The sequence below is a fragment of the Caballeronia sp. SEWSISQ10-4 2 genome (assembly GCF_030464885.1).
In the GTDB taxonomy this organism is placed as follows: domain Bacteria; phylum Pseudomonadota; class Gammaproteobacteria; order Burkholderiales; family Burkholderiaceae; genus Caballeronia.
Window position 1 is genome coordinate 57,672 of the sequence record NZ_JALPRJ010000016.1, and the last position, 57,671, is coordinate 115,342.

At 61.4% G+C, this 57,671-nt stretch carries 48 protein-coding genes and 3 pseudogenes (2 of these 51 cut by a window edge); 31 read left to right on the plus strand and 20 right to left on the minus strand.

What is annotated here, in order from left to right; genetic code table 11:
• From M0D69_RS13210 to M0D69_RS13245, 8 genes are all read left to right on the plus strand, one after another.
• A protein-coding gene (locus M0D69_RS13210) for a fimbrial protein (protein ID WP_301782442.1) crosses the window boundary here: on the plus strand, nt 1-1,216 show its 3' portion. 188 nt of this gene lie to the left of the window's left edge; 1,216 of the gene's 1,404 nt are visible here — the last part of the coding sequence; its start codon lies beyond the left edge, outside the window; its stop codon occupies nt 1,214-1,216.
• A 3-nt stretch (nt 1,217-1,219) separates the two neighbouring features.
• Nucleotides 1,220-2,599 carry a CpaF family protein gene (locus tag M0D69_RS13215; RefSeq protein ID WP_301782443.1) on the plus strand — a complete coding sequence of 460 codons (1,380 nt, stop codon included), beginning with the start codon at nt 1,220-1,222 and terminating at the stop codon, nt 2,597-2,599.
• Complete coding sequence (locus tag M0D69_RS13220) at nt 2,592-3,596, plus strand: type II secretion system F family protein (protein ID WP_301782444.1); 1,005 nt, start codon at nt 2,592-2,594, stop codon at nt 3,594-3,596. The genes M0D69_RS13215 and M0D69_RS13220 overlap by 8 nt, the downstream gene beginning before the upstream one ends.
• 3 nt (nt 3,597-3,599) lie before the next feature.
• Nucleotides 3,600-4,610: a type II secretion system F family protein gene (locus M0D69_RS13225; protein ID WP_301782445.1), complete on the plus strand. Its 1,011-nt coding sequence runs from the start codon at nt 3,600-3,602 to the stop codon at nt 4,608-4,610.
• Between the two features lie 20 nt (nt 4,611-4,630).
• Nucleotides 4,631-5,551, plus strand: a complete 921-nt coding sequence (locus M0D69_RS13230) for a tetratricopeptide repeat protein (RefSeq protein WP_301782446.1) — start codon at nt 4,631-4,633, stop codon at nt 5,549-5,551.
• Nucleotides 5,552-5,562: 11 nt separating this feature from the next.
• Nucleotides 5,563-5,991: a DUF3613 domain-containing protein gene (locus M0D69_RS13235; protein ID WP_301782447.1), complete on the plus strand. Its 429-nt coding sequence runs from the start codon at nt 5,563-5,565 to the stop codon at nt 5,989-5,991.
• Between the two features lies 1 nt (nt 5,992).
• Nucleotides 5,993-7,747 (plus strand): TadG family pilus assembly protein, encoded by a 1,755-nt coding sequence (locus M0D69_RS13240; protein WP_301782448.1) that lies wholly within the window; start codon nt 5,993-5,995, stop codon nt 7,745-7,747.
• A gap of 112 nt (nt 7,748-7,859) precedes the next feature.
• On the plus strand, nt 7,860-9,251 hold the full coding sequence (locus M0D69_RS13245) for a sigma 54-interacting transcriptional regulator (RefSeq protein ID WP_301782449.1): 1,392 nt from the start codon (nt 7,860-7,862) through the stop codon (nt 9,249-9,251).
• A gap of 58 nt (nt 9,252-9,309) precedes the next feature.
• Here the strand turns inward: M0D69_RS13245 and surE are convergent, their stop codons facing one another.
• The 10 genes from surE to M0D69_RS13295 form a co-directional block, all read right to left on the minus strand.
• Entirely contained in the window at nt 9,310-10,089 is a 780-nt protein-coding gene (gene surE, locus M0D69_RS13250; protein WP_301782496.1) for a 5'/3'-nucleotidase SurE, read from the minus strand.
• Nucleotides 10,090-10,236: 147 nt separating this feature from the next.
• Entirely contained in the window at nt 10,237-10,476 is a 240-nt protein-coding gene (locus tag M0D69_RS13255; protein WP_047898016.1) for a hypothetical protein, read from the minus strand.
• Nucleotides 10,477-10,653: 177 nt separating this feature from the next.
• A complete protein-coding gene (locus M0D69_RS13260) occupies nt 10,654-11,655 on the minus strand; it encodes a DUF1571 domain-containing protein (RefSeq protein WP_301782450.1) in 1,002 nt (333 codons plus the stop codon).
• A 171-nt stretch (nt 11,656-11,826) separates the two neighbouring features.
• Complete coding sequence (locus M0D69_RS13265; RefSeq protein WP_301782451.1) at nt 11,827-13,143, minus strand: acetyl-CoA C-acetyltransferase; 1,317 nt, start codon at nt 13,141-13,143, stop codon at nt 11,827-11,829.
• Between the two features lie 130 nt (nt 13,144-13,273).
• Nucleotides 13,274-14,179 (minus strand): MaoC family dehydratase, encoded by a 906-nt coding sequence (locus tag M0D69_RS13270; protein WP_301782452.1) that lies wholly within the window; start codon nt 14,177-14,179, stop codon nt 13,274-13,276.
• 4 nt (nt 14,180-14,183) lie between these two features.
• Entirely contained in the window at nt 14,184-15,614 is a 1,431-nt protein-coding gene (locus M0D69_RS13275; protein ID WP_301782453.1) for a 3-oxoacyl-ACP reductase, read from the minus strand.
• Between the two features lie 50 nt (nt 15,615-15,664).
• Nucleotides 15,665-18,169, minus strand: a complete 2,505-nt coding sequence (locus M0D69_RS13280; RefSeq protein ID WP_301782454.1) for an acyl-CoA dehydrogenase — start codon at nt 18,167-18,169, stop codon at nt 15,665-15,667.
• Nucleotides 18,170-18,282: 113 nt separating this feature from the next.
• A complete protein-coding gene (locus M0D69_RS13285) occupies nt 18,283-19,077 on the minus strand; it encodes a TetR/AcrR family transcriptional regulator (RefSeq protein ID WP_301782455.1) in 795 nt (264 codons plus the stop codon).
• 225 nt (nt 19,078-19,302) lie between these two features.
• The gene (locus M0D69_RS13290; RefSeq protein WP_301782456.1) at nt 19,303-20,529 is read right to left on the minus strand and encodes an MFS transporter; all 1,227 of its coding nucleotides are present in this window, start codon (nt 20,527-20,529) and stop codon (nt 19,303-19,305) included.
• 383 nt (nt 20,530-20,912) lie between these two features.
• Nucleotides 20,913-21,443, minus strand: a complete 531-nt coding sequence (locus tag M0D69_RS13295) for an Lrp/AsnC family transcriptional regulator (protein ID WP_277036550.1) — start codon at nt 21,441-21,443, stop codon at nt 20,913-20,915.
• Nucleotides 21,444-21,593: 150 nt separating this feature from the next.
• Between M0D69_RS13295 and mdeB the strand changes: the two genes are divergently transcribed.
• Entirely contained in the window at nt 21,594-24,314 is a 2,721-nt protein-coding gene (gene mdeB, locus M0D69_RS13300; protein WP_301782457.1) for an alpha-ketoglutarate dehydrogenase, read from the plus strand.
• Between the two features lie 13 nt (nt 24,315-24,327).
• On the opposite strand, the gene M0D69_RS13305 is transcribed toward mdeB, so the two are convergent.
• Nucleotides 24,328-24,795: a helix-turn-helix domain-containing protein gene (locus tag M0D69_RS13305; protein ID WP_301782458.1), complete on the minus strand. Its 468-nt coding sequence runs from the start codon at nt 24,793-24,795 to the stop codon at nt 24,328-24,330.
• Between the two features lie 228 nt (nt 24,796-25,023).
• Between M0D69_RS13305 and M0D69_RS13310 the strand changes: the two genes are divergently transcribed.
• Nucleotides 25,024-26,214 carry an MFS transporter gene (locus M0D69_RS13310; protein WP_301782497.1) on the plus strand — a complete coding sequence of 397 codons (1,191 nt, stop codon included), beginning with the start codon at nt 25,024-25,026 and terminating at the stop codon, nt 26,212-26,214.
• Nucleotides 26,215-26,230: 16 nt separating this feature from the next.
• The gene (locus tag M0D69_RS13315; RefSeq protein ID WP_301782459.1) at nt 26,231-27,577 is read left to right on the plus strand and encodes a pyridoxal-dependent decarboxylase; all 1,347 of its coding nucleotides are present in this window, start codon (nt 26,231-26,233) and stop codon (nt 27,575-27,577) included.
• Nucleotides 27,578-27,795: 218 nt separating this feature from the next.
• Here the strand turns inward: M0D69_RS13315 and M0D69_RS13320 are convergent, their stop codons facing one another.
• The gene (locus tag M0D69_RS13320) at nt 27,796-28,545 is read right to left on the minus strand and encodes a sulfite exporter TauE/SafE family protein (protein WP_301782460.1); all 750 of its coding nucleotides are present in this window, start codon (nt 28,543-28,545) and stop codon (nt 27,796-27,798) included.
• A gap of 121 nt (nt 28,546-28,666) precedes the next feature.
• Here M0D69_RS13320 and M0D69_RS13325 point away from each other — a divergent pair, with 121 nt between their 5' ends.
• The gene (locus M0D69_RS13325; protein WP_301782461.1) at nt 28,667-29,590 is read left to right on the plus strand and encodes a LysR family transcriptional regulator; all 924 of its coding nucleotides are present in this window, start codon (nt 28,667-28,669) and stop codon (nt 29,588-29,590) included.
• Nucleotides 29,591-29,593: 3 nt separating this feature from the next.
• On the opposite strand, the gene M0D69_RS13330 is transcribed toward M0D69_RS13325, so the two are convergent.
• The 7 genes from M0D69_RS13330 to M0D69_RS13360 all read right to left on the minus strand — a co-directional run bounded on the left by M0D69_RS13330 (nt 29,594) and on the right by M0D69_RS13360 (nt 35,777).
• Nucleotides 29,594-30,691, minus strand: coding sequence for a DNA alkylation repair protein (locus tag M0D69_RS13330; RefSeq protein WP_301782462.1), 1,098 nt, complete (start codon nt 30,689-30,691; stop codon nt 29,594-29,596).
• 417 nt (nt 30,692-31,108) lie between these two features.
• Nucleotides 31,109-31,741 (minus strand): glutathione transferase, encoded by a 633-nt coding sequence (gene yfcF, locus M0D69_RS13335; protein WP_301782463.1) that lies wholly within the window; start codon nt 31,739-31,741, stop codon nt 31,109-31,111.
• A gap of 58 nt (nt 31,742-31,799) precedes the next feature.
• Nucleotides 31,800-32,186: a nuclear transport factor 2 family protein gene (locus tag M0D69_RS13340; RefSeq protein WP_301782464.1), complete on the minus strand. Its 387-nt coding sequence runs from the start codon at nt 32,184-32,186 to the stop codon at nt 31,800-31,802.
• Nucleotides 32,187-32,415: 229 nt separating this feature from the next.
• On the minus strand, nt 32,416-33,096 hold the full coding sequence (locus M0D69_RS13345) for a cation diffusion facilitator family transporter (RefSeq protein ID WP_367619709.1): 681 nt from the start codon (nt 33,094-33,096) through the stop codon (nt 32,416-32,418).
• A gap of 220 nt (nt 33,097-33,316) precedes the next feature.
• The gene (locus M0D69_RS13350; protein WP_301782466.1) at nt 33,317-34,087 is read right to left on the minus strand and encodes an SDR family oxidoreductase; all 771 of its coding nucleotides are present in this window, start codon (nt 34,085-34,087) and stop codon (nt 33,317-33,319) included.
• 81 nt (nt 34,088-34,168) lie between these two features.
• Nucleotides 34,169-35,023, minus strand: coding sequence for an alpha/beta fold hydrolase (locus M0D69_RS13355; protein ID WP_301782467.1), 855 nt, complete (start codon nt 35,021-35,023; stop codon nt 34,169-34,171).
• 58 nt (nt 35,024-35,081) lie between these two features.
• On the minus strand, nt 35,082-35,777 hold the full coding sequence (locus tag M0D69_RS13360) for an alpha/beta fold hydrolase (protein WP_301782468.1): 696 nt from the start codon (nt 35,775-35,777) through the stop codon (nt 35,082-35,084).
• Nucleotides 35,778-35,946: 169 nt separating this feature from the next.
• Here M0D69_RS13360 and M0D69_RS13365 point away from each other — a divergent pair, with 169 nt between their 5' ends.
• From M0D69_RS13365 to M0D69_RS13390, 6 genes and pseudogenes are all read left to right on the plus strand, one after another.
• Complete coding sequence (locus M0D69_RS13365) at nt 35,947-36,579, plus strand: ABATE domain-containing protein (protein WP_301782469.1); 633 nt, start codon at nt 35,947-35,949, stop codon at nt 36,577-36,579.
• Nucleotides 36,580-37,045: 466 nt separating this feature from the next.
• Nucleotides 37,046-38,974: a bifunctional diguanylate cyclase/phosphodiesterase gene (locus tag M0D69_RS13370; RefSeq protein ID WP_301782470.1), complete on the plus strand. Its 1,929-nt coding sequence runs from the start codon at nt 37,046-37,048 to the stop codon at nt 38,972-38,974.
• A gap of 1,101 nt (nt 38,975-40,075) precedes the next feature.
• A complete protein-coding gene (locus M0D69_RS13375) occupies nt 40,076-40,981 on the plus strand; it encodes a GGDEF domain-containing protein (RefSeq protein ID WP_301782471.1) in 906 nt (301 codons plus the stop codon).
• 79 nt (nt 40,982-41,060) lie between these two features.
• Nucleotides 41,061-41,798 (plus strand): annotated as a pseudogene (locus tag M0D69_RS13380) (ornithine cyclodeaminase); the annotation flags it as partial.
• Between the two features lie 52 nt (nt 41,799-41,850).
• Nucleotides 41,851-42,459, plus strand: a pseudogene (locus M0D69_RS13385) (arginine deiminase-related protein); the annotation flags it as partial.
• 8 nt (nt 42,460-42,467) lie between these two features.
• A pseudogene (locus M0D69_RS13390) lies at nt 42,468-43,072 on the plus strand (branched-chain amino acid ABC transporter substrate-binding protein); the annotation flags it as partial.
• A gap of 316 nt (nt 43,073-43,388) precedes the next feature.
• Here the strand turns inward: M0D69_RS13390 and M0D69_RS13395 are convergent.
• Entirely contained in the window at nt 43,389-43,859 is a 471-nt protein-coding gene (locus tag M0D69_RS13395; protein WP_301782472.1) for an SRPBCC family protein, read from the minus strand.
• A 519-nt stretch (nt 43,860-44,378) separates the two neighbouring features.
• Here M0D69_RS13395 and tssB point away from each other — a divergent pair.
• From tssB to M0D69_RS13460, 13 genes are all read left to right on the plus strand, one after another.
• Nucleotides 44,379-44,915 carry a type VI secretion system contractile sheath small subunit gene (gene tssB, locus M0D69_RS13400; protein WP_301782473.1) on the plus strand — a complete coding sequence of 179 codons (537 nt, stop codon included), beginning with the start codon at nt 44,379-44,381 and terminating at the stop codon, nt 44,913-44,915.
• An 81-nt stretch (nt 44,916-44,996) separates the two neighbouring features.
• On the plus strand, nt 44,997-46,493 hold the full coding sequence (gene tssC, locus M0D69_RS13405) for a type VI secretion system contractile sheath large subunit (RefSeq protein ID WP_301782474.1): 1,497 nt from the start codon (nt 44,997-44,999) through the stop codon (nt 46,491-46,493).
• A 67-nt stretch (nt 46,494-46,560) separates the two neighbouring features.
• Nucleotides 46,561-47,052 (plus strand): type VI secretion system tube protein Hcp, encoded by a 492-nt coding sequence (locus M0D69_RS13410; RefSeq protein WP_301782475.1) that lies wholly within the window; start codon nt 46,561-46,563, stop codon nt 47,050-47,052.
• 60 nt (nt 47,053-47,112) lie between these two features.
• Entirely contained in the window at nt 47,113-47,574 is a 462-nt protein-coding gene (gene tssE / locus M0D69_RS13415) for a type VI secretion system baseplate subunit TssE (protein ID WP_301782476.1), read from the plus strand.
• Nucleotide 47,575: 1 nt separating this feature from the next.
• Nucleotides 47,576-49,339 carry a type VI secretion system baseplate subunit TssF gene (gene tssF / locus M0D69_RS13420; RefSeq protein WP_301782477.1) on the plus strand — a complete coding sequence of 588 codons (1,764 nt, stop codon included), beginning with the start codon at nt 47,576-47,578 and terminating at the stop codon, nt 49,337-49,339.
• On the plus strand, nt 49,294-50,385 hold the full coding sequence (gene tssG, locus M0D69_RS13425) for a type VI secretion system baseplate subunit TssG (protein WP_301782478.1): 1,092 nt from the start codon (nt 49,294-49,296) through the stop codon (nt 50,383-50,385). The genes tssF and tssG overlap by 46 nt, the downstream gene beginning before the upstream one ends.
• Before the next feature lie 21 nt (nt 50,386-50,406).
• Nucleotides 50,407-53,127: a type VI secretion system ATPase TssH gene (tssH, locus tag M0D69_RS13430; protein WP_301782479.1), complete on the plus strand. Its 2,721-nt coding sequence runs from the start codon at nt 50,407-50,409 to the stop codon at nt 53,125-53,127.
• 10 nt (nt 53,128-53,137) lie between these two features.
• On the plus strand, nt 53,138-55,039 hold the full coding sequence (gene tssI, locus M0D69_RS13435; RefSeq protein WP_301782498.1) for a type VI secretion system tip protein TssI/VgrG: 1,902 nt from the start codon (nt 53,138-53,140) through the stop codon (nt 55,037-55,039).
• Nucleotides 55,040-55,047: 8 nt separating this feature from the next.
• On the plus strand, nt 55,048-55,785 hold the full coding sequence (locus M0D69_RS13440; protein ID WP_301782480.1) for a toxin-antitoxin system YwqK family antitoxin: 738 nt from the start codon (nt 55,048-55,050) through the stop codon (nt 55,783-55,785).
• A 1-nt stretch (nt 55,786) separates the two neighbouring features.
• Nucleotides 55,787-56,173, plus strand: coding sequence for a DUF4280 domain-containing protein (locus tag M0D69_RS13445; protein ID WP_301782481.1), 387 nt, complete (start codon nt 55,787-55,789; stop codon nt 56,171-56,173).
• A gap of 12 nt (nt 56,174-56,185) precedes the next feature.
• The gene (locus M0D69_RS13450) at nt 56,186-56,428 is read left to right on the plus strand and encodes a hypothetical protein (RefSeq protein WP_301782482.1); all 243 of its coding nucleotides are present in this window, start codon (nt 56,186-56,188) and stop codon (nt 56,426-56,428) included.
• An 85-nt stretch (nt 56,429-56,513) separates the two neighbouring features.
• Nucleotides 56,514-57,398 (plus strand): ABC transporter substrate-binding protein, encoded by an 885-nt coding sequence (locus M0D69_RS13455; RefSeq protein ID WP_301782483.1) that lies wholly within the window; start codon nt 56,514-56,516, stop codon nt 57,396-57,398.
• 32 nt (nt 57,399-57,430) lie between these two features.
• Nucleotides 57,431-57,671, plus strand: partial view of a dicarboxylate/amino acid:cation symporter gene (locus M0D69_RS13460; RefSeq protein ID WP_301782484.1) — the 5' portion only. Its footprint extends 1,034 nt past the window's final position; 241 of the gene's 1,275 nt are visible here — the first part of the coding sequence; the start codon lies at nt 57,431-57,433; the stop codon falls past the right edge of the window.

Sequence of the window (57,671 nt, forward strand, 5' to 3'; positions counted from 1 at the left end):
GCTGGTGTTCATCGACTTCGCCCGTGCGCCGCTCGAAGCGCCGGAGGCGAGCATCGCGAGCGCGACCGCCATGGCGAGCGCCGTGCACGACGCATTCCCGGGCGTCGCCATCGTTGCGCTTGGATCGTTGCAGCAGTCGGCCAGCGCGATCGCGGCATTGCGCGCTGGCGTACGTGATTTCATCGACGTGGAGGGCGAGGCCGCCGAGGCATTACGGATTGCGAAACAACTGATTGAGCACGCGAGCCGGTCGGCGCACACCGAACAGATGTCCAGCCGGCACGGCCACATCACGGTGCTGCTCGGCGCGCGCGTTGGCGTGGGTGTCAGCACGCTGGCGGCCAATCTGTCAGTGAAGTTGCAAAAGCGCGGCACGGCGGCGTCGAAGACGGCCGCGCTGCTCGACCTTGGCATACCCGCCGCCGACAGTTCTGTGCTGCTCGACATGCAAAGCGAGTTCAATTTCGTCGATGCCGTGCGCAACCTGCGCCGCTTCGACCAGACCTTCGTGCATACCGCGTTCGGACGCCACGCAAGCGGCCTTGCCGTGACTACGCTGCCGGCGGATCTCACCGCGATGCGCGAGGTGTCGTATGCGTCGGCGGTGAATCTTTTGAACCGGCTGCGGACCTTCTTCGATCACCAGATCGTCGATCTAGGCGGTTTCACGAACCTCGAGTTCGTCGCGCAAGTGCTGCGGGCGGCTGACCACGTGTGGCTGGTCTGCGATCCAAACGTGGCGTCGGCGGTGTCGGCCATGGAGCTGCTGGAAGGTTTGCGTTTCCACGATGTGGACGCACACGCGCCGAAGGATCGCGACGCCGCCGATGCGCCGCAGAAGCTGCATCTGGTCGTGAACAAGTTCGACCCGACGCTGCAATTCGGCGCGGAGCAAATTGCCGAGCGGCTCGGCTTGCCATTGCTCGCGGTGTTGCCGGCGCGCGCACAGGCGCTCGGACGCGCGGTGAACCAGGGGCGGCTGCTGGCGGATATCGCCGAACGCGATGCTTATGTGCGTGCGCTCGATCCGCTGGTCGCACGGCTCGGCGGCCAGAAAGCAGCCGTGGCCGACAGCATCACAGCCACATCCGGGCCGTTGCCGGACGGCGTGAAACCCATTGCACTGAAGCAGAAGACGGCGGTTTCCGCCGACGCGGCGAGCGGCTTCAAACAACTCTCCAAGCGGCTCTTTTCCACTTTTTTCAAGCGGTCATAGACGATGGCAAAAGACATCGAGTTCGCCGACGACGCCACTTCGTTCGCGCATACCCAGCAGTTCCAGGACATCAAGAACGCGGCGCACGAACATCTGCTTACGCGAATCGAGGAACTGGGGGCCGAGTTCGGGCGCTGGTCGCGCCAGGCGATTCAGCAGTTCGTCGATCTGGAGATCGACGGCTTCGTGCGGCTGCGGCGCATTCCGCTGAACGAGAGCGAAGTGCGGCTGGTGGCGGAGGCGTTGACCAAGGAACTGGCCGGCTTCGGACCGATCGAGGATCTGCTTGCCGATCCGGCCGTGGAAGACATCCTGATCAACGGCTTCGACGACGTCTACGTCTCGCGCCACGGCATGCTTGTGAAGATCCCGGTGCGCTTCGCGGACAACGCGCATTTGCTGCGGATCGTGCGGCGCATTCTCGCGCCGATTGGCCGGCGCCTGGACGAATCGAATCCGATGGTCGATGCCCGCCTGCCTGACGGCGGCCGGGTGAACGTGGTGATCGAGCCGCTGTCGCTCGACGGGCCAGTGGTGTCGATACGCAAGTTTCGCCGCGACCCGTTGCGGCCCGACGACCTGCTTGCGAACGGGACCTTCGACCAGGAAATCTGCGCGTTGCTCGACGCTGCGGTTGCCGCGCGCTGCAACGTGCTGGTGTCGGGCGGAACGAGCTCGGGCAAGACTTCACTCCTTAACGCGCTCGCGTTTTTCATCCCCAAGCATGAACGCGTCGTGACGATCGAGGACACTGCCGAACTCTCGCTCAACCACCCGCACGTGGTGCGGCTCGAAAGCCGTCCGGGCGGCTTCGACGGCGCCGGCGTGGTGTCGATCCGCGACCTCTTGCGCAACACGCTGCGGATGCGGCCGGACAGGATCATCGTGGGCGAAGTGCGCGGCGGTGAAGTGCTGGAAATGCTGCAGGCCATGAACACCGGCCACGACGGTTCGATGGGCACCGTCCACGCCAGTTCAGCGCGCGAATGTCTTTACCGGCTGGAGATGCTGGCGGGTTTTGCCGGCTTCCAGGGCACGGAGTCGAGCTTGCGGCGGCAGATCGCGAACGCTATCGATTTCATCGTGCAGATCGGGCGCTTGTCCAATGGCCGGCGGCGGATCTTGTCGGTGACGGAAGTGACGGGACTTTCCGACAACATCGTCGCGACGCAGGAGTTGTACCGCTATGAACCGGTCATGGGGGACGGTGGCGAGGAGCTGGACAACTGGGTCTCGCTCGGCATTCATCCGAGCTCGCCGAAGCTTGCCAAATACCGGCAGGCGCTAGGCAACGACAGAGGCGGCGACGGTTTCAACGACGGCTTCGGGCGGGGCGCCGCCGCCGGTGGCTTCGGCCGCTCGGGAGGAGGCTTTAATGTCTAGCGGCATCGGGCTCGTTCTGGTGGTGGCGCTGCTGTGCGCGGCCGGCGGGCTGTTGCTGTGGCAGCGCGCGCAGGACACCCGCGAACGCGCGCTGACGGACCGTTTTGTCGACCGGCGCGTGGCGTCGGCGCACGGCTCTGTATCGGCCGCGGCACCGGTCCAGAGCGGCCAGCGCCAGCGTTGTGCCGGTCTCGCGGCGATGCCGGCGAATGCCGCGCCACACGGCGTGCGCGAAAACTTGCGTCATCTGCGGGCGCGTCTTGTCTACAGCTTCGGCAATCTGATGAGCCGCGCGGGCATCGCCAGTCCGCGCACGTTGTTGTCGGCCGCTTGCGCAGTGATCCTGCCCGGCGCGTGCTGGGTCGGTCTGCGTACACATTGGCTCGTCGGGCTCGGTTTCATCGCCTTCGGCGTGCTCTGTGTATTTGCATTTCTCTCATGGCGCGCACAGAAGCGCTATCAGCGTATCTCGCGCCAGTTGCCCGTATTCCTCGACGGCATCGTGCGGCTCATCACGATCGGCAATAGCGTGCCAGCCGCGTTCCAGGCCGCGCTCACGACTACGGACATGCCTTTGCGCGACTGCCTCGACCGGGTTTCGCGGATGTTGCGCTCGGGTGTTGAAATCGATGTGGCGTTGAAGCACGTGGCCTCGGTGTATCACGTGCGTGAACTGGAGCTGGTCGGCTCGGTGCTGCGTATCTCCGTGAAATACGGCGGCCGCTCTGACGTGATGCTCGACCGCATGGCCGCGCTGATGCGCGATCTCGAACAGGCCGAGCGCGAACTGATTGCGTTGTCCACCGAGACGCGTTTGTCCTCGTGGGTGCTCGGCCTCTTGCCGGCGCTGCTGGGCGGCGTGGTGATCATCGCCAACCCGTCGTACTTCGAGGCGATGTGGTCCGACCCGTTCGGCCAGCGCCTCGTGTATGCGGCGTTGGGACTGCAAATGCTTGGCGCTTTCCTGCTGTATCGCCTTGCGCGCCTGAGGGACTGACTTTTGACCGCCCAGACTGTGTTCGCTCTTGCCTTGCTGGTTGCCGCGCTGGGCTGCGCTTTGTTCGGCGTGCTCGCATTCACGGGTCTTGCGCGCCTGCAGCGCGGCGCGCGCACGCTCGACCACGCACTCGATCAACGCGCGGCCAGCACGGCGGCGCACACGACCGCTGCAGCGAAGGAGCCGCGGCAGACAGCGGACGCGAAGGACGTGGGCGTTACCGGACGAGGGCGCGCCAGGGGCGGCCGACTGCTGCGCCTCGCCGATACGCTCAGCCGTGCGGCAGCGGGCTGGCTGGACACGCCGTTCGGGGCGATCGTCGTGGCGCCCGAAGACCGGCGCTTGCTGGATCGATGCGGTTTCCTCGACGCCAACGCGCGCGCGCGTTTCTTCGCGGCGCGGATTGGCTGCGCATTGTTGCTGCCGCTGCTGGTGCTTGGGTTGTACAGCGGCGAACCTCGCCTTGCCATGTGGATGGTCGGTGCGCTCGGCTTCGGCTTCATGCTGCCGAAGTGGCTCGTGCGGCGCAGGGCGAAAGCGCGTCAGCGCTCGGTCGCAAGCGAGCTGCCGATGTTCGTCGATTTGTTGCGTTTGCTGCAGGGTGTCGGCCTGTCGCTCGATCAGAGCCTGCAAGTGATGATCAATGACTTCGCAACCGTGCTGCCCGTGCTCTCGAAGGAACTGGCGCTTGCCCACAGGCAGTTCAGCACCGGACGCACGCGTGAGCAGTCGCTGAGCCGGCTCGCGACGAGTTACGAAAGCGACGACCTGAATGCCGTGATGCGACTCGTGGTCCAGGTCGACAAACACGGCGGCGCGGTGCAGGAACCGTTACGCCAGTTCGGCGACCGCTTGCGCGAATCGCGCCGTGCGACCTTGCGTGAACGGATCGGCGCACTGACCGTGAAGATGACCGGCGTGATGGTCGTGACCTTGCTGCCCGCGCTGTTGATCATGACGGCCGGTCCGGGGTTTATCGCAGTGTTCCATTCGCTGTCCGCGTTGCACCGATAGACGTTGAAGAGAGTAAAGCCATGAAACCGATCGCAATTGAGAGTCACCTGCCCGCTGTTGTCCTGGTGCTTGCCTGTACCGCCTTGGCGGCGCTGGGCGGCTGTGCGTCGAAGATGGAAAGCGGTTATGGCGTTGGCGTACAGGCGGAGCGCGAAGCCGCGCTCCAGCAGTCGCAGCAGAAGCAGGACGCACCCGATACGCCCGGCATGTATCTCGCGCTGATCGACCGGATGCAGGCGCAGGGTTTGTTTTACGCGTCGCTTGCGCATATAGACGCGTATGAGAAGCAGTACGGCGTAACGCCCGACACGACGCTGCTGCGCGCCGATGCCTTGCGTCAGACCGGCCAGGCGCAGAGCAGCGCCGATGCTTACACGAAGTTGCTGAATACGCCGCTAGTGGCGCGGGGGTATCGCGGGCTTGGTTTGCTGGCGGGCGCTGCGGCTGAGTTCGGTAAAGCATCCGAAGCTTTCGATACCGCTTCGCGCCTGGAGCCAACCGACGCCCTCACGCTTTCCGATCTCGGTTACGCGCGTTTGCGTCTCGGCGATGTGACGGGCGCGCGCGTACCGCTGATGAAAGCGGCCGAGCTGGCGCAGGACAACCCGAAGATCCTGAGCAACGTCGCGCTGTTCCTGCTCGCCGACGGCCAGCCTGCCGCAGCGCAGGGGCTGATCGCGCAGCAGAAGTTTTCGCCGGAGGTGCAGCAGGCAATCCGCACGGATGCCCAGCGTATCGCTGCGGCCGCGGCACAGGCCTCGCACGCGCGGGTCGCTGAGGTCACGTCGGCGACGTCCGAGCGTGCGCGTGTTCCCACAGCGCGCGCGCCACAGACGGTCCAGACCGTCGACTCGCTGCTGAACGCGCAATTGCCGCTGACCCAGACGTTCGATCAGTCCGGCGCGATGTCGGCCAAACAAGCGCAAGTGATCGCGCGTTGAGGGGAAGATCCATGAACGAATATCGGACGATGCGGGGGCGGGGCGGCGTGACCGGTTTGGCCGCGGGATTGATCGTTGCGTTGGGGTCGATGGCAATTGCCGCCTGCACGGCGGCACAGACGCAGACACCGTTGACGGCGCAGGCTGAACCATCAGCGCTACAGGCACAGGAGCAACCGAAGGCACAGCCGCAGACGGGGGTTCCGCTAGAGACGGTCACCGTCGCCCGTCATGTCACGTTGATCGGTGACGCCACGCTATCGCTGCTTGCGTTGCAACGAAGCGGTCAGATGGCCGCGCCGGCACAGCCGATGCTCGGTGCGGAAGCCAGCGCCGCGTACGCGCGTTATCTGAGATCCTTTAATCACCCGATTCCAGAGCATCTGGATTCGTCGGTGGGTACGGTCGGCGGCGCTGCAGGCGGCGGAGGCCAGAACTGATATGAACCGGCTGCCGACATCGCCGGGCAGGGTGGCACCGCGTGGCCGCAAGGGCCAGCGCGGTGTGGCGAGCGTGTTGGCGGTGTTCTGGCTTCTGGTAGCGGTCGCGGCGCTTGCCGTTATCGATGTGGGTAACGTGTTTTATCAGCGTCGCGTATTGCAGAGTGTGGCGGACCTCGCGGCGAACGCGGGCGCACAGGTCGTCGACGATACCTGCTCGCGCGCCCCCGCCACGGCGATCGGCAGCGCGGGCGCAAATGGCTTCAGCACGTCGGCGGCTGGCAACACCATCACGACGTCATGCGGGCGCTTTGATCCGACGCTTTACGCCGCGCCTAGTTACTTCGCGGCGTCGGCTACGCCGAGTAACGCGGTGCAGGTGACGGTATCGCGGCAAGTTCCTTATTTCTTCCTGGGGGCAGGGCGCGTGGTCAGCGCAACGGGAGTTGCGCAAGCGGTCAACGTGGGCGCGTTCACCATCGGCACGACGACGGCAAGCATCGACCCGACGGTCATTACCGGTCTGCTGAACGCCATGCTCGGGACCAATATCAGCTCGTTGCAGATCTCGGCAGCGGGTTATGCAGGCTTGGCGCAAGCGCGGATCCAGGTGGGCGATCTCGTCGCGGCAGCGGGAGTGGGCACCGTGGACCAATTGCTCGCGCTGAACCTCACGGCCGCGCAGCTCGTCAAACTCATGCTCGTTGCGTTGCAGACCACGCAAGTGGCGAACGCGAATCTGTCGGTGGCGCTCGGTGCGCTGCAGGCCGTCGTGAACGCGAATATCCCCGGTTCGCAGACCATTGCAATCGGTGCGGTGAACGGCGCAACGGGTCTGCTGCAAGTCGGACTCGCCGATACTCAGTCTGCATTGAAAGCGACCATCAGCCCGTTCGATGCGCTGTTTGTAGTTGCCGAAATCGCGCGGGCGGGCATGTCCGCGGTGAATGTCTCGACGGGCTTGAACCTTCTTGGCCTGGCGACCGCTACATTGCAATTGCAAGTGATCCAGCCGCCCGTGCTGGCTGTGGGCGAAGCGGGGAAGACCCCGGCGGGCGCATGGCGGACGCTCGCAAACACGGCCCAGGTCCGGTTGTTTCTGAAGGTGACGCTCGGCGCGCTGCAGGGGCTGCCGCTCGGACTTGGCGCACCGATCGTGACGCTGCCGGTCAACATCTACGTAGCGCCCGGGACGGCGTGGTTGAGGTCCACGCAATGCCGGGCAACCAAGGCAGCAAGCAACTCGGTGATCGGCGTTCAGACAGGCCTCGCCAACGTGTGCGTAGGTGACGCGCCGACAAACCTCTCCGCGTCCGCGCCGTACAGTTGCTCACCGGCAACGCTTGTCAACGTACTCGGTCTCATCACCATTCAGACGGTTGCATCGTTTCCCGCCGTGGTGGCTGCATCGAATGCGGTGACGATGACATTCGACGGCATTGCGGGCAACGCCGACGACTACCAAACGACGAATTCAAACCAGGTCGGCGGCGTCTTGTATAACGCGACGATGGGTTTGGCTACGCAGTTGTCTGCTCCGAACGGACTGACGGTGTCGGTGCTCGGGATACCACTTCCGCTCGGGTCGGCCATTGGGCAGACCCTTGCAAACTTCGTCGTGCCTCTGTTGACGCCGATATTTAATGCATTGGACACGGTCCTTGGGCCGGTGCTGCAACTCCTCGGCGCACAGGTTGGTGTAAGCACGATTCACGATATATCGCTGACCTGCGGTCAGTCGCAGCTTCAGTATTGAATCGATGACTGAACCCGCGACTCGCAGGCGCCGTTAACACGGTAACGAAGGCAAGCATTGAAACCACGCAACGGCTACCAAACCAAAAGACGCAAGCCATGAGACTCGAGCAATGAGACCAACGACGAAAATCGACGACCTCGATATTTACGTGTGGGAAGGCAAGGCGGATATCGTCGAGCAGGTGGTGCGCTGCATGTCGAGTTTTGAAGTCGACGTGATCCGTGCCGACGGCATGTCGATTGCCGCCGGGCAGGACTCCCAGCGCCAGGCGATCGCCATTGTGAGCGTGAGCGTGATCGACACGGGCGCGTTCGCATTGCGTGATTGGGAAGCGCATCGCGGCATGCCGGTCATCTGGGTGGGCGCCGCGCCGCGTGAGCGCGACACGACTGTTTTCCCCACCGACTACTCGCATATCCTGCCACTCGATTTCACCGGTGCGGAGTTGCGCCGGATGGTGGCCAAGCTCGCGCAGCAACTACGTGCACATGGCGAACAGGTCCAGGAATCCAGCGCGCTGATTGCGAATGCGGAGTGCATGCAGGCGTTGCTGCGTGAAGTGACGACCTTCGCCGATTGCGACACCAGCGTGCTCGTGCACGGCGAAACCGGCGTGGGTAAGGAGCGCATTGCGCAGATGCTGCACGAGCATCACAAGCGGTATTCCGAAGGTCCGTTCGTGCCGGTCAATTGCGGCGCGATTCCCGATGGCCTGTTCGAATCGCTGTTCTTCGGTCACGCGAAAGGCTCGTTCACCGGTGCGGTGATTGCGCACAAGGGTTACTTCGAACAGGCCGATGGCGGCACGCTGTTCCTCGACGAAATCGGCGATATGCCGCTTTATCAGCAGGTCAAATTGTTGCGCGTGCTGGAAGACAGCGCGGTCACGCGGATCGGTTCGGCTACGCCGGTCAAGGTGGATTTCAGGCTGGTCGCCGCGACCAACAAGAGCCTGCCGCAACTCGTGAAGAACGGCGACTTTCGCGCGGATCTCTACTATCGGCTGGCCGTGATCGAGTTGAAGATTCCGTCGCTGGAGGAACGGGGCGCGCTCGACAAGATTGCGTTGTTCAAGTCCTTTATCGCGCAAGTGGTCGGACAGGAGAAGCTTGCGAGCTTGCCCGAATTGCCGTACTGGCTAGCCGATGCCGTTGCGGATAGTTATTTCCCCGGCAACGTGCGCGAGTTGCGTAATCTGGCGGAGCGCATAGGCGTGACGGTGCGGCAAGTGGGATCGTGGGATACCGCGCGGCTGCAGCGCTTGCTTGCGCTTGCCCGCACGTCGCAGCCGGTGCCGCCGGAACTGAGCGCGGAAGTGCTTGTCGATCGCAGCAAGTGGGACATGAACGAACGCAACCGCGTGCTGGCGGCGCTCGAGGCAAACGGCTGGCGGCGTCAGGATACGGCGAGCCATTTGGGTATCAGCCGCAAGGTGCTGTGGGAAAAAATGCGCAAGTTCCAGATCTTCGATGAAGAACCTGAAACGCGCGTAGCGGATTAGAAAGTGGCGGATGGACCGCGGCAAGGCCGACGTTTTTTTGCCGCGTGAGTTCGCTCGCTTACGCCAGCGCCGCCGTCAGCGCAGCGAACGTGCGTTCATCGGTGCGTTCGAAATGCAGCGGCGTCACCGACACGCGGCCCGATGCCACCACTGCTGTTTCACTGTCGGGCGCGTTCTCTCGCGGGCCACGCTGGAAACGCAGCCAGTGATATTGCAGGCCACGCGGGTCGGTTTGCGGCAGGACATCGATACCTTCCACCAGCCCCACGCCTTGACGCGTCGGTGTCAGCGGGCCGGCTAAAGCGGCGTCTATATCCGGGAAATTCACGTTGAGGCAGGTCGGCGCGTCGTGCGCGATGGCCACGAGCGAGCGGATCACATCGGGCGCGAGTTCGCGCGCGGTGTCCCAGCGCACGTTGTCGCGGTCACTGAAGGTCTGGCTCAATGCAATGGATGGCAAGCCGAGCAACAAGCCCGTCATGGCTGCACCGACGGTGCCGGAGAACATGGTTTCCACGCCGAGGTTGCCACCGCGGTTGATCCCTGAGAGCACGAGCGTGGGTGGTGCGTCCTTCATCAGATGGCGCACGGCCATCACGACGCAATCGCCGGGTGTGCCGAGCACGCCGAAGCGGTACTTGCTGTGCTGGCTTACGCGCAATGGCGAATGCAAACTGATGGAATGCGAGGTGCCGCTCTGGTCGTGCTCGGGGGCGACGACCCACACTTCGTCCGCGAGTTCCGCGGCCACGGCTTCGAGTACGGCGAGGCCGGGTGCGTCGATGCCGTCGTCGTTGGTTAGCAGAACGCGGGCAAGTCTGGGCCGGGAAGCGGGCATTGCAGAGGGCATTGCAAATCTCCTTTCGATTTGGGGGAAACATCAGCCAATCGATTATTCCAGAGATTGTCGTGCGGGGTAACGCGGTGAATCGGCAATGTCGCGAAGCGCGTTCGCGATCTGCGTGGCGATATCTACTTCGGGGGTTTACTTGATGCCCAACCCGCGCAGCACCGCATTACCGTCTTCGGTCAAGCGGAACTTGGCCTCGCCTGGCGTGGGCGACACCATCTCGACGTAGCCGTATTCGCTCAGCGAGGCAACGTCGGGGGTAGCGGCCATCACATCGATCGGCGCGTGCAGCAGCAACAGCAGCGTCGCGATTTCGTGGTGGCTCAGTAGTCGTTTGATGGCCCGCACAGGAGCCGATGCGTTGCGGAGGTTCATGACGAACTCCTTTCGTTAAAACTTAGTCTTGATGTCGTGCAGCGGTTCGACCGCACCACGCGACAGCGCATGAAGTGTCGATGAAGTTGGGGCAGGGTACCGATCAAGTCTTAGGCGAAACTTAAAACGCGCCCAAAGCCACGCGTGAACCGGCCCTGAAAATAATCCGGCATTCGCCTAAAAACCGTAAGCCGAATTCTTCGGGTTGAACGCTGCGTCGTCGAATGTTTTCGGCACGATGTTCTGGAACACGATGCTTTCAAAAATCTTGCCGGCGTTGTCGAAGGATTCCGCCGTCCGGAAATACGGCCGTCTCAAATCCAGGCCCAGTATTTCTTTCTTGGCGTAGAAATCGGGCTGTCCAGAAGGGGTTTCGTAAGTGAAAGTGACCACGCGCGCACCATCGATGGTTTTCACCTCGATGGCGTTGGCGCGCGTGACCCCGGCTTCGGCGAATTTCTTGCCTTCGGCCAGGAACTGCTGCGTGATGAATTCGGTGCCGAGATCGCGTACCGAATGCCGCGATTGCGAGCGCGCAAGCGAGCCGTCGAGTGATGTCCACATCGCCATGACATTCAGAAATCCGCCCAGATGTCCGTACATTTCGTCGGGACGCGCAGTTTCGTCGTAGAGAATTTCCTGGCCCGCGTGCGCGCCGTCGGGCAACCATTTTGCGTAGACCCGCAGCGGGTCGCGCGTCACGCGCACCAGCATGTGGTCGGCCCGATCCGGCCATCTGTCGTGGATGCGCTCACGCTTGAGCATGGTGAACTCGTACGACGGATAACCGTTGGGGCCTTCCTTCAGATAGCGCGGCAGCGCAAGCGGATCGAGCGATTTGAACAGCGACACGAGCGCCGCGTCGCTCATGTCGGCGAGCATGCCGCTCAGCGCGGCGTGGCTTAGCCAGCGAACCTGGGCGTCGAGCGGGAGCGTGCCGACTTGTGCCGCGGGCGTCTTCGGCGGCGCGCTTGTTGCTCTGGCGGAGGGCGCCGGACCTGCCGCGGATGTGGCGGCGAACGTAGGCAACGCCGCCACACCCGTGCTGGTTGCTTCCTGTGCACGCAAGGTGGCGGGCACGGCGATGGCTACCAGCGCAACAACGCTCACCAGGTTCCAGACGCACGCAACTACGCGGATCCGCTTGTGGTTTTGGCGGCGCTGTCGTGCTCGATGCATGAAGTTCTCCGTGGTCCGTTCGTTCTGCTTTGGCTACTTTCGCGTCGCGCAGTTCACGGCGAAAATCTTTCCTTGTCTTAGAACGGATCACGGAGACCGGAAATTCCGGGGTGGGGCACTTTATCTTCAGACGGCGATCGTCGACAAAACTCAGCGGCGTGCCGGCCGCCTTCAGCGCTCGAGGATTGCCACGACGCCCTGTCCGCCCGCCGCGCAGATGGAGATCAGGCCGCGGCGCGTGCGGGTATCGCCGGGCGCCGGGGCGGGCTCTTGCGCGAGCATCTTGGCAAGCGTTCCCACGATCCGGCCGCCGGTCGCGGCGAACGGGTGCCCCGTTGCCAGCGACCCGCCGTTGATGTTCATGCGAACCCGCTCGATCGACCCGAACGGGCCGTCCAGCCCGAGTTGCGTGCGGCAGTATTCCTCGTCTTCCCAGGCCGCGAGCGTGCACAGCACTTGCGCTGCGAACGCTTCGTGGATCTCGTAGAAATCGAAGTCCGGCAGGGCCAGCCCCGCGCGTTCGAGCAAACGCGGCACGGCGTAAGCGGGCGCCATCAGGAGGCCTTCTTTCTTGTCGAAGAAATCGACGGCCGCAGTCGCCGAGAGCGTGAGATACGCGAGCACGGGCAGGTTGCGCGCGGCCGCCCATTCCTCCGATGCCAGCAGCACCGCCGACGCCCCATCGGTCAGCGGCGTGGAATTGCCGGCCGTGAGCGTGCCGGCGTCTCGGTCGAAGACGGGTTTCAGCGCGGCGAGCCGCTCGGACGTGAGCTCCGGGCGCAGGATGTTGTCGCGTGAAAGACCCTTGTACGGCGTCATCAGGTCGTTGAAGAAACCGCGCTCATACGCGGCCGTCAGCTTGCGATGACTATCGAGCGCAAGCTCGTCCTGCGCCTCGCGCGATATCTTCCAGCGCTTGGCCATCAGCTCGCAGTGTTCGCCCATCGAAAGACCAGTGCGGGGTTCGCTGTTACGCGGCAGCGAGGGTTTGACCAGCATGTCCGGCCGCAGCTTGACGAGCGCGCTCAAACGCTGTGCCGTAGACTTGCCGCGGTTCGCTTCGAGCAGGATCTTGCGCATCCGTTCGTTGACGCCAACAGGCGCGTCGGACGTCGTGTCCACGCCGCCTGCAATGCCCGCATCGATCTGTCCGAGCGCGATCTTGTTCGCGACCAGGATCGCGGTTTCAAGGCCTGTCCCGCAGGCCTGGCTGACATCGTAGGCGGGCGTTTCCCGGGCGAGGGTCGTGGACAGCAGCGCCTCGCGCGTGAGATTGAAGTCGCGTGAATGCTTGATGACCGCGCCCGCCGCGACTTCGCCGAGACGCAGGCCATGCAGGTCATATCGATCGATCAGGCCTTGCAGCGTGAACGTCAGCATGTCCTGGTTCGATGCCGTCGAATACGCCGTGTTGGAGCGCGCAAACGGAATCCGGTTACTGCCGAGGATCGCCACGCGACGCACGGCGGGAAGGGCGCTCACAGTCATGATGAGGTCTCGTCGAGGGATACGGCGGGCGCTTTGAGGCCGGGTTTAATCAGCGTGGCCGGGTTCAAACCATCACGTTTGTCCAAGGCCTGAGTCATGTGAATTCCCACTCGATTGTCCAAGGCCTGAGTCATGTGAATTCCCACTCGAATCGGCCGTGCAGATGCTGCCTTTCACCGGCGAGATCACGCACTTCGAAGTCGCGTGCCGTCGCCGATGAAGCCGCGGTCCACAGCGTGGTTTCGGCGGGCAGGAAAATGGGCGACTTGAAGTCGCCGTGCACATGAGCGGCGCCGAGTTGCTTCGACGGTTGCAATGCCGCGAGCGTGCGTCCGAGCGTCCACATGCCGTGCGCGATCGCGCGTGGAAAACCGAACGCTTTCGCCGACAGTGCATACAAGTGGATAGGGTTGAAGTCGCCGGATACTTTTGCATAATCGCGGCCGAGTTGCGCGGGAAGCTGCCAGCGAGCTTCACGAAGCAGCACGGGCGTCGGGGTATCGGGGGCGGCAAGGGAAACACCGCCGCGGCTTGCGACACCGCGCTTCAGATACACGCTGTCAGCGTCCCAGACCGCTTCACCGCCGCGATAGATACGCGTATGCAGCGTGAACGCCTGGCCTTTATCGTGAGCCACGAGCGGACCGCTTTCCACCTCGATTCGCAGCGCCTGCCCCGCGTGCAGCGTGCGCCGCAAGTGCACGCTGTTCGACACATGCACGAGGCCGATGGCGGGCCACGGAAACGCGGGATCGGTGAGCAGCATCAGATGCAGGGGAAACGCCATCACGTGGGGAAACGTGACCGGCACTCCGTGCTCCGGGATAAAACCGCACACGCGCGCATAGCGGCCGATCTGCTCGGGATCGAGCGCGACACTCGGACGCACGAGGCGCAGCGGCGGCAATTCGGCGGCAACGCCCGCGCGCTTGAAAATGCCTTGCAGCGCGCGGCCGTAGAGTTTTACCGGCGGCGGCAAGGTCTCCAGGATCACCGTGCGCATGCGTGGCGAGCCTGAGGGAAGCAGCATGCTCATGTGGTCATGCTCCAATCAGGCTTTGTCCGCAGACGCGCACCACGTTGCCGGTGATACCGGCGGACGCGGGGCTGGCGAGCCACGCGATAGTCTCGGCCACGTCCACGGGCTGCCCGCCCTGGCTCATCGAATTCATGCGCCGTCCGGCTTCGCGAAGCCCCAGCGGAATCCGCGCGGTCATCTGTGTTTCGATGAACCCCGGTGCGACCGCGTTGATCGTGATGCCGCGAGCGCGCAGTGGTTTCGCCATGCTCTGCACGCGGCCGATCACGCCGGCCTTCGACGTCGCGTAGTTGGTCTGGCCGAGGTTGCCCGCAATGCCGCTGATCGACGATACCCCCACGATCCGGCCGCCCTCATGCAGCACGTCCTGATCGAGCAGCAAGTCGTCGATACGTTCCTGCGCCGAGAGGTTCACGTCGATCACACTGTCCCACGCGGCTTCGGTCATCTTCGCGATGGTCTTGTCGCGCGTGATGCCGGCGTTGTGCACGACGATATCGATACCGCCCATTGCCAGCAGCGCGGCCGCGATGGTCGCGGGCGCTTCAGGCGCGGCGATATCCGCAAGGAGCGCCGTATGGGCGCCTTGCGACGGCCACGCGTCTTCAAGCGCAAGCATGGTCTGGTCGAGCGCGTCCTGCGCTTGAGGGACATCGAGCCCGATCACATGCGCACCGCGTTCGGCCAGCACTTGCGCAATCGCCGCGCCGATACCCTGCGCCGCGCCTGTCACGAGCGCGCGTTTGCCCGCGAGCGGGTGGTTCCAGTCGGCGGGCGGCGAGGCGGGCGTGGCATCGATACGCACCACTTGCCCCGATACATAAGCCGAGCGCGGCGAGAGCAGGAAGCGCAACGTCCCTTCAATATCGCCGCCTGGTTCCACCTGGACCAGGTTCGAAGAAATGCCGCCGCGGGCTTCCTTGCCGAGCGAACGCGTCAGACCTTCCAGCGCCCGTTGCGCGGTCCAGGCACGCGGCGAAGTGCAGGATTCAGGCGGTAGTCCAAGCACGACGATACGGCCGCTCTTCGCCACCGACCGGATTGCGTCGTGGAAGAAACCGTGGAGCGCATGCAATTGCGTGCTGTCGTTAATACCCGTTGCATCGAAGATCAGAGCTTGCATGCGGTCGTTTGGCGCCGCGCCCGGCGCGCGTGGTTCGAAGCGGCCGCTCATCGCGCCATGTCTCGCTGCGACCGACAACCAGCCGAGCGCGCTTTCATGCGCAACGCCCGTCATGCCGAGGGAAGTCAGCAGCGTGATCAGCGGTTCGAACAGCGTGGGCGACGGTCCGGCGCCGATCGCCGTTATGCCGCCGAATTCCGCGCGGCCCGCCGCATGCCGCCGCAAAACTTCGGGTTGCGGCAAGCCGATGGAACGCGCGACGCTCGCGCCGAAGGGTGAATTAACGAAGTCGAGATAGCGATCTTTCATGCCTGCCTGTCATGCCTGCCTGAGAAGCGGTTTAGCGCTTGTGTGAAGGATCATGCATGGATTTCTTCCGGCTCGTTCGCCAGCGCTTGCTGGCGTTTCTTCAGCGCATCGAGCATACCGAAATCCGGGCCGAAGTCGTCGACCTTGACGACTTCCGCGCCGTAACGCGCGTAGTCAGAGAGTACCTGACGTTCGCTTGCATCGACAAAACCACGAATCTCGCAGGACGCCGCCCACGCGTCGAGTTCGGGCAGGTTTTGCGGCATCGGCGGGATCTGTCCGGCTTTGACGGCGTCCCGCAGCTTGTGCTCGATCTCCGTATAACGTGGATTGAGCGCGAACATCAACTCGCCGTAACCGATCGGATCGATATGGGCGGGCGGCGCGTACGAGTCCGCAATCAGGCGTTCGCGCGCCTCACCGGGCGTCGTCATCAACTCGGCGATAGCGCTCCCCAGCCGGTCCCCCGGCACGCGATGCGGCATGCCGAACGGAAAAGCGAGCGCACGCACGAGGCCCGCGGCGAGCGGTTTCGGATAGTTGAAGAGCACGCCTTCGAAGGCCGTTTGCGCCTGATACAGCGCATCTTCGACACCCCAGCGCACGAGCGGCAGATCGGCGTGCGGGCGGCCATCGTCTTCGAAACGCTTTAGCGTGGCCGAGATCAGGTAAAGCTGCGAGAGGATATCGCCGAGTCGTGCCGAGAGACGTTCGCGCCGCTTCAACTCGCCGCCGAGCACGAACATCGATACGTCCGCGAGCAGCGCAAACGCCGTGGCAAGGCGAGTGGCCGCGCGGTAATAAGGCACGAGACGCGTGTCGGCGCGCGCAGGTTTCGGAATCAGCACGCTGCCGCCCAAGGCAAAAACGAAGCAACGCACCACGTTCGATGCCGTGAATCTTGCGTGACCGAAGAACGCGCTGTCGAAATCGTGCAGCCCTTGGGTCCTGTCCACATTGCGTGTTGCGGTCATCTCTTTCAGCACATACGGGTGACAGCGGATCGCGCCCTGACCAAAGATGATCAGGCTGCGCGTGAGGATATTCGCACCTTCCACCGTGATCGAGATCGGCACCTGTTGATAGGCGCGCGCCAGGAAATTCGATGGCCCCATGCAGATGCCCTTGCCCGCGACCACGTCCATGCCGTCGTTGATCACCTTGCGCGCGCGTTCGGTGATGTGATATTTCGCGATCGCAGAAATCACCGACGGTTTCTCGCCAAGATCGACGCCTTGCGCGGACAAGCGCCGCGCCGCGTCCATCACATACAAGTTGCCGCCCATGCGGCCGAGCGCTTCCTGCACACCTTCGAACTTGCCGATCGCGGTGCGGAACTGCCGGCGCACCGCCGAATATGCGCCGGTGCCACGCACGGCCAGCTTCGCCATGCCCACGTTCGACGATGGCAGCGAGATCGCGCGTCCGGCAGCAAGACATTCCATCAGCATGCGCCAGCCATTGCCAACTTGTGCGCGTCCGCCAATCACCCAGTCGAGTGGAATAAACACATCGTGGCCCGAGTTCGGGCCGTTCTGGAAGACCGCATTCAAGGGCCAGTGACGGCGGCCGATATTCACGCCCGGATGCGTGGTCGGGATGAGCGCGCAGGTGATGCCGGCTTCATCGGCGGGGCCGAGCAGATGGTCGGGGTCGAGCGCGCGGAACGCGAGGCCGAGCACGGTCGCAATCGGTCCGAGCGTGATGTAGCGCTTCTCCCATGTGACGCGAAAGCCAAGCATTTCGCGCCCTTCATGCACACCCTTGCAGACGATGCCCACGTCGGGAATCGCAGCCGCGTCCGATCCGGCGTAGGGGCTGGTGAGCGCGAAGCAGGGTATTTCGTCGCCACGCGCGAGACGCGGCAGATAGTGATTTTTCTGCGCTTCGGTGCCGTAGTGCATCAGCAATTCGGCGGGGCCGAGCGAGTTGGGCACCATCACGGAAACCGCTGCGGCAGAGCAGCGGGTCGCGAGTTTCATGATGACTTGCGAATGCGCGTAGGCGGAGAATTGTTTGCCGCCGTACTGCTTCGGAATGATTATGCCGAGGAAACCCTTCGACTTGATGAAGTCCCACGTTTGCGGCGACAAGTCCTGCCAGACCGCTGTGGTTTCCCAGTCGTTGGCGAGATCGCAGAGCTGGGTGCATTCGGTGTCGATGAAAGCACGCTCCTCAGCTGTCAACGCGGGTGCACCGAGCTCGAGCAGCGTGTCCCACTTCGGGCGTCCGGAGAATAGCGCCGCATCCCACCAGACCGTGCCGGCTTCGATTGCATCGCGCTCGGTCGGCGACATCTCGGGCAGGATTTTGCGGAAGACATCGAAGATGCGTTTGGTGAGCAGCGCGCGGCGCAACGGCTTGATGGCAAGAACGAGCGCGGGCAGCACGAAGACGATCGCAAGGAGGGCAGCGGGGACCGGGCCAGTCACGCCTGCGTACCAGCCGGCAGCCACCCAGATGACTGCCCACGCGAGCCACGCGAGAGCGGGCGCTTGTACGTAAAGCAAACCGCCGCTCACGACGAACAATGCAATCACGAAGCTGGCTGTCATGACGACCTCTCCTGACGTTGTTCGATATTTTGCGGCGAGAACGGGTTGGAGGCGGTGCGCATCGGCAGCTTAATTTGTCAGCACATTACATACCCGGCGTGGTCGTTTTCAACTTAGGCGGTCGCGTGTTGCGATGCGGCATCGCGTGTCAGAGGCTCTTCGTTTGAAGCGTTCACCGTTACGGTCGCCGCGCCGTTCGACGCCGCCGGTTCGTGTTCGGCGAACATGGACGCGAACGGACACGAGCCGTTCGCGGGAGGCAGGGGCGCTTTGAGCGCAGCCACCATGACAAGCGCGAGCCGGCCGATTAATTGTGGGTCTTCAAGACGCTGGCCCTGCGTGAAATCGTCGATCAGGTGGTTGGTATCGGCACCGGCGAGGATGCCTGAGAGCGAGCCCATGCAGAAGTGCAGCCGCCAGCCGAGTTCTTCGCGGGGCAGATGCGGGAGGACGCTTTGAAACGCGCGAAAGAAGCGCTCGGCCACGTCGGCATAAATGCCGCGCAGGAAGTTGCGGATGAAAGGTGACGGATCGGCATAAGCGCGGCCGAGGAGGCGCAGCAACGCGGGGCCGCTTTTTTCGGGGCAGCGGGATTGCTGGAGCGCAGGGATGAACATGGCGCCGAGGATGTGCTCGCACGTGAGTTGCGGACCAAGCGACAACTGGAAGCGTTCAAGAAGCGCCAGGCGGTCCTGATTGAGGCCGTCGAGACGACGAGTGAGCATGGCGTGGATCAGCGCGTCCTTGCCGCCGAAGTGATAGTTCGCGGCGGCCAGGTTGGCGCCGGCGCGGGCGGTGATGAGCCGCATCGACATGGCTTCGTAGCCGGCGTCGATGAACAGCGCTTCGGCGGCGTCCAGGAGACGCGTCTTGGTATCGCCGGATGTGGCGGTGGAACGGGTAGGCACTGGCGTCTCCGGGACCGTCGTGGCGGTCCGAATTGTCGATTGCAGTCTTTGATTAAAACGGGCGTTCTAATCACGATAAAAACCTTTGGCGAGATCGACAAGCCATTTTGTGGAGCGTGCTCTCTAAAAAGAGAACGATCGTACTGGGGAAGTGAAAAATAATACCCGGTTGGCAGACATTCAATTAAAAAGGGGCGCCAGCACGCCCCCATTGGATAAAAACGATTAAACCGGACCTTGAGCCCCGACATGCTGGGCTGACTCGGTCATATCAATGCCACGCCGCTCGCGGCTAAAGAAAATAAGCGCCGCGATAACCACAGCGACCGTGCCGCCGACCAACGCCATGGCGAGCCCGTAGTTATCGCCATTCTTGACAGCGATAGACGCCTGCATGGTGGCATTGACCGAAGCCAGCAGATTTCCCAATTGATAAATGAGCCCGGGAAACGTGGCGCGAATCTCATCGGGGGAAATCTCATTCAGGTGAACCGGAATAACGCCCCAAGCCCCTTGAACAGATATTTGCATCAGGAAGGCTCCAGCGGCCAACGCTACCGGGCCACTAGAAAAAGCCCAGAGCGGCAAAACCGGCAACGCAATCAACGCCGCAATAAAAATGGCCCACCGGCGCCCGATTCTCTCCGACATCGTCCCAAAGAACAGCCCGCCGCAGATCGCCCCGATATTCAGGACAATGGTAATGAGCGAAACCGTATGCGGGTCGAAGTGATGCTGTTCGCGCAGGAAGGTCGGATAAAGATCCTGGGTGCCGTGCGAGAAGAAGTTAAACGCGGTCATCAGGACGATTGAATAGATGGAGAGTTGCCAGTTTTGCTTGAGTGTCTTGAGCAATCCGGGCCGTGGCCGCTTCTCCATGGCTTTCCATGCCGGCGATTCCGGCACGTGGGCACGCACATATAAGACCAGCAGCGCAGGCGCCACGCCGATAAAAAACATCCCGCGCCAGCCCACGTATTGATACGCGACGCCGAACACAATGGAAGCCAGCAGATAACCGCTCGGATAACCCGCTTGCAAAAGACCCGAAACAAAGCCGCGCGCTTTGGTCGGCACGGTTTCCATCGTGAGGGCGGAACCCACACCCCATTCACCGCCCATCGCGATACCGAACAGCGAGCGCAACACGAGCAGCGTAAAGAGATTCGGCGAAAAGCCGGACAGCATTTCAAGCAGAGAATAAATGGCGATATTGATCATCAGCGTCGGGCGCCGGCCGTACTTGTCGGCGAGACGGCCAAAGATCAGCGCTCCGATAGGACGCATCGCGAGCGTCAGGGTGATCGCAAGAGCGACCTCCGGAATCTTCGTATTGAATTCCGCGGCGATATCTTTCAATACGAAAACCATTAGAAAGAAATCGAAGGCATCGAGTGTCCAGCCTAAATAGGCCGCAATCGTCACGTTTCTTTGTTCTCGCGTCCAGCTCATTACCGTAATCCCCCCATTCGCGTAATTGATTAACTATGACGACGTGGCCGTGGCCTTCGCTGTGCCGCGCCGCATAAGGCGCCCGGCTTGTGTCGGCAAGGGGAGTGTACGCCGCTGTTTAATGGGATGCTCGGAACGATCGGCCAAACTGGTATTAACCCCGGTATGTCTCGACTTTTTGCATGCGATACGTCAATCGGATTGCTTTCGTTTTAATCTATTTATTAAAGAAAATGAAAGTTAATTGAATTATTTTTGTATTAAAAAGACATAAAGATGAACGCTCTTTCGGGTGACGCGCACCCCAGTGAACGCGCATTTGATGCGCTGCGGCGCAGATGCCATTCGATACGGGTTTCACGCCAATGGCGTTGCGCTCAACCCTAGCTCCACTCTGTATCGGCATTCTCGTCGGGTTCGTGCAAGGTCAGTCCCGACGACGGCAGCGGCAACGCGGTTTTATATCGCACCTGCTTGAGCGCGAAACTTGAACGGATGTTCGAGATGCCAGGAATCTTCGTCAGCCGTTCAATGATGAAGCGCTGCAGCGCCTGAATGTCCGGCATCATGACTCGCAGCAGGTAATCGGCGTCGCCCGTCATCAGGTAGCACTCCATCACCTCGGGGCGCTCGCCGATCGCCTCTTCGAAACGCCGCAACGCGTCTTCATCCTGTTTCGTCAGACTGACCTGAATGAACACATTGATCCGTAGCCCAAGCGGTTCCGGGTTCAGCAGCGTGACCTGCTGTTTAAAAAGCCCTAGCTTTTCGAGGGCTCGTACTCGGTTAAAACAAGGTGTCTGCGACAGATTCACCGCCCGCGCCAGTTCCGAATTCGTGATGCGCGCATTCTGCTGCAGTTGGTTCAGGATGCCGATGTCGATACGGTCCAGGCGTTTAGGCGATGTCGTCATAGCTCGAATATTCTGGAAAGGTGGGCATACGCAGAATAAATACACTATTGCGGCGGCTATGTAAAAGCAAATCAGAGGCACATTCTGCGACGGGATAGTTAAGCTGTATTGATAAGCAGCGACATCCCCCATTCGAAGCGGAGCCGTGCCATGACCGATTTATCCAGCGGAAGCGAACAGATTCTCTCGATCTCCCGAGGGCGCGAAGACAGCGATCCCGAGGAAACCGCCGAATGGCTGGAGGCGCTCGATGCGGTCACGGAGCACGTCGGGCGCGACCGCGCGCAATACCTTTATGACCGCCTCGCCGAGCATGCGCTGTCGCTCGGTATCGAGTCGTCGAGGGCGCGCGTCACGCCGTACATCAACACAATTCCGGTAGCAGAGCAGCCGCGTTATCCGGGCAATCTGGAGATCGAGGAAAAGCTCGCTGCCGCATTACGCTGGAATGCACTCGCGATGGTCGTGCGCGCAAATAAGGCTTACGGCGAACTCGGCGGCCACATTGCGAGCTATGCGTCCGCCGCCGATCTCTTCGAAGTGGGTTTCAATCATTTCTTCCGCGCCGCGGCGCCGGACGCCGGGGAAGGGACGGGCGGGGATCTTGTGTACTTCCAGCCGCATTCATCGCCGGGTGTGTATGCGCGCGCGTTCCTTGAAGGATTCCTTAGCGAAGAACATTTGCAGCACTACCGCCAGGAGATTGCCGGTCCGGGACTGTGTTCGTATCCGCATCCGTGGCTCATGCCGGATTTCTGGCAGTTCCCGACCGGCTCGATGGGCATTGGTCCGATCAACTCGATCTACCAGGCGCGCTTCATGCGCTACCTGCAAAATCGTGGCCTCGCGAAGACGCAGGCGCGCAAGGTGTGGGGCTTCTTCGGCGATGGCGAGATGGACGAGCCGGAATCGATCGGCGCGTTGTCGCTTGCCGCGCGCGAGCAACTCGACAATCTCGTGTTCGTCATCAACTGCAACCTGCAGCGGCTCGATGGTCCCGTGCGCAGCAACGGCCGCATCATCGACGAGCTCGAAGCCCAGTTCATCGGTGCGGGCTGGAACGTGATCAAGGTCTTGTGGGGTTCGGACTGGGACGCGCTGTTCGCACGTGACCAGACCAACGCGTTGCTGCGTGCGTTCGCGCATACCGTCGACGGCCAGTTCCAGACCTTCTCGGCTAACGATGGCGCTTATAACCGCGAGCGTTTCTTCGGCCAGAATCCCGAGCTCGCCGCCTTGGCTTCACATCTGAGCGACGAAGACATCGACGGCTTGCGTCGCGGTGGCCACGATGTGCGCAAGCTCCACGCGGCCTATGCGAAGGCGCTGAGTCATCGAGGCCAGCCGACGGTGATTCTTGCCAAGACGATGAAGGGCTTCGGCATGGGGACATCGGGTCAGGGCAGGATGACGACGCACCAGCAAAAGAAGCTTGGCTTCGACGACCTGAAGGCGTTTCGCGATCGCTTCCGTTTGCCGCTGTCGGACGCCGATGTCGAGATCGTGAAGTTCTATAAGCCGGCGGAAGACAGCCCGGAAATGCAGTATCTGCACGCACGACGCGCGGGCCTTGGAGGCTATCTGCCCAGAAGGCGGAGAGCGGCGTCGAAGGGGCTGATCGTCCCTCCGATGGCAAGCTGGGGCCAGTTCGCGCTCGACGCGGCGGCGAAGGAAATGTCGACCACCATGGCGATCGTGCGCATGTTCAGCAGCCTCATGAGAGATGCACAGTTGGGTCCTCGCATCGTGCCGGTGGTGGCCGACGAGGCACGCACTTTCGGTATGGCGAACATGTTCCGGCAGGTCGGTATCTATTCGCCGCTCGGGCAATTGTATGAGCCGGAAGATCTGGGTTCCATGCTCTATTACCGCGAGGACACCAAGGGGCAGATTCTCGAAGAGGGCATTTCGGAAGCGGGCGCGATGTCGTCATGGATCGCCGCGGCCACGTCATACAGCGTGCACGATCTGCCCATGCTGCCGTTCTACATCTATTACTCGATGTTCGGCTTCCAGCGTATCGGAGACATCATCTGGGCCGCGGCGGACCAGCGTGCACGCGGCTTTTTGATCGGTGCGACCGCGGGCAAGACGACGCTCGGCGGCGAAGGGCTGCAGCATCAGGACGGCAGCAGCCATCTCGTGGCATCGACGATACCGAACTGCCGCGCCTATGATCCCGCGTTTGCGTATGAGGTTGCGGCTATCATCGACGAGGGCATGCGCGAGATGGTCGAGCGCCAGCATGACGTGTTCTATTACATCACGGTGATGAACGAGAACTACGCGCAACCATCGGTGCCTGGCGGTGATCTCGAGACGCTGCGTGAAGGCATTCTCAGAGGCATGTACCCACTTTCGACGAAGCCGGACGAAGCCGCGCAAGTACAACTGCTCGGCGCAGGCGCGATTCTCGGCGAGGTTATCGCGGCGCAGCGGATGCTGCGCGAGGACTGGGGCATTGAAGCGGCCGTGTGGAGCGTGACAAGCTTCAGCGAGTTGCAGCGCGACGGCATGGGCGCCGAGCGGCTTGCACGGCTCGGCGAGACAGCGCCCGAGCCGTATGTGAGCGCGATGCTTGGGGCGTCGCGTGGTCCCGTGATCGCAGCGACCGATTATGTGCGTGCTGTGCCTGAACTGATCCGCGCTTATGTGCCGCGTCGTTACGTGACGCTTGGCACCGACGGCTTCGGCCGCAGCGACACGCGTCAGGCGCTGCGTGAGTTCTTCGAAGTGGATCGCGAATCCATCGTGATTGCGGCGCTCAAGGCGCTGGCTGACGAAGGTGAGGTCGATATGTCGATCGTGCGAAAGGCGTCGCAGCAGTATGGCAAGGCGGGGCCGGCGTCGGGTGCGCCGTGGCAGCGGTAGGCGGGCGCGTTGGTTAAACGTCGGCTTCGGTGTCGACGGGCACTTTTTTTACCCGGGTTTCGCCGGGCTCCAGACTACGGCCGTCGCGAGTGCGGAATTCCAGTGGCCCCACTGCTTTGCCGCTGGCGCGTTTGACCAGCACCGAGTGACGTTCGCCTCGCTTGAAGAGGTGACGCTCCCCCCACTGTCTCAATCCGATCACCACCGGAAACAGGCCTTCTCCCTTAGGCGTCAGGATGTACTCCTGATACGACGTGCCGTCGGAGGCCGGCGCGATAGCCAGGACGCCTTCCTCCACCAGTGTCTTGAGGCGATCCGCAAGGATATTGCGGGCCACGCCCAGGCTGCGCTGGAACTCACCAAAGCGGCGTACGCCATCGAACGCGTCCCGGATGATGAGAAGGGCCCAGCGGTCACCGACGATATCCAGAGACCGCGCCACCGGACACGAGTCTCCTTTCATGCTTTTGCGCTTGGCCATGTTTTCTCCTGATGTGCCGAGACGCGGCAACGCCTCTCGCTTCTCCGATATTCACGCAGTTGCATTTTAAAACTGGTCAATCTACACTTCAAATGGTTTTTATTTAAAACTAGTTTCGTAGAGGGACTGAAGGTGCAGCTTCGTGAAGAAGGCGTTACATCCACTGTGGCTGCTGAAGTCTTGCGGGGGCACGCTGGCGCGTCGCCGGAAAATGGGAAGCTTGCGGCCATGCCTCGGGCGCTCGTGATGCTATTCGCCTGCGCATGTGGTCTCAGTGTCGCCAATGTCTATTACGCGCAGCCCTTGCTTGATGCGCTTGGTGTCGATTTCGGGATCGGGCGCGGCGCTGTCGGCGGCATCATTACCGCGACGCAGGCCGGGTGCGCGTTCGCATTAGTGTTCGTTGTGCCGTTGGGTGACCGGCTTGATCGGCGCCGTCTTACGCTTGGTCAGGCGATTGCCTTGTGTGCGGCGCTGGCTGTTGTCGCGACCGCGTCCTCTGCGGCGTGGCTGCTCGCGGGCATGGCTGCTGTCGGCCTGCTCGGCACCGCAATGACGCAAGGACTGATCGCGTATGCGGCAACGGCAGCGGCGGCTGCCGAGCGCGGGCGTGTGGTCGGAGCGGCTCAGGGCGGCGTTGTGATCGGCCTGCTGATGGCGCGTGTATTGGCAGGCGCAATAGCTGATCTGGGTGGCTGGCGGGCGGTCTATTTAACGTCCGCGGTCTTGATGCTGTTGCTGACAGGCGCGCTTTGGAGAGCACTGCCGCAACAGGGGCCGCCGTCACAGCGTTTGCCTTACCTGCAACTGCTTAGCTCGATGTTCACGCTATTGGCCACGGAGCGGGTACTGCAGATCCGCGGCGTCATCGCCATGTTGATGTTTGCTGCCTTCAGCATCTTCTGGAGCGCCCTGGTACTGCCCCTGAGTGCACCACCGCACGCGTTCTCGCATACGGTGATCGGTGCATTCGGTCTGGTGGGCGTGGCAGGCGCGTTGGCGGCCGCCCGTGCGGGTCATTGGGCGGATCGGGGGCTGGGGCAATGGACCACGGGCGTGGCGCTGATCCTGCTGCTTGCTTCGTGGCTGCCGCTGGCGTTCATTGCGGAGCCGTTGTGGGTGCTGGGGATCGGCATTGTCGCGCTGGACCTTGGTGGCCAAGCTATTCACGTGACCAATCAGAGCATGATCTTCAACACGCATCCCGATGCGCACAGCCGGATGGTGAGTTGCTATATGCTTTTCTACACCATCGGCAGCGGACTCGGCGCCATTGCATCCACGACTATGTACGCGAGCGCGGGGTGGCTGGGAGTCTGCCTGCTGGGCGCTGGCATCAGCCTGCTTGCACTGGTGTTCTGGGGGCTGACATTGCGGTACATGCCAGGCAAAATCCGCGAACCTCGTCTTACTGTTTAATTAATCGGAAAAGTCCATGAACGAGATTACCCTGCTGACCGAAGCCGATGACCGGGCCCGGCGCTACACCGAGTCCATCCCGGGGCGGCGAGTGTTCCCCGACGCAGCCGCGTTGCAGGCACTTGCTGCGTTCAACGAACCGCTGCCGATACGCGGATATGCTGCGGAAGAAGTGCTACGGTTATTAGACGATACAGGTTCGCCTGCCACGGTGGTGTCGAACGGGCCTCGCTACTTCGGCTTTGTGGTGGGCGCGGCGTTGCCGGCCGCTGCCGCAGCGGAACGCCTGATGCTGGCATGGGACCAATGTGCATCGTCGTTCGACAATTCACCCGTCGCGGCCACACTCGAACGGGTGGCGGCTGGCTGGGTGCTCGAAGCGCTGGACCTGCCTCGCGAGAGTGCTGTGGGGTTCGGAACCAGCGCGACGGCGTGCACACTGAGCTGCCTTGCCGCCGCGCGTCGCGTGCTGCTCGCCCGCCAGGGCTGGGATTTCGACAACGATGGACTGGCAGGCTCACCCGAGGTCAAGGTCGTCGTTTCCGAGCTTGCGCATATCACCGTGAAGAAGGCGCTTCGCTTGCTTGGTTTTGGTATGAGCAAGATCATCGTCGCGCCGGTTAACCGGCATGGTCAGGTGGACCCGGAGCGTTTGCCCCCGCTGGACGACATGACCATCCTTTGTCTGCAGGCGGGCGAGGTCAACACGGGAGAATTCGATCGTTTCGATACGCTCATTCCTCGAGCCAAAGCTGCCGGCGCGTGGGTGCACGTGGATGCCGCGTTCGGCATGTGGGCACGCGCTTCCTCGCATGCGGAATTGACGCAGGGAATCGAAGCGGCCGATAGCTGGACCACCGACGCGCACAAATGGCTGAACACGCCCTATGACTGCGCCATGGCAATCTGCCGCGACAGTGAAGCGTTAGCCGCCGCAATGAACAGCGATGCGGTTTATTTGACCGGGGCGAGAGACGCCCAGAAAAACCTGACGCTGGAGTTTTCGCGAAGGGCTCGCGGCATACCGGTTTGGGCCGCGTTGCGGACGTTGGGACGTGAAGGCGTGGCTTCCCTGGTAGATCAGCACTGTGCGCTGGCGCGGCGCATCGCAGAGGGTCTGCAGCAGGCGGGATTCGAGATACTTAACCGTGTCGTGCTGAACCAGGTCCTGGTTCGCGCACGAACCGATGCGCACACCGTTGCCATTCGTGAAGCAGTTCAAGCGTCCGGCGAGGCCTGGTTCGGGCCTACGGTCTGGCAGGGGCGACCGGCGTTTCGGATAAGCGTGTCTTCGTGGCGCACAACCGAACAGGATGCAGACGCGCTCGTGAGATTGTTGATCGAGACTGCAAAGCGTGGATAAGATACCGGCGCTGATCGCCGGGTAGCTTCCGGCGCGCCTCGGCATTCGCGCTATTGGCGGGTTTCGCCGAGGCTAGCGACGCCGGTCGAAAAGCCCGCGAATATTGATCGCGAGGCTGGCCAATACCGCCAGCGCACCCAGTGTTTCAAGCAATGTAGAGAGCATCGAGTTAGATCTCCCGGGTGTTTGAAACCGGTGGAACGCGCCAGGCGCAACGCTTAAATAAAATGCCGCAACAGCAGTTGAAGACCGAGCGCCAGCATGCAGATAAAGAACCATCGGCGGAAGGTCGCCGGGCTGATGCGGCCGCGTATGCGTTGACCGAGCCACATTCCGAGCAGCGCAGGGACGACAGCGAGCAGCGAGCGCTCCATGTCGTCGATTGCGAATGCGCTTTCTCGCGCGAGCCCGATGGCCAGCGCCACCGTGGATACGGTAAATGATAGTCCGAGCGCCTGGACCAGATCTTCTTTTTTCAGATTAAGCGCCTGAAGATAAGGGACCGCCGGCACGACAAAAACGCCTGTTCCTCCCGTCACCAAGCCGGTCGCGAGGCCGATGACCGGGGACAGGCGCCGCTCATGCCGGGGCGGCACGGAAAAGCGCCAGGACAGCAACCCGGAGGCCGCATAGAGCGTCAGCGCGGCCCCGAGCCCCGCAACCGCCCAGACCCCGCCGCTACCCGCAATGAACGACGCTGCGGCCACCGTGCCAATCACGATGCCCGCCATCATCGGCCAGAAGCGCCTGACGAGCGCGAGCACGCCCGGGCCTGCCAGAAGCTGCCAGACGTTGGTGACGAACGACGGCAGGATCAGCAGCGACGCAGCCTCGGCTGGCAGCATGAGTGTTCCGAGCACACCCATTGCTACGGTCGGCAAGCCCATGCCCGTGACGCCTTTTACGATGCCGGCGATCAGGAAGGTCAGGGCTATGACCGCGACACGCGCGGCGGCAGGAGAGGTCATCGATACTTTCCGGGAAAATGATCTGCCTCATTCTCCCCAGATTCGCGATGGCCACAATGCGGAAGATACGTACTGTGCCTTAGGGTATAACTAAGGCTGATTAATCAATAATTCCTCGCCCATGCGCTTCGATCTGATTGACCTGCGCCTTTTCCTGTTCATCCTCGAAACGGGTAGCATCACGCACGGTGCGGCTCAGGCAAATATGTCGTTGCCGTCCGCCAGCGCGCGACTGCGAGGCATGGAGGAAGCGCTGGGGTTACCGCTGCTGGAGCGAGGCCGTCGAGGGGTTGAATCCACGCCTGCAGGGGACACGCTGGCGCACCATGCCCGGCTGGTGCTTGGTCAGATCGAGCGGATGCGCGGCGAACTGGGAGAGCATTCCGATGCCCGTAAAACGCGTATTCGCCTGTGGGCGAATACCGCGGCCGTGACGGAATTCCTGCCTCGCCCCCTTGCCGAATTCCTTCGACACAACCCTAACGTGCATATCGACATGAAGGAGCGGCAGAGCACCGAAACCGTCAGGGCAATCCTTAACGGTTCAGCGGAAATAGGCATTGTTTCTGATGCTGTCGAACACGGAACGCTGCAGACCTTTCCGTTTGCAACGGACAAGCTGGTCCTGATCGTCGCCCGCGATCACGCGCTTGGCGAACGTCGCCGTGTCGCGCTCAGGGACGTAGTCGACCACGACTTCATCGGGCTGAGCGCCGGCAGCGCGCTTCAGGAATATCTGGGCGAGCAGGCTTTGTTTGCCGGGCAGAATTTCTACTTCCGCGCGCGCGTGCGGACCTTCGAAAACATATGCTGCATGGTCGAGCACGGCGCGGGTTTGGGTATTGTGCCGGCAACAGCAGCGAAGCGGTACAGAGGCTCGCTGGGCGTGCGTACCGTGGAGTTGACTGACCGCTGGGCGACGCGCCAGCTCCTGATCTGCGTACGCAATCTGGAGGCGTTGCAACGGCCGGAACGTGCGCTGGTTGAAGGTCTTGCCGCCGCCTCAGAGGTGCGTAAACCGTTAGAGCGCGTTAGAGCATTCTGACGCTCAACAACTCAGATCGAAATATCCCTTGGCGAGGCACACCCCGTTCACCAGGATCTCGACCTCATGCCGCCCGGCGTAATGCACACGCGTGGTGAAGTCCCGGATGTTCTGCGTGCGTTCAATCGATACCCGCTGGCCGCTATCGAGCGTCAACTCTTTGAGCTTGAACACCTTCGCGGCCGTCACACCCGATTTCTTCACGTAATGCATCTTGTAGTCGATCACGAGCCGCTGGCTTTCCGGGCACTTCGAAGCAAGATCGAATGACAAGGTCACGCGCTCGCCTAACGCGATCTGCCGAGGCATCACGGCGAACTTGCTGATCTTCACATCCGGCACGCCGCCCGCACCGATCACGGCTAATGCGCGGCCATTGCCAGCCTTGATCAGTGAGCGCAGCGCGCGCTTTGCAATCCAGGCTGTGTGGGCGTTTTCCATCGGCCATGTCGCGAGCCGGTCCAGCACCCATTCAGGATGGGATTTGGTCACATCGTTCAGATGATTGGCGACTGACTTGCGGACATAGAGGCTCGGGTCCGAGCGAAGGTTTTCGAGAATTGGCGCCGTCAGCGAAGGATCGGCGACGATCGCGTCGAGCCGGAAAGACCATGGCAGGCGCGGACGGCTGCCCTCGCTTGCAAGACGGCGCACGGCGTCGTTGTCATCGAGTGACCAGACTTTCATGACGGCCAGTGCACGCGTGAGATCCTTGCGCAGGAACTCGCGCACGGCGAACTCGGAGGTGCCGAAGGACGTGAAAAACTTCAGGGCGTCCATGGAACCATCGAAGTCGTCCTGACCGTATTGTCCGACGTAGTCGGGAAGGACCAGCGTCGAGAATCCTGCCTCCATGCGCAGTGCAAGTGCGCGAAGAATCTCGAGCGCCTGGCCGTAGTCCGCGGGAAGGGTGGCATGCAACGCCTGGGTCATGCGGCGCAGGCGCTGCATCAAGGTCAGGTCGTCAAGCCCGGCCAGCGAAATCTTGAGAAAACGGCGTGTATCGAATGGTGGATAAACCGCCTTGACGTCGAGCGCCATGTCACGGAACCGGCGTTCGTTGAAGATCTCTTTCAGTGCGGTGTTTTCTGTGTCCGACATCGTTATCGTTTTCTGGGTGGGGTCGCAATGGGGTTGCAAGCCGTGTTGGCGGCTGCGGCGAATGTTTCGCTTGGGGCGGAACAGCAGCTTATCTGCTTCCCCTGTCAGATCTTGTCAGGAGCGGCGTTTTCCGGTCGGAGTCAGGATCACCTTGGCTTGTCTAAAGGCTTAAGTATCCGTCGATGCGTCCTGCAGAAAGATCAGGCTGTCGTGCAGATGGACGAGATGACGCAACAGAACGCGGCGCTGGTGGAGCAGGCGACATCGGCGGCTGCGTCGCTGCATGAACGAACGCGCCACCTGAAGGCGGCCGTATCCGTGTCAAGATTCCGGACGAGGGACGGATGGCGCGGTTCTAAGTGCTAGCCGGTACAAAGGCGCTCGCACTTGTGGCCGTTCGCGATGGCCTCGCGTTGTTTAGAGCGGCGGCCGTTTTCGATTGACCCAAAGCTGTACCGATGGTCGTTGCCACTGGAATCTGGCGTAGTCAGCCAGCCTTTGCGGCACCTGATCTCCGTTGAGGACAAGGCGATTGAGCATCAACGCAAGATCCACGTCAGCGATGCACCAATCGTCGAAGAGGTTTGTGGTGCCGGGCGCAAGCAACGCCTCGGCCGCGGCGAACAATTTCTCAGCCGATGCACGTCCTGCAGCGGTAAGCGGAGTGCTGCAGGGCGCATAAAACAGCACCTCGGTTGATCGTTCCTGTCTGATCGGCGTGAGATCGCTGCGAAGCCAGGCCTGGATCTGACGCGCCCGCGCACGGCGATGCGGGTCTGCCGGATACAAAGGCGTGCCCGGAAAAACCTCATCCAGGTATTCGGTGATTGCCGACGATTCGGACAGAGCAAAGCCATCGTGAATCAGGGTAGGGACGCGCTGTGTCAATGACATCGCTGCAAAGCTCGATTCGCGATTGGCGTTGTTCGCCAAGTCGATCGTCGCCATCTCGAACGACAGCGCTTTTTCATGAAGCGCTACGAAAGCCGACATGGCGTACGGGCTTGCGAACTGAGCGTCGGTGTAGAGAAGAAGACTGGCGGACGGCAACGTGCTCTCCTTAAGGATTTTTCGCGACTAGATCAGGGTCGCCTGAGGGCCCGGGCATTCACTGCGTCTTGGCAGCATGCAACCTGGGCGTCCCCATCTTGAACCACGCCTTCTCTATTTTTCCGTTCCCTATTTCGTAGATGGCGACCACATCGATTTCGCCGGGACCGTCTGGAAAGGTGCGAGTCACGACCTCCTGGTCGACCACCATATTGCCAAGCGATATACGCGTGATGAGCTTGCCGGAAAGATTGGTCTCGCTGAACCGGGCGACGTGGCGTTTGCGGACTTCGGTGGCGCCACTAGCTAACAATCGCGATGGGAACTCATAGTATTCGCAGTCGTCGGCCCACCATTGCATGAAGGCCTCTATGTCCCGGGCGTTATAAGCTTCAAGTTGTTTTTGCACAGGAAACTCGGCGTCGTTCATCCCGTTCACATTCATTTCGTTGCGTTCCTTGCGAGTGTAAAAGATCTCGATTGCGAGCTTTATTGTTAGCTCGCGGGGCGAGCGAAGGGTACGAAGCGTCTAAGCGACCCCTTGCCGTAGGAACACTCGAGCTTCGATACAACGACATGATAGCCGCGCGCATGAAGAGGGTCGCGGTTCATTGCGTGGGAGCACCGGCGCAGGGCTTGTGATGCCGCTGCTCCGGCTATTTGAAAGGGAAGGTTTAATGCCCCGCTGGTTCGCTGGCGGTTCGGCCGAAGGAATCTTTGAAGGTTTTCCAGCCGAGGTTGAAGCCCATCCGCGCAATCATCACTCCGATGACCGCCGCAGCCAGACGATCCGATATCGCCACACCGGCCATGCTGCCCAAAATTCCGGCCGCGGCGACAAGCGCGGAGATCGCATCCGAGCGTGCGTGCCAGGCGCTCGCGACCAGAATGGTTGAACGGGTGCGTTGAGCCACCGACATGATGTATCGGAACAAGCCTTCTTTGGCGGCGATCGCAAACACCGCGACGACCAGCGCGCTTGCATGGACGGTGGAAGCGCCAGCCACATTGGTCGCGGTGGTCATGTGCGCAAGACTGCTCCACAGCGTCTCCATTCCCGTTGCGATCAACAGGAGGGAAATAAGCAGTGATCCTATGGTTTCGTAGCGGTCGTCCTGACCGTTGATGCTCCGGTGTGCCGCTGTAGCGCTGAGGCGCAGGACCGCTAGCACCATCCCGTCTGCGGCCAGGTCTGTCAGCGTATGAACGCCGTCGGCCAGCAAACCGTCCGAGTAAGCCAGCCAGCCGATGGTGATCTGCATCGTCATCAAAGCCGCATTTAACAGGACACTGACCTGGGCTGCCTTGAACGCAGCGTCTCGCTTTTCGCGGCCGTGCTCGGACATCGACGACATCGTGGGGACATTGTTCGTGTAGGTAAGGCACCGTAACCGTCGCACGTGGCGAAGATATGACACCGGCCGAAGTTGCCCCGGGACCGTCTTGCCAGGCGGCGTCGGAATGTCTTTGTAAGCTAGCGGACGTGTATTTCAACTCGCCCGCGTTGCTCGGGACCCGGCTTTGCGCACAGGCACCCCGGATCCCTATTTACAGCTCAACAGTCAGAATCGATATTCAGATCGACTCGACCTCGCCGCCGTCCATTCTCAACGTCGAGCCCGTCATCCAGTGAGCCGCAGGCGACACGATGAACGCCATCAGCTCGGCAATCTCCTCGGGCGTGCCATATCGGGCGATCCCCGCTTCAACAGGAAAACTCGCGGTCGCTTCTTCGACAGTCATGTTGTGCAGCGGTGCCCAATGTTCCAGATAGGATTGCCGCCGACCCGTCATTACCGGGCCGGGCAGCACGCTGTTGACCTGCACACCGTCTGCAATCCCCCGATCCGAGAAGGCTTTCGCCAGTGCCACAATCGCCGCGTTGATCGTGCCCACGGCTGCGTACGGTGCTTTGGGAAACAGCGCCGAGTTGCCCGACATCAGCACCACCGATCCTGACGATTTTTTCAACGATGGCCACGCCGCGATCGTCAATCGCCGCGCGCCGTGCAGCTTCAACGCGAGACCACGGTCCCATTGATCGTCGGTCATCTCGAAGACATCGATCTGCGGCACCGCGCCCGCGATGTTGAGCAACGCATCGATCTGCCCGAACGCCGACAGTGTCTGGTCCACGACTTCTTGTGCGGCCTGCGGGCGCGACAGGTCGAGATCGATTGCGAAAGGCTCGGCACCGGCCTTCTTTACCTCGTCAGCAGTCTGGTCGAGATTCTCGCGATTGCGCGCAACGAGCACAACCGAAGCAAAGTCCTGCGCAAGCCTGATGGCGGTTGAGCGGCCGATACCCTGGCTCGCGCCCGTCACGATTGCTACCTTCTTGGACATTTCGTTTCTCCTCCAGCTTGAAAACACCGTTGTTGATGCAGGCAAGGCGTTCGCATGTCAGCGAACACGTCAGCGAACACGTCAGCGAATCAGAAATCCGGAAATGGCCGAGGCGATCTCTGCCGCATGAGTTTCCAGCGCGAAGTGGCCGGTATCGAAGAAACGCACCTCCGCATCCGGCAGGTCGCGCTTGAATGCCTCGGCGCCCGCGGGCAGGAAGAACGGATCGTTCTTTCCCCACACGGCAAGAAAAGGCGGCCGGTGGGTGCGGAAATACTGCTGAAACGCGGGATACAAGGCGACGTTGCTTCGGTAGTCGCCGAACAGATCGAGCTGGACCTCGTCCGCACCCGGCCGGCTCAGGTAAAAGTCGTCAAGTGAGTAACCGTCCGGTGACACCAAGGCCGTGTCCGGTACACCATGCGTGTACTGCCATGCGGTCGTCTCGTGCGTCAGCAACGCGCGAAGTGCATCGCGATTGGCGCGTGAAGGATCTTGCCAATAGGCGCGGATCGGATTCCAGCCTTCGCTCAAACCCTCTTCGTAAGCATTGCCGTTCTGCGAGATGATCGCGGCGATCCGCTCGGGATGCCTGAGCGCAAGCCGAAAGCCCGTCGGCGCGCCGTAGTCGAACACGTACATGGCAAAGTGATCGAAACCGATCTGCTCGGTGAAGCGCTCGATAACGTTGGCGATGTTGTCGAACGTGTAGGCAAAAGTATCGCGGCCCGGCATGTCCGATTGGCCGAATCCAGGCAGATCGGGAGCGACTATATGAAAGTGCTCGGCGAGCTTTGGAATCAGGTCGCGGAACATGTGGCTCGAACTCGGAAAGCCGTGGAGGAGCAGCAGTTTCGGCGCGCCCGAACGACCCGCTTCGCGATAGAACACCTTGAGGCGGTCGACGTCAGCGTAACGATAGGAAATAGAGAACATGGGTTCACTCCGGATTGGGTATAAACGGTCTGCTGGAAATGACAGGTTGCAGGTATTCTTAACGAACCGAGACTGTTTGGGCCGCTTCGACGATTACGCTGATGACGGCGTCAGGAGCCGTGACGATAGGCGTGTGATCGACCTGGTGTGAATGCACGTGCGCGTTCATGCGCTGTGCCATGAAATGTTGCGTGTCGGGATTGATCATCCGGTCTTGCTCGGCGATCAGGAACCAGCTCGGCCGATCCTTCCAGAGCGGGCGCCCGAGCGCCTCGCCGATGCACGAAACCGAAATGGGACGTTGAACCGCGCCGAGCACTGTCAGCTCCTGCGTCCCCGCGTTCTGAGCGAACGCCGCTGCGAATGCCTCCTCGGGCAGCCATATCAGGCCATGACGATCCGGTGAGAGCTTGGGCGCCAGCGGGTGCGCTTTGCCGCGGTAGAACACGTCGCCCACAGTTTCGCCAACGTCCGGCGCAAGCGCCGCTACGTAGACCAACGCCTTGATGTTGTCGGCGTGCGTCGATCCGATAACCGCGCCGGCGTAAGCGTGCCCGGCAAGCACCACCGGACCGTCGATGCGTTCGAGCGTTCTATCGAGGGCTGCCACGTCGTCACGCAAAGAGCTAAGCGGCAGGGGCGCCGCGACTGCATTGATGCCATGTGCCTTCAGACCTTCGATGACCTTGCTCCAGCTTGAGCCATCTGCCCATGCGCCGTGCACAAGCACCGCGCTCACGTTGCCAATAGACATTTCTCGCTCCTTTGAAGACGGGGTGCTGCTTGTGATGAACGCACATCGCGTCGCGTGCTCTGTAACCGCCTAAACGGTTTTTAAAGGTTACAAACGAGTCATGTAACTTGTCAATAGCATTTTTAGCGGTTACAGTGTGCTGATCGTCACTTTGCATTCGTCATGAGATATGGACTACCGTCAGATCCCCGCAATATTCGTCGCCGATGCACCTGGCCTGGATTTTCTGAACTCGGTCGCGACGCCGGTGGATGAAGAAGTCGACTGGATCAGCGACGGGGAAGGCCTGCTTGCCTGGTTGGAACAGGCGGAGCTGGTGCCCGGCGCAGCCCTCGAAGAAATACGTGTTCGGTCCACGGCTGCCGAGCTCGACGACGTCGCGGCGCGGGCCCGCGATCTGCGCGAGTGGTTCAGGGAATTTGTCCGGAAGAGGAAGGGGCGGCCGCTGGTCGCCAAAGACCTGCGTGAGATCGAACCCTTGAATCAACTGCTCGAGCGGGATCAGCAGCACGGTGAAATCGTCACGAATATCGCGGGTGGCGTGACGAGCTTTGAACTTCGCGCGAATCGACGCTGGCAGTCAGCAGCGTCGTTGCTGATGCCGATAGCCGAGGCGCTGGCCAGACTCGTTTGTGAGGAAGACCTCACGTACGTGAAAGCGTGCGAAGGCCCTAGATGCACGTTGATGTTTGCCGATCACACCCGTGGCCACGCCCGCCGGTGGTGCAGCATGGCGATCTGCGGTAACCGCGCGAAGGTTGCCGCTCACCGCAAGCGGCTCAGGGAGCAGGAAAACCGCTGAGGTTGCTTTGGTCTTCCGACGTACTGGATCAAACGCGGCGGCAGTATCTTCGGGGAGATGGGGCAGGCGGCGGATAGGCAGTCGTGTGGTCCCGATGGCATGCCACCGATGTTTGATGCAGCGTGTAATGAGTGAGATGGGCCGGCGCTAACGGTCAACCGGGAGTTCAGCCTCCTTTCGCGTGCCATACCAAACAATTGCAGGGAAATTTCAATAACTCGGCCGGGCGTTCAGATTTACCGTCATGACCTTGCTCCACCGTGCTCCCGACCTCGTCACATTTACTCAAGAAACATATCCCTACAACAATTTCAGGAAATCCCTACCCCGGTCTCACTACAGAGATCGAAGCGCATCGCCGTATACCGATATAACTGCCACGGCTATTGGCCTCGCTCCTTTGGAATCTTATAGTCAGATGTCGCGGATTGGACTTGTTTCCGATAGAGCGCAAGGATGCGTAATAATGGAGCTCACGAAATGGTTGAAAGCCGTTAAAGAAATTGCGGCTATCCCCAGACACGATCCAGATCTACTGATCGCTCAGTATCGAGCTTTCACGTTTCAGATGCCGCTCATGTACGTGATGTTGATGATCAATACATGGGGTTTGGCGGTGACCCACATGCACGTCGCGCCGCGATGGATGACAATCGACATACCGGTTGTCATGACCGTGATCTCAGTCATGCGGGTGATCAGTTGGCTGCGTCTTTCGAAGCAGGACGCAACCCGCGATATTGCGTTAAAGGCACTGTCCCGTACCCAACGGCTCTCAAGCATTATTGCCCTTGCTTTCACGCTGTGGGCACTCATGCTATTTCCCTACGGCGACGCCTACGAAAAGGTTCACGTAGCCTTTTATATGGCGATCACCGTTATCGGTGTGATTTTCTGCTTGATGCATTTGCGGCCGGCCGCTTTCACGGTTGCTTTCATCGTCAACGGCTCGTTTGTCATTTTCTTTTCCCTGTCAGGGAACCTGGTCTTTGTCGCAATCGCCATCAACACCGCGCTTGTCTCCGCGGCCATGCTCGCCATACTGATGGTCCACTATCGTGACTTTACCGGCATGGTGAGTGCGCGTGCGGAAAATTTCCGCCTTGCAAATGTTGACAGCCTGACGGGTTTGGCTAACCGTCGCGCATTTTTTTCCTACCTTGACAACGCGTATGCGAAGGCGAAATCCGATGGAACCCGTCTCGCCGTCGGCATTATCGACCTGGATGGTTTCAAACCCATCAATGACATCTATGGTCATGCGACCGGCGATAAACTGCTTCAGACTATTGGGAAGCGCCTGGGAAATATATGTCCAGAAAACTACTATGTTGCAAGGCTCGGCGGGGATGAGTTTTCGATTGTGGCCTCAAACTTCGGCGATACAGACGAACTTGTGGCGACTGGAGAACTGATCTGTTCTGCGATACGAACTGCTGCGTCGCTGGGGGATACAACGCTGCAAATAGGCGGATCGCTAGGATTCTCCGTCTATCCCGATATGGCAAATGACACGGTACAATTGTTTGCAAACGCCGACTATGCGCTCTATCACGGAAAGCGCGCGGGTCGTGGCAAGGTGACACTTTTTTCCATTGATCACGACGCCAAAATTCGATCCGATGCGAAAATTGAACAGGCGCTACAACACGCAATCCTTGAAGACGAACTGACGGTAGTGTTCCAACCGATCGTCAATGTTTCGAGTCGAACGACAATCGGATTCGAAGCACTTGCTCGCTGGTTCAGTCCCACATTGGGTTCAGTTTCGCCAACGCAATTCATTCACGTTGCTGAAAGAACAGGGATGATCTTGGCGATCACCCTGACGCTATTGAGAAAGGCGCTGGCGCACGCGTCACTTTGGCCTGGTCACATCCGTCTTTCGTTTAACCTGTCTGCCCACGATCTTAGCTCGCCCGAGAACGTCCTCGACATAATTACGGAGATCAGGAGGAGTGGCTTCAATCCCGCTCGCCTGGATCTCGAAATAACCGAAACTGCTTTTATTCGTGATTTTTCGCAAGTTCGTAGTGCCACAGAGACTTTGCGATCGCTCGGATGCGGCATTTCCCTGGACGACTTTGGCACAGGTTTTTCGAGCCTGACGCACCTCCATGCGCTGCCGCTCACCAAAATTAAGGTCGATCGCAGTTTTGTCACGGATCTAAACAAAAACCCCGCGAGCTATAAGATCGTCAAGTCTCTTCTCGCGCTCAGTCGAGATATGGGCCTTGATTGTATTGTTGAAGGCGTAGAGACAAGAGACGAATTGGCCATTCTCAAAACACTTGGAGATCTGACGGTTCAGGGATATCTGTATTCCAAGCCAATTTCGGCAGACGAAGTCGTTGGTTTTCTCGAACAACCGGCGACCGTTGCTCAGGTGATTTGACCGGGCGAGTAATAGTCCAACCATGCCGTGTGGCGAAGCGTTCCTTGAGTACAGCACGATGACATGCCGCGTTCATTCGATGTCTGGGCAACTCGACGTGCTGATGGATTGGGACAACGCATGAGAGAGACGCCTGCGTGCGACGCGCATCGCGAAGCCGCACCTTTGGCGCTCGCGCCTGCGGGTCGGCTGGTGGCTGTTCTCGGCACGCTAACGCGACAACGCCGCTACTAACACAGCAAGACTAGGCTTCGATTGTGATTTCGCTGACTGGTATAGCTTGGCAGGTGAAGCACATGTTCGCTTCCTCTGGGCCGCGTGACCGCCCTCATCCGTTAGCGAGGCGTATGAAGACGGTCCCTGACTACGCAACGATTTCATTGCGCGGCTGATCTGATGCGTCGGAGCCGAGATGCCGACTTTGCCCTCAATCTGGAATTTCACTGGCCGATTAAGTGCGATAAGAGTAGGGCACGGGCGGTATCCTACCGGCGCGGTTTGCAGCATATGGTGAATGGCCGCTATGGGCAAATCTGAAGGGTCCGTTGTGGACCGAGCTGAGACAATCGAAGTCACTTCAGCCAGTCCCTCGGTTATTTCCAGCCGTGCACGCGACGTGCCGCTACGCCAGCGCGAGAGAATGCGACATCACATCGCATTTTTATGAAGATTTGATCCCAGAGCGTATCATTTGAGCCGCGAGTGTCGTCGTCCGGCACCTCTGTGCGAGGCGGCGACGAGAATGTCCGGCGCTCTACCTATTCGACTCGCGCGAATCTTTTCAGTCATATTTCCCATTGAAAGTATATGTTCAGTCCCGTCGCTTTTTACGTCGTCGGAATTATGTCCGGCGCGATCAGCGTAGTCGTATTTGGCTCGCTGGTGCGGTCCGGGATACCCGGCTTGTTTCGCTGGATCAGTGCAAACATCCTGATTGTGGCCGCGTTTGTTGCGTTGGCCTTGAATGGCAGTTCGCCGACGCCCCTGACGGTTATCGCTACGAGTACGCTATTCGCCGGTGCCGCATTCCTCGTCCTGCAAGGTTGCCGACTATTCTTCGGCCTTCGACCTTCGCGGCCCTATGAGGTTGCGGCGTACGCGATGCTGGTAATCGGCGTTGTTTACTGGACCTGTTTTTCGCCGAACGTCAGTGCCCGGATTGTTCTGATATCTATCTTTTTAGCCTATGTTCGTCTGCTGGTGGGCTGGACAACCTACACCAGGAGGCCGCTACACCGACCGGGGTACAGCTACCAATTCGTAGCGATTGTCGCCGCGCTCGGCGGGGTCGTTCATATTGCTCGCGGGCTGGCCGTTTGCCTCGGCTGGGAACATCACACACGGTTTCTCGAGCCGACGCCAATGAACATTGCGTTTCTCGGGCTCGGCATCATCACCCTGCCGTGTCTGTCTATCGGCGCGCTCATGCTTGCGTATGACCGTATGGGGGAGAGGATGGAGCAGTTGGCAGCTATCGATGAGTTGACGGGTGCGCTCGTGCGGCGCGAGTTTATGGCTCAGGCCGAGTTGCAGTTGGAGCGTGCAAACCGCACGAGGTCCCGGTTCGCGGTTGCAATCCTCGACATCGACAACTTCAAGGCCGTCAATGACGCTCACGGCCACGCGGCTGGAGACCGCGCGCTATCCCACTTTTCCTCGATCGTGTCGCAGGGTATCCGGCGAGGAGACATTTTTGGGCGTCTTGGCGGGGAAGAGTTTGCAATACTGCTCCCTGAAACATCCAGAGCCGATGCGCTCACGTTGGTGAACAGTTTGCGCCTGCACCTGGCTGCGTCTACGTTAGCCATACCTCGTGGAGAAGTGACGTGCACGTTCAGTGCTGGCGTAGATGAATATCAAGCTAACGAGACGCTGGCAAACCTGATGGCACGATCTGACGCAGCGCTCTACTCAGCAAAGGCCATGGGACGAAATCGTGTCGTATCCGCGCTCTCTGCGGGCGACGAAGCCGTTGGAGCCGCCAAGGACGGACCGAAACCGAACTGACCGCATTATTGCAAAAGGTCTGACGCTGATGTGCGGCTTGCCGCGCGAAGTCCGGTCGCCGAAGACTTGATCAAATAGCACCGCGGCAACGTCCGCCGCGGTCGCAAAGGCGCTTGTACGCCCGGACTCGCGGAGCATGGCGTTGATCGGCAACGGTGCGCAAAGCGAATTCCAGGCGCTCGCGTTCCATATGCTGCTCGGTATCAACGAGATTCGTGTGTTCGACGTCGATGCGCGTGCGACGGACAAGTTGATCGGCAATCTCGCGGGCCACCCGGAACTGCGCGTCGTGCGCGCAAAGTCGACAGCCGATGCGGTGCGAGGCGCGGACATCGTGACGACCGTCACGGCTGACAAGGCGTATGCAACGATCATTACCCCCGAGATGATCGAGCCGGGCATGCACATCAATGCAGTGGGCGGCGATTGCCCGGGCAAGACCGAACTCCACGCCGAGGTGCTCCGTCTCGCGCGCGTGATCGTCGAGTACGAACCGCAGACGCGTATTGAAGGCGACATTCAGCAACTACCGGGTGATTTCCCAGTAATCGAACTCTGGCGCGTACTGCGCGGCGAAGTGGCCGGCCGCGAACGTGCCGATCAGGTGACGGTATTCGATTCGGTAGGCTTTGCGCTCGAAGACTACTCGGCACTGCGATATCTGTTTGCGCTCGCCCAGGCACGCAATGCCGGCGTCGAGGTTGCGCTGATCCCGCCGGTCGTCGACCCAAAGAACCTGTTCGGCGAACTGGCAGGGTCCCATCAAGCCGAGGTGGCAGGCACGAGCACCTACGGCTCGTTGGTGTTTGGCCGCTAAGCATGACGAACCAACTGGCAAAACGAGCCATCACTCCCGCTACTCGACTTTCATGAGCCTTATTTCGATTCAGGCGCCCAGCGCCGTTGTCATGATCCGGCCGCATTGCTTCCACCCTAACCCGGAGACCGCGGCGGACAACGCCTTCCAGCGCTGCGACGCCGGACACAACTACGAGGAGAGGGCAGGGGTCGCCGCCGCCGCGCGCAACGAAGTCACGAACGCGGCGGCGGCGTTGGAGGCAGCGGGCGTACGCACCCACGTTTTTGACGATCACGGCGAGGGTCGGCCGCCGGATTCGGTGTTCCCGAACAACTGGCTATCGACCCACGCCGGGGGTCACATTGCGCTGTACCCGATGCACTGCGCGAACCGCCGGCGTGAGCGCCGCACGGATGTCGTCGAGATGCTCAAGGCGAATTACCGGGTGCAGGACGTGATCGACTACTCAGGGTTGGAGTACGACGGTGTTTTCCTGGAAGGAACTGGTGCCACGGTGCTCGATCATGTAGCCCGGGTGGCCTATGCGGCGCGTTCACGCCGCGCCGATCCGGTCGCGCTGGAGCGCTTCTGTACGCATTTCAATTTCGAGCCGATGTGCTTCGACACGTCCGACCGCGCAGGCCACGCGATCTATCACACCAACGTCATGATGAGTGTCACAATCGATACGGGCAAGGACTCGCGAACGAGTTTGAAAAGAGAGCAAGAAGCGCGGGCAGAACGTGGTGTCACACGACGCAGCCACAGACAAGTCGATCGATTTCCGGGCAATCCTGACCAGGCTCAAGGGTGAACATCCCGATGTCATCATGTATGGAGGGATGGATTCGACGGGCGGACCGCTCGCCAGGCAGGCGACGCAACCGGCGATGAACGTGAAGATACTGGCCGGCGACGGCGTCTGTACGCCGAAGGTGGCGGGACTCGCGGGCGACGCAAGCAAGAACATCATTTGTTCGATCGCCGGCATGCCGCTTGAGAAGATGGCAGAAGGGAAGGCGTTCGAGAGCCGCTATGTCGCGCGCTTTAATAAGCGAATCGAGGTCTATGCGCCATTTACGTATGACGCGGTGTATATCATCGTCGATGCGATGAAGCGCGCGGGTTCGATCGAGCCCGCGAACATTCTTGCTGCAATGCCATTCACTGCGTACGCCGGCGTAATCGGGCTGACACAATTCGATTCGCACGGCGATCTTAGGCAAACCACAATCTCGCTCTATGAGTACGTTGACGGGAAGCAGAAGCTGCTGGACGTTTTGAAGATGTAAGTCTCTACAGTTAGGCGAACTGAAAGCAGCCGGATACAGATCTGGCTGCATTTTCTCGCGCTACTTGACGCGATGGCGGCGTTCACGGGGGCCGATCGAACACGCGTAGTGTTCAGCGACTACCGCCGACTGTGGCTCAACTTCGGCGTGTAGTCTGATTTTACGACCGCCTCGCACTCGTTAAAAAAAATGACAGCTTTGCTAACTGACATTTTCAATGGTCCGGAAGTTCAAAGAGGCCAGTACCTCTGGCTCTTGCCTCCATCGCGGCATATGCGGGAACATGAGTTCCGCATTGCCCGCCGCCTCCGCAAACTCACGAAGCCCTTGCTACCGCTTCTTCGCGAATCCTGCGCAACGTCGTATTCACGGCATCCAGATAAGCCACTTCCATACTATCGGCGAACTCGACTTCTTCTGCGCTGCCGCCCTCAACGCCATCAAGCACGAGATCGAACGTAAAACGCAGGTACAGTTTTCCGGTCGAATCTTCTTCCAGGATGTTCTTGATTTGTCCTTTCGCTTTCCCAGAAAGGCGGATGAATTCGACGCGCCCTTCGGGGAAGAACAGAATCAATTCACGCATCGTCTCCCCATGCAGCACGATCTCGCGGATCAAGCGGTGCGGATGCTGCTCAACGATTGAACAACGAGTGATCGCTGCGACAAAAGGGACAGCATTTTCCGCCTTGCGAACCAGTCCTTCCCATACCTGTTGACGGTTGAGACGTACAAGTTCCGAGCTATCGTTGGGATTGACTTCAAGTTTGCGGCTGACACTAATCACGTCTGTCTCCTATTGGATAGTTTGTTTGGCGCTCCGCGTGACCGATATGGTGCGGATCTGAATTCTAGGAGTTGACGCACGCGTTCGCCATTAGTCGGGATTGTTCCTGCGTATCACCTCTCCGAATAGATGGGTCCGGCCTACGCGAAGTCCTTTCAGCGTTCGTAGTACATTGTGCCGGGTGTCGTTCAAACTTGGCTGAATGCGCTATCTCAACGGGGCATCAACCCTGACCGCTAAGCCAACCACCCCCCGGCGAGCAGCGTCCCCGCATCCCCGAAATTTATTTCAAAAACTGAGACACCCGATCAATTCGGCCACAACCACCGACCTACACTCGTCGTCGTCAATGCGTCGGGGGATTGCATTGACCCTGCTACAGGTGCGCTAGCAACAAGCACCTGGGCTGTCGTGCGTCATCGCTTCCCAATCCCACTGTTTATCGTGTCCACCCGCAGACGATCACTGCGAGTTGGGTGATTTCCAACGCACTAGATTTTCTCATTCCCGGAGAGGTTCATGTCCAACAGTTTACAGCAGTGGGTGGGACGCAATCGCCCCCCGCGCGTTCAGATTACCTACGACGTTGAGCTCGGCGATGCCGTCGAAAAGCGTGAATTGCCCATGGTCGTCGGCCTGCTCGCCGATCTCTCAGGTCAACCCGCAACACCGTTGCCCAAGCTCAAGGAACGCCGCCTAGTCGAAATCGATCGCGATAATTTCGACGAAATCATGAGCAAGATCCGCCCGCGCCTCGACCTGTCGGTACCCGACACCATGAAAGGCGAAGGCAACCTGAAGGTCGAGCTGCATTTCGAAAAGTTCTCCGATTTCCATCCGGAAAGCCTGGTAAGCCAGGTGCCGCGCCTCGCCAAGCTGCTCGAAGCCCGGCAACAGCTGCGCGATCTGCTCGCGAAGCTCGACGGCAACGACGAACTCGACTCGATGCTCGAAAGCATTGTGCAGAATTCCGAAGAATTGAAGAAAGTGCAGAGCCAGGCGCAAGCGGGCGATACGTCCGCCGCGTCAGTGGCCGAAGACTTGCCGTCCGAGTAACGGACCCAATCGGACCAAGACGGACAAAAACGGACCCATTCTCCGCGTCGCTGACGCAACGAACTTCCCAGGGGTAATGCAATGGAAACGAATTCTGCCGCCGAAGTCGCGGTAGCCGGGACGACCACGAATGTGAGCGAGCTCAGCCTGCTTGAGCGCATCGTTCAGGAAGGCAACATGGCCGTTGAACCTTCGCAGGGAGTCTACGCGAAGAAGCTGATCGGTCAGCTTGCCTCACAAATTCTCGACGAGGGCATGCGCACGAGCCCCGACAAGAGCGTTGTGGCGATGATCAACGAGCGTGTCGCTGAAATCGACAAGCTGCTCACGGACCAGCTCAACGCAATCATGCACGATTCCGCTTTTCAGGCGCTCGAAGCGTCGTGGAGCGGTATGCATGACATGGTCTACGGCACCGAGACGAGCACGCGCCTGAAGCTGCGCCTGCTCAACGTCACGAAGAAAGAGCTGCTCAAGGATCTCGAATCGGCCGTCGATCACGACATGAGCGTGCTGTTCAAGAAGATCTACGAAGACGAATACGGTACCTTCGGCGGTCAGCCGTATTCGCTGCTGATCGGCGACTACGCATTTGGCCGTCACCCGCAGGACATCGCGCTGCTCGAGCGCATCTCGCGCGTCGCGGCGGCCGCGCATGCGCCGTTCATCGCAGCAGCGGCCCCGAGCCTGTTCGATCTCAAGTCCTATACCGAACTCGGTGTTGCACGCGATCTGTCGAAGACTTTCGAAAGCGCTGAACTGGCCGGCTGGCGCAGCTTCCGCGAGTCGGAAGATTCGCGCTACGTGACGCTCGTGCTGCCGAACTACGCGGCGCGCTTGCCGTACGGCGCGAAGACCAAGCCGGTTGAGAACTTCAACTTTGAAGAAAACGTCGACGGCACGGATCACAACAAATACCTGTGGGCGAACGCCGCATATCAACTCGGCCTGCGTATCACGGATGCCTACGCGAAATATAGCTGGGCAACCGCGATTCGCGGTGTTGAAGGCGGCGGCAAGGTAGACGGCATCGCCGCACATGCCTACAAGACCAGCGAAGGCGATGTTGTTCTCAAATGCCCGACCGAAGTCACGATCACCGATCGCCGCGAGAAGGAACTGAGCGATCTCGGCTTCGTTGCGCTCGTCAATTCGAAAGGCTCGAACTTCGCGACCTTCTTCGGCGGACAGACGGCCAACAAGCCCAAGGTCTACAACAAGGATGCGGCCAATGCCAACGCGCAACTGTCGGCACGCCTGCCGTTCGTGCTCGCGGCGTCGCGCTTCGCGCACTACATCAAGGTGATGATGCGCGACAAGATCGGCAGCTTTCAGTCGCGCGCCGACGTGGAGACGTATCTGAACAACTGGATTGCCGACTACGTGCTGATCAACCCGGCGGCATCGCATGCGCAGAAGGCGCGTTTCCCCTTGGGCGAAGCGCGGGTCGATGTCACCGAGGTTCCCGGCAAGCCGGGCGCGTATCGCGCGACCTGCTTCCTGAAGCCGCACTTCCAGATGGAAGAGCTCACGGCATCGATTCGTCTGGTTGCAGACCTGCCCGCCGCGGCAGCTTGATGGACGACGCGCGGCTTCGCGCTGCGCGTTGTGTTGTCTTCCTATAACACTCTAATTCAGGCCAATCATGGATACGATCATCCTTCAATTCAAGGATATTAAGGGTAACTCGCTGATTGACGGTTTCGCCGACGGTATCCTGCTCATGTCGTTTTCGCACAGCGTCGCAATGCCGATGGGCATCGATTCCTCCAACACGGAGCGCACCCTGGGGCGCCCCGCTTTCTCCGAATTCTCGGTGAGCAAGAGCACGGACCAGTCAACGCCCGCGTTGTACGCGGCGTGCGCCGCCGGCACCAAGCTCGGCGACGCGACTATTTCCATCGGGCGCAATGAAGGCGGCAAGTTCATGCTGCACATGAAATACGTGCTCACCAACGCGATGATCGCAAACATTGCGACGAGCGGCGGTGGCTCCGACATGATGGATTCGTTGTCGATTAACTATTCGGCGATGACGTCGCAATACACCCAGCAGAACACGGACTCGACGAAAAAGGGCACTGCACCGTTCGGCTGGGATCGCTCGACCAACAAGGCCGTCGCTCCCAAGGCGTAACACAACGTCGCCCGCCTGCAAGCGGGCGACGGTCCAACTCGCTCAACCGGTTTCGCGTTTATGTCGGCAATCGCCAACGGTTATCCCCTGCCTCTCTTCGAGCGTCTCGTCGAGAACGCGGACGCATCAATGCTCGGCGAGGATGCGCTTCGGCAATCCGTTGCGCGTGAACTGTCGCGTCTGCTCAATGCGCGTTCGCGCCTGACGATGGCGGCATTTCTCCAGAGCGACGGGACGGTGACCGACTACGGCGTGCCGGATTTCTCCGAACGTTCGCTGCGTTCAGGCCCGGATCGGGACGCGATAGCCAATGCGATCCGGCATGCAATCAAGCTGTTCGAGCCGCGGCTTGCGAATGTCACCGTGACGTTCGAATTTCCGCCGGGGCGTGAGGATCACGCAGTACTCGCCATCCACGGCGACATGCGCCAGGGAAAGTCGGTTGAGCACGTCTTCTTCGAACTGGTGAGTGGCGCTGACGGCAGCGGCGCCGTCGAGACGCGTGCGCTGGAGCTTGACTGAGATGGCGCCCGACGACATTCTTCAATACTACAAACGTGAGCTCTCGTACCTGCGCACGCAGGGCGCCGACTTTGCGCAGCGATATCCGAAGGTCGCCGCACGCCTCGCGCTGCACGGCACCGAATCGCTTGATCCGCACACGGAGCGTCTGATCGAGGCGACCGCGTTTCTCGCCGCCCGTGTTCATCGCGATCTTGATCAGGCGTTTCCGCAAATTGCCGGGGCATTGCTCGAGAACGTCTGTCCTTCACTGGTGCAGACAATTCCGTCGATGACCATCGCGCAGTTCGATCTCGATCTCACTCAGGGAAAGGTGACAGCGGGGTTTCGTGTGCCGCGTCACACGGGTCTTGCCGCCCGCACCGAAAAAGGAGAGTCGTGCCGCTTTCGCACTGCATGGGACACCGTGCTGTGGCCGTTAAAGATCAGCCGGGCGGTCTTCGGCGAGGACGCGACGCTGTGCCTCACGCTTGAATGCGAGGCGGGAGTCGACTTCTCGGAACTCGACCTGACGCAGTTGCGCATCCACCTGCACGGGGACTGGATGGTGACGATGCCGCTCTATGAGCTGCTCGTGTCGGGCGTGACCGATGTCTCGTTGCGTCCGGCGCAGGGGCCGGCGGTGATGCTGTCGCCGTCCTCATGGCGCGAGGTTGGTTACGCCGAAGAGGACAGCGTGCTGCCGCAGCCGTCGCACGCGCATCCGGCGTATGGGCTGATGCAGGAGTATTTTGCATTCCCGCGCAAGTTTCATTTCTTCGACTTGAGTTTGCCCGCCGGTCGTCTGGGTACGGGCCGCACCTGCGACGTCGTGCTGCATCTGGACCACGTGCCGCGCGGACTCGGCATGCTTGGCGCACCGCATTTCAGGCTCGGCTGCACGCCGATCGTGAACCTGTTCTCGCAGACGAGCGAACCGGTCGTGATCGACCAGCGCACTTACGAATACCGGCTCGTCGCGGACCAGAAGCGCGAACCGGTCACGGAGATCCATTCGATCCTGTCGGTGGTCGTGTCCGATCCGGCCAAGGATCGAGCGACGACGCTGTCGTGTTTCACGGCGGCCGACCACATCGGCAGGAATGAGGCGGGCGGCGATTCGATGTTCTGGTTCGCCCGCCGCGAGCACAGCTTGCGCAGCAACGTGCCCGGCGTGGACGTGTACCTGGGTTTCGTCGATGCCAGCAACGTAACCGGCCAGCCCGATGCGCCGGTCGTCTACGCGAACGTGCTGTGCACCAACCGCCGGCTCGCCGAACAGGTGCCGGTCGGTGCACGCATGCTGGTTGAACGGGTGTCGCAGAACACGACTGTGCGCTGTCTTTATGAACCGACTGCGCAACGCAATCCGCCGCTCGGCAGCGACACGCTCTGGCGGCTGGTATCGCTGCTGACGCGCAACTATCACTCGCTGGTCAACGGGGCCACCGGTCAGCGCGAGCTGCAGGAGATGCTGCGCCTGTTCGCCTCGGAGGGACCGCGCGAGCAGGACCAGATTCGCGGCATCAGGAGCATCTCGGCGCGTAACGTCACGGCGCACGTGGGCGGTGAAGCGTGGCGCGGCTATTGCCGCGGCACGGAGGTGAGCGTCGAGTTCGATGCCGACGCGTTTGTCGGCGGCTCGCCGTTGCTGATGGGAGCGGTGCTTGCGCGCTTCTTCGCGATGTACACGTCGGTCAATTCCTTTGTACGGCTGGTAGTGCGCCGGGGAGACGAGATATGGAAGCAATGGGAGCCGATGACCGGTTGCCAGCAGCTGCTCTGATCGCTCGCCTGGTCGCGCAGCCGCAGGGTTTCGACCTGTTCCAGGCCATCCATTTGCTGGAGCGTGCGCAGCCATGGGCGCGGGCACTCGGGACCGGCGACGGCGCGGATGAAGCGGTGCGCCTGAAGGGGTACGTGTCACTCGCGTTCGAAGCCAGCGATATTCGCACGGTGCGTCGTCACGCGCTGCCGGACGTAGAAGAGACACCGCGCGAGACCTACATGCTGAGCACGCCAGTGATGACGCTCGCGGGCGCGAACGGCCCCTTGCCCCTGCCGTTCACGGAGATGGTGCTGGCGCGGCGCACGGCACGCGAGCCGGCAATGGCCGATCTCCTGGACATTTTCAATCATCGCTTCCTGTCGTTCCTGTACCGCAGCCGGCAGAAGCATGCGCCGGGCCTGAGCGGCCGCGAGCCCGACGACGCCGCGCTTGCGGCCTGTCTCGACGCGCTCGGCAACCTCGGTCTGCACAGTGGCGAACGAGGTCCGCGAGGCGCGCGGCTCTGGCTTCGTCACGCTGGGTTGTTCGGCGGCGCGCCGCACTCGCTGACTGGGCTGCTTGCGCTGTTGTCCGACCGGCTTGGCGTACGCGTGCGGGGCGCGCAGTTCGTTGGCGGCTGGCGTGAGATCGATGCACGCGACACGCTTCGTCTTGCCCGCGCAGGCGCTCGCGCGCCGCGTCTCGGCGGCCTTGCCGTGCTCGGGCGGCGTAGCTGGGATCAGGCGGCGGGTATTCGTATCGAATTTCTTGATCTTGATCCCGCGCGCTTCACGGCACTGTTGCCGGGCGGCGGCGCGCATGAAACGGCTGCGTGGCTGATTCGCTGTTATCTCCAGCAGGACCTCGACGTCCAGTTCCTGCTGCAACCCGGGTCGCCACGCGCGGCCTGCACTGTGGGCGGTACGTCGGCGGCCCGGCTCGGTTGGACGTCGTGGCTTGCGAGCCGGCGCGGCGACGCAGGCGAAGTTAGCGCAGCGCGGCCCGCGCCGGTTCGGCTCAGCTTGCGCGCAGCGGCTGCCGTTGCGCCCATGCGGCATACATAAAGATAAAGCGACCAATCACTTATGGATATCGATATTCGCACGTTGTTGAGCCGGCTCAATCCGGTATGCAAGCACGCTATGGAACTGGCCGCGCAACTCTGCGTGCGGCAGACCCACTACAACGTGGATGTAGAGCATTTGCTGCTGCAACTGCTCGAGTCCGATGCGCCCGACCTGCGCGCGATCCTCGAGCGTTTCAACGTGCCGGCGGCGAACGTCATCGCCCAGTTGCAAAAAACGGTCGATCAGTTCAAGCGCGGCAATGGCCGCACGCCGGCGTTGTCGCCGAATTTTTCGCCGCTGTTCCAGGAGGCGTGGCTGCTGAGTTCGATATTGCTCGGCGAGCAGCAGGTCCGCTCGGGCACGATCCTGCTGGCACTGCTCGAAGTCGATAGCCTGCGCGCAATGCTGCTCGATTCAGCGCCCGCGTTGCTGGCCATCCCGCGCGCAAGCTTGCGTGATGCGCTGGCCACTGTGCTTGCGGGTTCATCGGAAGACGGTGGACGGGCTTCGGCTCCGGTCCTTGCAGCGGGGGCCGCTCAAACATCCGCCGCGCAGGCTTCGATGCCGGTCATGCCGCCGGGCGCCGCGCCGGGTGGCAACGGCCGTGGTTCAGCGCTTGAACAATACACAGTCGACCTGACCGCGCTCGCACGCGAAGGCGCAATCGATCCGATCTGCGGCCGCGATGCAGAAATCCGTCAGTTGATCGACGTGCTGTTGCGCCGCCGCCAGAATAATCCGATCCTGACCGGAGAAGCCGGCGTCGGCAAGACGGCTGTCGTTGAAGGGTTCGCGCAGCGCATCGTGCAGGGGCAGGTGCCGCCCGCGCTCGTCAACGTCTGCGTGCGTTCGCTCGACCTCGCGTTGCTGCAGGCAGGCGCCGGCGTGAAGGGCGAATTCGAGAACCGGCTGAAGTCTGTGATCGCGGAGGTGAAGGCTTCACCCGTGCCGGTGATTCTCTTTATCGATGAAGCGCATCAGTTGATCGGCGCGGGCGGCAGCGAAGGCCAGGGCGATGCGGCCAACCTGCTCAAGCCGGCGCTTGCGCGCGGCGAGCTGCGCACGATTGCGGCCACCACATGGGCCGAATACAAGAAATACGTCGAGCGCGATCCGGCGCTCGCGCGGCGCTTCCAGGTCGTCAAGGTCGAGGAGCCGAGCGAAGCCGTTGCGATTGAGATGTTGCGCGGCATGGTCGCCAAGCTGTCTCTGCATCACGGCGTCGAGATTCTCGACGAGGCCGTGCGCGACGCGGTGAAACTTTCGCATCGCTACATCTCGGGACGCCAGTTGCCGGACAAGGCGATCAGCGTGCTCGATACCGCTTGCGCGCGCGTCGCGATCGGCCAGAGCGGCGTGCCTGAAGAGATCGAGGCGCTCGGCCGCGCGATCGAGTCGGGCGAGAACCAGTTGCGTATCCTGCTCCACGAAGCTGCCACGGGTGCGGACCATGACGACGCCATCAGTGCACTCGCGGTTCAGCTCGAAGAGCGCAGCGCGCAGCATGCCCGCCTCACCGACAAGCTCGCCACCGAACGGCGTGCCGTCGATGAAATCCTCGCGTGGCGAAGCAAGATCGCGCGGCATCTGGCCGGACAGGAGCAAACGAACGAAGCCGAGAGCGAAGGCGAGGATGGCGCATCCTTGCGCGCCAATCTCGGTCGCCTGGAGAAGGGTCTCGAAGCGGTCCAGAGCGATGAACCGATGGTGCCCGTCTGCGTCGATTCAGGCATGGTCGCGAGCGTGATTTCCGGCTGGACCGGCATTCCGGTCGGCAGCATGCTTGCCGACGAACTGCACACGGTCCTCTATCTGCAGGACAAGCTTGCCGAACGTGTAGTCGGCCAGGACGAGGCGCTTGATGCGATCGCGCGGCGCGTGCGCACGTTCCGCGCCGATCTCGATGACCCAGGCAAACCGGTCGGCGTATTCCTGCTGGTCGGGCCGAGCGGTGTCGGCAAGACGGAGACGGCCGCGGCGCTTGCCGACATGTTGTACGGTGGCGAGCGCAACATGATCACCGTCAACATGTCCGAGTTCCAGGAGGCGCATAGCGTCTCCGGCCTCAAGGGTGCGCCGCCGGGTTATGTCGGCTACGGGCGCGGTGGCGTGCTGACCGAAGCGGTGCGGCGCCGCCCCTATAGCGTCGTGCTTCTCGACGAAATGGAAAAGGCTCACCCGGATGTGCTCGAACTGTTCTTCCAGGTCTTCGATAAGGGTGTGATGGAAGACGGCGAAGGCGTGTCGATCGACTTCAAGAACACGCTGATCCTGCTGACATCGAATGCCGCGCAGGACGTCATCACCGAGGCGTGCCAGGGTGGTCGACGGCCGCCGCCTGAAGTGCTGATCGAGCGTCTGAGACCCGCGCTGCTCAAGCAGTTCAGCCCGGCGTTTCTCGGCCGCCTTGTGCTCGTGCCGTACTACCACTTGGGCGACGCACAGATTACGTCGATCGTGAACCTGAAGCTCACGCGGCTTGCCCAGCGCTTCGAGCGCAATCATCACGCACGCCTCACGTGGAACGATGAGTTCGCGCAGGTCATCACCGAGCGCTGCAAGGAAGTGGACAGCGGCGCACGCAATGTCGATCACATCCTTACGCATTCGGTGTTGCCTGAACTTGCGCGTGAAGTGCTCGAGCGCATTTCGGTAGCCGAACCGTTTGGCGGTGTGCATCTCGCCTTCACGCCAGCTGGCGGCATTGCGTTGCGCTTCGTGCCGCGCGAGGAGAGCTGACGTGAGCGATGTGACGGACGTGACGGCAACCCAGCTCGGCAGCTTGCTTTCGGTCAGCACGCCGTTCGGCGCGGATGTGCTGCTGCTCGAAGGCTTCGGTGGCCGCGAGGCGATCTCGGAACCGTTCCGTTTCCATCTGCGCATGCGCTCGTCGAACAAGCTGCTCGACCCTCAGGTAATCGTCGGCAAGAGCGTGACCGTGACGCTGCAGGCATTGCCCGGACCAAGCCGTTTCTTCAATGGCATCGTCACGCGTTTTGCGCAGGTAGGCGCAAACGCGCAGGAGGGGTTTTATTCGGCTGAGATGGCCCCGACGCTGTGGTTGCTCGCGCTTGGCAGCAACCGTGTGATCTACCAGAAACAGAGCGCACTCGACATTGTCACGACGCTGCTGTCAGGCGCAGGCGTGACGGTCGAGTCACGCGTGACAGGCAGCTACGCGGTGCGCGACTACTGCGTGCAGTACGACGAGAGTGCCTTGCAGTTCATCTCTCGGCTGATGGAAGAAGAGGGTATCTTTTACTTTTTCACGTTCGCCAACGGCACGCACACGATGGTGCTCGCGGACAGCCCCTCGGCGCACCATGCCGGCGAGGACTGCGCGCAGCTCTGGTTCTCAAGCGATTCGGCCGCGCACGCAGATATCAAACGCATCCGCGCGTTTGAAATGTCGACCGGACTCGTGGAAGCCGAGCATATTGTGGCCGACTACGACTATACGAACGCAGCGATTTTGAGCGCGAATTCGACGGTCTCGGGCAGCGCCGCGAGCGGTAGCCGCTACACCTTTCCGGGCCGCTACGCCACGGCTGCGGACGGTACCAAAACGGCGAGCCTGCGGCTCGCAGCGCAGCAGATGGACCAGCGCATTGGCCGCGGCAGCAGCGCCTGCTACAGCCTCTCGGCCGGCACGACTTTCACGCTGGGCGGCCACGCCAACAGTGCGCTTAACGTGCCGTACGCCGTGCGCGCCGTGACCCATAGCGCGTCGAGCGGCGAGTATGACAACGAGTTCGAGGTGTTTCCGTTGTCGGTGCCGTTCCGCCCGCCGCTTGTCACGCCGCGCCCCGTCGTAGCGGGGACGCACACGGCGCTTGTCGCCGGCTCGTCCGGCGAAGAGATCTGGACCGATGCGTACGGCCGCATCAAGCTCAAATTCCATTGGGATCGCACAGCCGGCGCCGACGAGAACAGCTCATGCTGGGTGCGGGTGGCGCAGACGGTCGCGGGGCAGGGTTGGGGGCATTTGTTCCTGCCGCGCGTGGGCCAGGAGGTGATCGTGAGCTACGTGGACGGCGACCCCGACCGGCCGCTCGTCACCGGCAGCGTCTACAACAAGCAGGACACGCTGCCCGTCGGCCTGCCGTCGCTGCAGACGCAGAGCGTGATCCGGTCGCGTTCATCGAAGGGAGGCACGGCGGGCAACGAGATTCGCATGGACGACAAGCTCAAGAGTGAGGAGCTGTACTTCCATGCGCAGAAGGACATGAACGTGTCGATCGAGAACGCGCTTTCGACCACGGTGATCGCGGGCGCCGAGACCCACACGATCCAGAAGGGCGACCGCACGATCGACGTGCAGACCGGCAAGGAGACGCACACCGTCAAAGGCACGCGTGCGCTTGACGTGACCGGCGACGAGACCCACACGAATCACGCCGCATTTACGCAAAACGTTACGGGCAGCTACACGCTGAAGGTCAGCGGCAATCTTGTCATCGACGTGAGCGGCTCGATCAGCATCAAGGCCGGGACATCGATGCAGAACCAGGCCGGCACCACCCTTGGCAACAAGGCGGGAACGACCCTCACCAATGAAGGACTGGAAGTGCAGAGCAAGGCGTCGACGACGCAGACCGTCGACGGCGGCGCGATGCTCGCGCTCAAGGGCGCGCTCATCAAGCTGAACTGAGATATCTCATGAGCGATTCCCCGTCCGCATCAGCCATGCCTCTCGCGCCAGCCGCGTCTGGAGTACATGCGCCGGCGCCGACCGTGATCGAGGAGCGTGATGCAGCGGGGCAAGTGGTTTGCCGCACGTCGCTGCTGGGCGGCGTGCCGCACGGCGAGATGATCCGCTACGGAGCGGGTGGCCTACCGCTGCTGGAGGCGCATTACATCGGTGGCGAGCTCTGCGGTCCGGTGCGCATCTTCGATGCAAACGGTGCGCTCATTCAGGAAGCGTCGTATGCCGCCGGCCGCCTGCACGGCGTGACAACGCTGTATCAGGACGGCCGGGTCGCGGCGCGCCGGCATTACGCGCTCGGCGTGCTACATGGTGAGAGTGTGTCGTACGCACCGTCCGGGCTCGCGACCTCGCGGCTTCACTACGAAGCCGGGAAGCTCGAGCGCGAAGCGGTGTACCTGCACGACGGCGCGATAGTGCGCCGCGCGCACTATCGCGCGGGTTTGCTCGAAGGCGAGATGCGCGATTACGCGGGTAGTGGCGCGCTGGTGCAGAGCTCGTCGTATCAGCACGATCTGCTGCATGGCACGGTGCGCCGCTTCGGCCCTGACGGCCAGGTCCGCGAGGAACGCCGTTACGCGAAGGGCAAGCCGCAAGGCGATTGGCGCACCGTGACCGCAGCGGCGCCGCAGGAAGATGCGATTGGCGCGCCACGCCTCGTCAAGCATCTAGAGAAATGGGTGAGGGGCTGACATGGGCATTCAGGTGACTGCGGGAACGACGTTGCAATGCAGCTTCGGCGCGGCTCCCGCCACGTTGAGCGTGCTGCCGGCTACCGGCGTGCTCGCGGGCGCACCGGCGGCGACCGTGATGGACCACGTGCCGATGCTCAACATCATGCCGTTCGGCGCATGCAGTTGCACGGCCAATCCGATGGTCGCGGCGGCCACGGCGGCGGCGCTTGGCGCACTGACGCCGATGCCGTGCATACCGGTGACGCCGGCGCCGTGGGTGCCCGGCTCGCCCACTGTGCTGATCGGCAATTTTCCGGCACTGCAGGACGCTTCGAAACTGATGTGTGCATGGGGCGGCGTGATCGCGATCGTCGCGCCCGCCCAGTTCACCACTTTGATTCCCTGAGGACGACGCACGATGCCCTACGTTTTTTCGATGACCTCGCGGATGGTGAGCATCGCGGTGAGCTGTGCGCTGCTGCTGTGCGTGCTGCTGTTCCTGCTGGGCTTCGAGATCGGTGCGCGCTTCGTGGTTCCTGCTCCGCAGGCGCCGGCTACGTCTGCTGTCTCTTCGGGTGCTCTCGTGCAGACACCGTCGAGCGCCGGCAGTGATTCGGCTCCGGTCGCTTCATCGGCTTCATCCACCCCTTCCACCAACTGAACCGCCATTCGACATGTCGCTTTCGCTTTTACCTCTTGCTCGAGCGCACCAGCGGCGCGGCCGCGCCGCCCGGGCGCTGCTTCGCATGTGGCTTCGGGCCGCTGCCATGCTGGCGGTGCTCGCTGCCGGCGCGCCCGTTGCGGCTGCCGCTGCACCGGCTGCGCCAACTCCGGCCGCGTCCGCCGCCGTGCCTGTCACGACGCCGACCGGACTCGTACGGATGCCTGACGGACGCCTGCTCGCGCCTGAATTTGCGCGCATCGTGAGTCGAGGCGAGCTCGTGGTGGCGGTACTCGGCGTTGACCAGCCACCGTTTTTCGAAGAACACAGCGGCCAGCTGACCGGCATCGATATCGACATCGCGAAGGAAATCGCGGCGAAGCTCGGCGTCAAGGTGAGCTTCAATCGCGATGCCAAAACGTTTGACGCGGTCGTCGACCTGCTCGCGAACGGCCAGGCGGATATGGCGGTCAGCAAGCTGTCGCGCACGCTGCCGCGCGCCCAGATCATCAGCTTCAGCACGCCCTATGTCCGGCTGCATCGCGCGTTGTTGCTGAACCGCGTGAAGTTCGCCCAGTTCGCACACGGCCGAGCTGTAACAGACGTGATCCGCACGTATGACGGCACCATGGGCGTGGTCATGAATTCATCGTATTCCGCCTACGTGCTGGCCAATTTCCCGCGCGCCCGCGTGACGAGTTATCCGAGCTGGGCGGCAGCGCTCAAGGCGCTGGATGCAGGCGAGGTCACGGCTGCGTATCGCGACGAGTTCGAGGTCAAGCACGTGCTCAAGCAAGACCCGACGGCCTCGTTGCGGCTGCGAGTCGTCACGCTGGAAGACCTCGATGACACGATCGCGATTGGCGTGAACGTCAGCGCGCCGGCGCTGCTCGCGTACGTGAACCAGTTTCTCGCCGAGCGCAGCACGAAACTCGATGTGACCGCCTTGCTGCAGGCTTCGAATAACTGACGAGTCCAATCGTGAAAACCGGGACAGCAACAATGATATCCAACAAGATCTACGCATTCGCCGTCAACCCGTGGGCGGTGATCGGCAGTCTCGCGCTCGGGGGCGCTTTCGGCCTGCTCATGCCCGGGGAGGCGCTGAAACTCGGCATCGTAGGCGACGTCTACGTCAATCTCCTGAAGATGACCACCTTGCCGTTCATGGTGTCCGCCGTGATCTTCAGCCTCCAGCGCCTGTTTCGCGACGGCGGCACCTCGCGGCTGTTGTTGCGCGTGG

Excerpts from the sequence above, each read along its gene's own strand:
- M0D69_RS13235 (WP_301782447.1), top strand. The coding sequence starts at position 5,563 with ATGAACGAATATCGGACGATGCGGGGGCGGGGCGGCGTGACCGGTTTG.
- tssH (WP_301782479.1), top strand. The coding sequence starts at position 50,407 with ATGGATATCGATATTCGCACGTTGTTGAGCCGGCTCAATCCGGTATGC.
- M0D69_RS13375 (WP_301782471.1), top strand. The coding sequence starts at position 40,076 with ATGCTGGTAATCGGCGTTGTTTACTGGACCTGTTTTTCGCCGAACGTC.
- M0D69_RS13350 (WP_301782466.1), bottom strand. The coding sequence starts at position 34,087 with ATGTCCAAGAAGGTAGCAATCGTGACGGGCGCGAGCCAGGGTATCGGC.
- tssG (WP_301782478.1), top strand. The coding sequence starts at position 49,294 with ATGGAAGCAATGGGAGCCGATGACCGGTTGCCAGCAGCTGCTCTGATC.
- surE (WP_301782496.1), bottom strand. The coding sequence starts at position 10,089 with ATGCCCGCTTCCCGGCCCAGACTTGCCCGCGTTCTGCTAACCAACGAC.
- M0D69_RS13305 (WP_301782458.1), bottom strand. The coding sequence starts at position 24,795 with ATGGCCAAGCGCAAAAGCATGAAAGGAGACTCGTGTCCGGTGGCGCGG.
- M0D69_RS13340 (WP_301782464.1), bottom strand. The coding sequence starts at position 32,186 with ATGAATGTGAACGGGATGAACGACGCCGAGTTTCCTGTGCAAAAACAA.
- M0D69_RS13230 (WP_301782446.1), top strand. The coding sequence starts at position 4,631 with ATGAAACCGATCGCAATTGAGAGTCACCTGCCCGCTGTTGTCCTGGTG.
- mdeB (WP_301782457.1), top strand. The coding sequence starts at position 21,594 with ATGACCGATTTATCCAGCGGAAGCGAACAGATTCTCTCGATCTCCCGA.
- M0D69_RS13310 (WP_301782497.1), top strand. The coding sequence starts at position 25,024 with ATGCCTCGGGCGCTCGTGATGCTATTCGCCTGCGCATGTGGTCTCAGT.
- M0D69_RS13245 (WP_301782449.1), top strand. The coding sequence starts at position 7,860 with ATGAGACCAACGACGAAAATCGACGACCTCGATATTTACGTGTGGGAA.
- M0D69_RS13220 (WP_301782444.1), top strand. The coding sequence starts at position 2,592 with ATGTCTAGCGGCATCGGGCTCGTTCTGGTGGTGGCGCTGCTGTGCGCG.
- M0D69_RS13240 (WP_301782448.1), top strand. The coding sequence starts at position 5,993 with ATGAACCGGCTGCCGACATCGCCGGGCAGGGTGGCACCGCGTGGCCGC.
- tssF (WP_301782477.1), top strand. The coding sequence starts at position 47,576 with ATGGCGCCCGACGACATTCTTCAATACTACAAACGTGAGCTCTCGTAC.
- tssC (WP_301782474.1), top strand. The coding sequence starts at position 44,997 with ATGGAAACGAATTCTGCCGCCGAAGTCGCGGTAGCCGGGACGACCACG.
- M0D69_RS13365 (WP_301782469.1), top strand. The coding sequence starts at position 35,947 with ATGGACTACCGTCAGATCCCCGCAATATTCGTCGCCGATGCACCTGGC.
- M0D69_RS13265 (WP_301782451.1), bottom strand. The coding sequence starts at position 13,143 with ATGACTGTGAGCGCCCTTCCCGCCGTGCGTCGCGTGGCGATCCTCGGC.
- M0D69_RS13450 (WP_301782482.1), top strand. The coding sequence starts at position 56,186 with ATGCCCTACGTTTTTTCGATGACCTCGCGGATGGTGAGCATCGCGGTG.
- M0D69_RS13255 (WP_047898016.1), bottom strand. The coding sequence starts at position 10,476 with ATGAACCTCCGCAACGCATCGGCTCCTGTGCGGGCCATCAAACGACTA.
- M0D69_RS13295 (WP_277036550.1), bottom strand. The coding sequence starts at position 21,443 with ATGACGACATCGCCTAAACGCCTGGACCGTATCGACATCGGCATCCTG.
- tssE (WP_301782476.1), top strand. The coding sequence starts at position 47,113 with ATGTCGGCAATCGCCAACGGTTATCCCCTGCCTCTCTTCGAGCGTCTC.
- M0D69_RS13275 (WP_301782453.1), bottom strand. The coding sequence starts at position 15,614 with ATGAAAGATCGCTATCTCGACTTCGTTAATTCACCCTTCGGCGCGAGC.
- M0D69_RS13330 (WP_301782462.1), bottom strand. The coding sequence starts at position 30,691 with ATGTCGGACACAGAAAACACCGCACTGAAAGAGATCTTCAACGAACGC.
- tssB (WP_301782473.1), top strand. The coding sequence starts at position 44,379 with ATGTCCAACAGTTTACAGCAGTGGGTGGGACGCAATCGCCCCCCGCGC.
- M0D69_RS13280 (WP_301782454.1), bottom strand. The coding sequence starts at position 18,169 with ATGACAGCCAGCTTCGTGATTGCATTGTTCGTCGTGAGCGGCGGTTTG.
- M0D69_RS13360 (WP_301782468.1), bottom strand. The coding sequence starts at position 35,777 with ATGTCTATTGGCAACGTGAGCGCGGTGCTTGTGCACGGCGCATGGGCA.
- M0D69_RS13320 (WP_301782460.1), bottom strand. The coding sequence starts at position 28,545 with ATGACCTCTCCTGCCGCCGCGCGTGTCGCGGTCATAGCCCTGACCTTC.
- M0D69_RS13290 (WP_301782456.1), bottom strand. The coding sequence starts at position 20,529 with ATGAGCTGGACGCGAGAACAAAGAAACGTGACGATTGCGGCCTATTTA.
- M0D69_RS13410 (WP_301782475.1), top strand. The coding sequence starts at position 46,561 with ATGGATACGATCATCCTTCAATTCAAGGATATTAAGGGTAACTCGCTG.
- M0D69_RS13455 (WP_301782483.1), top strand. The coding sequence starts at position 56,514 with ATGTGGCTTCGGGCCGCTGCCATGCTGGCGGTGCTCGCTGCCGGCGCG.
- M0D69_RS13355 (WP_301782467.1), bottom strand. The coding sequence starts at position 35,023 with ATGTTCTCTATTTCCTATCGTTACGCTGACGTCGACCGCCTCAAGGTG.
- M0D69_RS13260 (WP_301782450.1), bottom strand. The coding sequence starts at position 11,655 with ATGCATCGAGCACGACAGCGCCGCCAAAACCACAAGCGGATCCGCGTA.
- M0D69_RS13215 (WP_301782443.1), top strand. The coding sequence starts at position 1,220 with ATGGCAAAAGACATCGAGTTCGCCGACGACGCCACTTCGTTCGCGCAT.
- M0D69_RS13345 (WP_367619709.1), bottom strand. The coding sequence starts at position 33,096 with ATGTCGTCGATGTCCGAGCACGGCCGCGAAAAGCGAGACGCTGCGTTC.
- M0D69_RS13325 (WP_301782461.1), top strand. The coding sequence starts at position 28,667 with ATGCGCTTCGATCTGATTGACCTGCGCCTTTTCCTGTTCATCCTCGAA.
- M0D69_RS13440 (WP_301782480.1), top strand. The coding sequence starts at position 55,048 with ATGAGCGATTCCCCGTCCGCATCAGCCATGCCTCTCGCGCCAGCCGCG.
- M0D69_RS13370 (WP_301782470.1), top strand. The coding sequence starts at position 37,046 with ATGGAGCTCACGAAATGGTTGAAAGCCGTTAAAGAAATTGCGGCTATC.
- M0D69_RS13315 (WP_301782459.1), top strand. The coding sequence starts at position 26,231 with ATGAACGAGATTACCCTGCTGACCGAAGCCGATGACCGGGCCCGGCGC.
- M0D69_RS13445 (WP_301782481.1), top strand. The coding sequence starts at position 55,787 with ATGGGCATTCAGGTGACTGCGGGAACGACGTTGCAATGCAGCTTCGGC.
- M0D69_RS13270 (WP_301782452.1), bottom strand. The coding sequence starts at position 14,179 with ATGAGCATGCTGCTTCCCTCAGGCTCGCCACGCATGCGCACGGTGATC.